Raw genomic sequence first — 55803 nt, forward strand, 5'->3', positions numbered from 1 at the left:
TGCCATCGGTCGGGAAGGCCTCGACGACGAGGCCGAGCCCCCGCCCGACCGTCTCGAACAGGGCGGCGAGATCGGCGGCCTCGTCCTGCGATTTCAGCTTGGCGCGCGGGCCATAGGGCAGGTCGACGATCACATGGGTCGAGCCGGCCGTCTTCTTCTTCGACAGGATCGAGGCGACGGACCAGCGATTGGAATCGATGCCGAGCGGCCGTGTGATCGCGTTCATCACGTCGTCGACGACGGAATGGTTCAGCCGGCCGTTCCAGGCGATGCAGGCGCGGGCTTTCTCGACGCAGGCGCGCAGTTCCGCCGGGGTGAGCTCGACATCGGCGAGCGCCTCCATCGCATCGGCCGTGCCGGCGGCCGAGGTGATGGCGCGCGACGAGGTCTTCGGCATCAGGAAGGCGCCATGGGCGGCGATGATCGGCACCACGATCAGCGTGATCCGGCTGCCGGGAATGCCGCCCATCGAATGCTTGTCGACGACGATCTTGTCGGACCAGCTGATCCGCTGGGCGAAACGGGTGCGGACGCGGGCGAGCGAGACGACCTCGTCATCGCTGAGCTTCTGCGTCGCCGCGACGAGGAAGGCCGCGACCTCGCCATCGGGATAGCGAGATTCGACGATGTCGCGGATCAGCGTGTGATACTGCGCCTCCGAGAGCGCCCCGCCCTGGATCTTGCGAGTCAGCGCGGCGCGGCTTTCCGGCGAGGGGGTGCGCCGGATCGAGACCTCGGTGCCCTCGGCCAGGCCGAGCTCGGCAAAGGCCTCGCTGGACAGGCCGATCTCGTCGGGGGCGAGCGCGGCGGGCAGGTCCGCGACCTGGATGTCGGAGCGGATGCTGGCGCCGGCGCCGGTGATCTCGATCCGACCCGGCCCGAGATAGTCGAAACCGTTGACGAGCTCGCCCTTGGCCGGGAGCCAGGCGCAATGGGCCCGCCCGGCGAAGACCGGCAGGCGGCGCAGACGCAAGGTGTTGGCGGCCGATTCGACTGCGGCGACGAAACGCTCGATCCCGGTTTCCGGGCTCTGATCATTGCAGACGGCGACCGTGCGGATGCCGTCCGGCCAGGGCTCGACCTTGCGGGCGAGCCTGTCGTCTATGGCGTTGCCCTGCTCGCGGCCGCGTCCGGCGATGCGGGCCGCCAGGATCTCGGCCGGTGCCGTGACCTCGACGATGACGAAACGCGGCAGCAGCGCCGCCAGTTCGGCGATGACGGCGCGCGAGCCATTGGCGATGACGTGGCGGCCGCTCTCGATCGCGCCCAGAAGGCTACGGGGCAGACCATAGCGCAGGCCATGGGCGCTCCAGCCGATGACGAAATCGCCTGCGGCTTCGCGTGCCGCGAATTCGGCATCCGTCGCCGCCTCATGCGCCTCGCCGGGCGAGCCGGCGGGGCGGGTGATGACGCGCCTGGCGAAGACATAGCGCCCGGTCGGCTCCAGGACCTGCCTGGCGCCGTCGATCAAGGTGTCCTTGCCGCCGCCGCTGGGGCCGACGACAAAGAAGAACGTTCCCGGGCGCATGGTCTGATCAGGCTTCGTCGAGGCCGATGTCGACGGCGGGCGCCGACTGGGTGATCTTGCTGGTCGAGATATAGTCGACGCCGGTCTGGGCGATCGGACCGATCGTGTCGATGCGGATGCCACCGGAGGCCTCGACCTTGGCGCGGCCGGCGATCAGCCCGACCGCCTTGGTCATGTCGGCGACCGACATGTTGTCGAGCATGATCACATCGGCGCCGGCCTTGACGGCCTCCTCGACCTGCTCAAGCCGGTCGCATTCGACCTCGAGCTTGGTCAGCACCGGCAGCGTCTTGCGGGCGCGCTCGACGGCGGCGGTGATGCTGCCGCACACGGCGATATGATTGTCCTTGATCATCACGCCGTTATCGAGGCCGAGGCGATGATTGAGGCCGCCGCCGCAGGTCACGGCATGCTTCTCCATCATGCGCAGGCCGGGCGTGGTCTTGCGGGTGTCGATCAGCCGCGCCTTGGTGCCGGCGATGGCGGCGACATAGCGCGCGGTCTCGTTGGCGATGCCCGAAAGGCGCTGGGCGATGTTGAGCGCGGTGCGCTCGGCGGTCAGCACGCTGCGCGCGGCGCCTTCGATCTCCATCAGGATGGCGCCCTTCTCGACCTTGTCGCCATCCTTGACCAGCAGCTTCACCTTGAGCTCGGGATCGTAGCGCTTGAAGACACGGGCGGCGACCTCGATGCCGGCGACGATCATCGGCTCGCGGGCGTTCATGTGGAACTTGCCGGTCTCGTCCGGCTCGATCATGACCTGCACGGTCAGGTCGCAGGCGCCGATATCTTCGGTCAGCCAGAGATCGATCAGGCGATCCGTCGCAAAGCTGTCGTACATCGAAACCCCTCCTCGGGCGTGATCGCCTTGACCTTTTCCCGCGGAATCGGTCGGCCGATCCGAAGGTAAATTTATTTGTATACGAATAATAACAGTCGATTTTTCGGGCTGTCAATCAGAGCTGGATAGCGGCAAGCGGGCCGCCTGTCTCGCCGGGTGCCGGGCTTTTGGCTCATCGCGCGAGCAAGCGAAGAAAACCCAGGCTGTGGCGGCTTTAGCAGGCCTGCGCGCTTCTGCCCGGCCCGGTGGCAGGGCCCCGTCCGGGCAGAGCGCCGACTTGACAGCCGGGCAACCATGCGCCACCATCATTTGTATACAAATGATATGGCCGGAAGTGACGGCGAGGGTTGACGATGAGCCTGGAGGAAACGGCCACGGCCGCCGACGACAAGATTCGCTGCGATGCCTGTCCGGTCATGTGCTACATCAAGCCGGGCGCGGTCGGTGCCTGCGACCGCTATGGCAATGTCGACGGCAATCTCGTCCGGGTCGATCCGCATGTGATGCTCGACCGCACCATCGATCAGGGCGGCGAGTTGGTTTCCTTCGCCGGCCCGCGTGAATGGGATGGCGACATCCTGCACCAGCCCGGCACCTTCGTCACGGCGATCGGCGCCGGCACGACCTATCCCGACTACAAGCCCGCGCCCTTCATCGTCTCTTCCGAGGTCGACGGCGTCGACATGGTCACCGTCGTGACCGAGGGCATCTTCAGCTATTGCGGCGTCAAGGTGAAGATCGACACCGACCGCTTCCTCGGCCCGGAGACCGCGATCGTGCGCGTCGAGGGCGAGGCGGTCGGCCATGTCACTTCGGGCGAATACGGCTCGCAGATGCTGTCGCTCGGCGGTGTCCACCACCTGACCGGCGGCTCGAAGAAGGAGGGCCGCGTCACCTGCGACGCGCTGCTCCAGCTCAGCAACGGCAAGGCGGTCGAGCTTACGATCGATGGCGGCGAGACCGTCATCGTCCAGGCCGGCAAGCCGCCGATCGTCAACGGCGTCGAGGAGAGCCGGATGCGCGTCGGCTGCGGCTCGGCGACGATCGGCATCTTCGCCAAGCAATGGCATGGCAAGGTCGACGAGGTCGTGGTCGTCGACGACCACATCACCGGCGTGCTCTCGGAGCACCAGGCCGGCAAGCTGCTCGGCATGCCGGCGACGGGCCTGAAGATGAAGGGGCGGCGCTCGACGCCCGGCCGCTATTTCCAGGTCGCGCAACCCGGCACCGGCTGGGGCGGTACCAATATCAGCGATCCCCTGACCATTCTCGGGCCGTTCGATCCGAAGGTCGCCTATCCCGGCCTGCGCCTGCTGATGGTCTCGACCACCGGCGAGCACGCCGCCTATTACGAGCTCGACGAGAAGCTCGTACCGGTCGAGATGCAGATGCCGGAGCGGCTGGTCGAGCCGGTCGAGCGCATCGCCGAGAATTGTGAGCCGGCGCTTTCGACCGTGCTGTTCATCGGCGGCGCCGGCGGTTCGCTGCGTGCCGGCGTCACCGAGAATCCCGTCAGGCTGACGCGCTCGGTCAAGGACGCGCTGACCTATGTCACCTGCGGCGGCGCACCGGTCTATATCTGGCCGGGCGGCGGCATCACCTTCATGGTCGACGTCACCCGCCTGCCCGAGAACGCCTTCGGCTATGTGCCGACGCCGGCCCTGGTCGCGCCGCTCGAATTCACCATGAAGCTCTCCGACTATCAGGAGCTCGGCGGGCATATGGACCATGTCCGGCCGCTTTCCGAGCTCAACGCCGACGGCCGGCTGAAGCTGCCGCAGCGGCTCGACAATCCCTGGCCGCTGGCGCCGGAGCGGATGCGCCGCTCGCACGGCTGAGCGATGTTCGAGCCCCCCTCCGCGCGCCTGCTGCCAGACGGCAAGCGCCTGCTGCTGCAGCAGGGGCCGATCGATCTCGTCGTCGAGGCCACCGGCCCGGCGGCGGCGGTCGAGGCGGCCTATCGGGCGGCGATGCGGCGCTTCGATGGGCTGCTCGCGGAACTCTGCGGCGAACTTGCCCTGCTACGCTCGCCGGTGCGGGCGAATAGCCCGGTTCCGGAAGGGCCGGTCGCCCGGCGCATGCATCAGGCGGTCGCCCCCTTCGCCGGCAGGATCTTCATCACGCCGATGGCCGCTGTTGCCGGCTCGGTGGCGCAGGAAATCCTCGCCGTCATGGTCGAGGCTGCGCCGCTGGCGCGTGCCTATGTCAATAATGGCGGCGACATCGCCCTGCATCTGGCCGATGGCGAGACCTTCCGGATCGGCCTTGTCGAGCGTCCGGACCGGCCAAATCTCTTCGCCACCGCCAGCATCACCGCCGGCGATCCGGTGCGCGGCATCGCGACCTCCGGCTATCCCGGCCGCAGCTTTTCACTGGGCATCGCCGAGGCGGTGACCGTGCTCGCCCCGAGCGCCGCCATGGCCGATGCCGCCGCGACCGTGATCGCCAATGCGATCGACCTGCCGGGCCATGCTGCGATCGAGCGCCTGCCGGCCGATGCCATCCAGAGCGACAGCGATCTCGGCGCGCTCCTCGTCACCCGCAAGGTCGGGCTGCTGACCGAGACCGAAATCGAAACGGCGCTCGCAGCCGGCCTCGCCGAGGCGCAGCGCCTGCACGGAGCCGGCCTGATCGTCGCCGCCGCCATGCATCTTCAGGGCGTGAGCCGGGCTCTCGCCACGCCTATGATCCTTCAAGAACAAGCCGAGAGGAGACTTGCCCGTGCCTGAGATCGTCGTGCGGAAATATGCCGTGACCGTGGAGGAGATCTTTCACGAGGGCGGCCCGGCCGCGTCCGTGCCGCTGAAGCGCGGCGCGGCGCTGGCGGTGATCGCCAACCCTTATGCCGGCCGCTATGTCGAGGACATCCAGGGCTTCATGGATGATCTCAAGCCCTTCGGCCTCGCCATGGCGCGTCGCCTGCTGGCGGCGATGGGCGGCGACGTCAAGGCGATCCAGGGCTATGGCAAGGGTGCCATCGTCGGCGCCGCCGGCGAGATCGAGCATGGCGCGCTCTGGCACGTGCCGGGCGGCTATGCGATGCGCGAACTGCTGGGGGACGCCAAGGCGATCGTGCCTTCGACCAAGAAGGTCGGCGGGCCGGGCACGCGGCTCGACATTCCGGTCACCCATGTCAACGCCTCCTATGTCCGCAGCCATTTCGACGCCTTCGAGATCGGCATCACCGACGCGCCGAGGGCCGACGAACTGCTGCTCGCGCTGGTGATGACGACGGGTTCACGCATCCATGCGCGCGTCGGCGGCCTGAAGGCGAGCGAGATCAAGGGCGAGGACGGGCTGAGATGAAGGCTTCCATCCGCAAGATCGTCACCATACTCGACGAGACCCATTCCGAGATGGGCCAGCCCGTCGCGCCGGCGATCTGCCGGGCCGCGGCGGTGGCGGTGATCGCCAACCCCTTCGCCGGCAAATACCAGCCCGATCTCTCCGAGCTGATCGAGATCGGCGAGGAGCTCGGAGACCTGCTCGGCCGCCACGCGCTTCAAGCGCTCGGCATCGAGGGCGAGGCCGTGCAGGGCTATGGCAAGGCCGCCGCCGTCGGCGAGGACGGCGAATACGAGCATGCGGCGGCGATCCTGCACCCGAAGCTCGGCGCGCCGCTGCGCAAGCTGCTCGGCAAGGCGCCGGCGCTGATCCCGTCCTCGAAGAAGCGCGGTTCGCTCGGCGTCGTCCTCGACATTCCGCTCGGCCACAAGGCCGGCGCCTATGTCCGCAGCCATTTCGACGGCATGGAGGTCCGCATTCCCGATGCGCCGCGCGCCGGCGAGATCGTCGTCGCGGTGGCGCTGACCAGCGGCGGTCGCCCGCTGCCGCGGGTCGGCGGCCTGACCCATGACGAGGTCAAGGGCGAGGACGGGCTGCGCTGAGAGCGGCCTGATCGTCGCGCCGCGTTCAAGACGTCTGTGAATGCCCGCCCTCGTGGTGGGCATTTCCGTTTCGAGCGCCGGGTTGTCGGACGGAAGGCGTGGGTGGCCGGGTTTATCCCGACCATGGCGGGCAGGTTCAGGGCGCAGCCTTGCGCGCCCTCGTGACCGCCTCTTCAATCCCCTCCCAGCCCGGCTTCCCCTGGGCGAAGCGACCGCGCAGATAGCCGGCGAGCTCGGCGATCTGGCGGTCGTCGAGCGCCGTCGCGAAGGAGGGCATCGAGCCGATGCCATGCTGGCCGCCCTCGAGCAGCATGTTGACGAGGTTGGTCGGCGTCGCGGCATGGAGCTTCGAGGACAGGCCGAGCGCAGGCCCGGCATTGACCAGCGGCGCCGTGCGACCGGGCTCGTGGCAGGCGGCACAGGCGCCCTGATAGAGGCGTGCGACCGGCGAGGTCGCGGGATTTGCCGCGGCGCTGGTGGCGAGCTCGATCCGGCTGGCGCGGGCCTGCGCCTCCGCCTCGGGCAGCGGCGCGTTCAGGGAGGCGAGATAGGTCGCCATCGCCCTGATATCGGCATCCGGCAGTTCCTTGAGCTCCGCGATCACCGGCGCCATCGGCCCGGCTGCCGCGCCGTGATGCTGCGAGGTTCCGGTGCGCAGATAAGCGTAGAGCTCGGCCTCGCTCCAGGGCAGCGGCCCGGCCGAGACCCTGGTCAGGGCCGGCGCCTCCCAGCCCTCGGCCTCGCCGCCGGAAAGATAGGCGCTGCCGCCGCGCTCGGCGCCGAGCGCGTTGCGCGGCGTATGGCAGGCGCCGCAATGGCCGAGCCCGTCGACGAGATAGCGGCCGCGATTCCACTCGGCCGAGCGGGCTGGTTCCGGCTTGAGCTCGCCCTGCGGCCGGAACAGCAGGTTCCAACCGGCTAACAGCGGGCGCAGATTGACGGGGAAGACCATCCGGCTCGGCTGGTTCTCCTGCCTGACCGCCGGCTGCGACATCAGGAAGGCGTAGAGCGCCTGGAGGTCGGCCTCGCTGGTTTTCGCGTAGCTCGCATAGGGGAAGGCCGGGTAGAGATGGCGGCCGTCGCGATGGATGCCGGCGCGCATCGCCCGCTCGAAGGCCGGATAGGACCAGTTGCCGATGCCGGTTTCCGGATCGGGTGTGATGTTGGTGGTCATCACCATGCCGAAAGGCGTCTCGAGCGCGAGACCGCCGGCATAGGGCACGCCGTCCTTCACCGTATGGCAGACGGCGCAGGCGCCGAGCGCCGCGAGCTGGCGGCCTCTCTCGATCGTCGCCGCCGACCAGGTCGCCGGATCGGGCCGGGCGATCGGAGCGATCGACGGCGCGAGTGCGAAGGAAGCGGCGGCAAAGGTCGCGGCACCGGCAAAGGCGGCGCCAAGCTTGCTCCACAGGCCGAAACGCCGGGGCCTTTCCGGCAGTTGCGCTGCGGCGGGCGCCGCCGCCGGCAAACGCCCGAGGCCGGCGAGCACGCGCTCGGGCGTCAGCGGCAATTCGCGAAAGCGCACGCCGGTCGCGTCAAAGACGGCGTTGACGATGGCGGCGGCGCTGGGGACGGAAGCCGACTCGCCGGCGCCTAGCGGCGCCTCGTGCTGCTTGTCGAGGAGCAGCACGTCGATCGCCGGCAGTTCCGGGAAGGTCAGGACGGGATAGGCGCCCCAGTCGCGGGCGGCGACGGCGGTGGTCTGCGAGAAGCTCACCTCCTCGCGCAGCACACGGCTGGTCGACTGCAGGACATTGCCGTGGACCTGATGGGTCACTCCGGCCGGATTGACGACCATGCCGGTGTCCTGGCCGACGGTGACGCGGCTGACCGTGACCTCGCCGGTCGTGCGGTTGACCGCGACATCGGCGACCCAGGCGGCCCAGGCGGCGCCGACGCCCGGCCAGCTGCCATGGACATAGCGCGCCTGGGCGAAGCCGCGGCCGCGCAGGATCTCGCCATCTTCCTCCATGCGCGGGCCGACATGCGGCTGCCAGCCCGCCCGCTCGGCTGTGGCGCGCGTCAGCTCGGCGGCGCGCTCGTCATTGATGTGGCGCAGGCGGAACTCGACGGGGTCGACGCCGGCCTCATGGGCGAGCTCGTCGATATAGCTCTCATGGGCGAAGACGTTCGGCATGGCCGAGACGCCGCGCAGCCAGGAGGCGCGGACGATCGGCGGCATGTCATAGGCCGTCAGCCGCATGTTCTCGTAGTCATAGGAGGGCACCGCGGTGCGGTCGCCCATGCGCAGCGTCGCCGGCTGGTTGGAAATGCGCCCGGTCAGCAGCAGGGCGAGCGTCGGCGCCGCGTTCGACGGGTACCAGGTGTGGAAGTCATAGGCCGGCAGCGAGCCGCCGGGGCCGAGGCCGCCCTTGATGTCGATCAGCTGGGCGGCGCCCTTCGGCTCCCAGAGATGCTCCTGCTCGCGGGTGAGCTGGACGCGCACCGGCGCGCCGACGGCGCGCGAGAGCAGCACCGCATCGGCGGCGACGTCATCGGCGCAGTTGCGGCCATAGCAGCCGGCGGCTTCGTGGCGGATGATGTCGATCTGCTCGCGCGGCAGGCCGGTGAGCACGGCGAGGTCGTTCTGCAGCGGAAACGGGTTCTGGCTGCCGCTCCAGACCGTGATGCCGTCGGCGCGTACATCGGCCACGGCGCAGGACGGGCCGATCGAGCCATGCATGTGGTAGGGCCAGACATAGGTGCGGTCGAGCCGCTTCTCGAGCGTGCCGAGCGCAGCCTCGACATCGCCCTCGTCGACCAGCAGGCGCGGCGTCGAGGGATGGGCGCGCAGGGCCTGGGCGACGTCGGAGAGGTCCGGCGGCGTGAACGAGCGCCACTCGGCCTTCAGGGCGAGCGCCGCTTCCGCCGCCTGTTCCTCGCGCTCGGCGACGATGCCGATGAAATCGCCCTCGATGACGAGGGCGCGTATGCCGGGAATACCGGCGAGCGAGTCGCGATCGACGGCGATCAGGCTGCGCCCGACGAAATCGCCGGCATCCATGCCGGAATAGGGCGGACGGACGACGCGGCCATGCAGCATGCCGGGCACGCGGACGTCATGGACATAGACGCAGCTGCCATCGACCTTGGCGGGGATGTCGACCCGCGCCACCGATCGGCCGATCAGCCTGTGATGGTCGATCGGCTTGAACTGCGCGCTCTCGGCCAGCGGCAGCAGCAGGCGCTCATTGGCGAGCAGTGTGTCGAGTCCGATCGCCGGGGTGTCGGCCGCGCCGCGATAGAGCCGGCCGTCGCGCAGGCTGATCTCGCCCTCACTGCAGGCAAGCGCCGCGGCGGCGAGCCCGATCAGCCTTGTGCGGATCTGGGTCGCGCCGATCCGCATCGCCACCGAGGTGACCTGGATCGTCTCGCTGGCGATGGTCGCGCCCTGGTCCGGGGTATCGGCGGTGTCGCCGAGCACCATCTCGACGGCGTCGAAGGGAAAATCGAGTTCCTCCGCCACCATCTGGGCGAGCGCGGTGCGGATGCCGGTGCCGAGATCGACATGGCCGGAAAAGGCGAGGATGCGCCCCTCGGCCGTGAGGCAGACATGCAGGTCGAGCGCGTCTTCGGAGCTGTCCTCGGCGGGCGCGCCCTTGCGCGGCGCGACGACGGCGATGATCCCGCCGCGTCGTAGCAGTGCCCGACGGGAGAGGGGAGGCGGCGGTGCGCTGTCGTTCATCGCGCTGTGGTTCATGGCGTGGCCGTCTCGCCGGTCCGGGCGCGCGCGGCGGCGAGCATCACGGCCCTGACGATCTCCACATGGGTGCCGCAGCGGCAAAGATTATAGCGCAGCGCTTCGCGCACCTGCGCCTCGCTCGGCGCCGGGTTGACGGCCAGGAAGGCCTTGGCGGTCATGATCATGCCGTTGATGCAGTAGCCGCATTGCGCGGCCTGGGCGTCGATGAAGGCCTGCTGGACCGGATCGGGGCCCGCGCTGCCAGCGAGTCCTTCGAGCGTGACGATCTCGCGCTCTTCCGCCAGCCGGACCGGCAGTGCGCAGGCGCGGGCGGCGATGCCGTCGATCAGCACGGTGCAGGCGCCGCATTCGCCGAGGCCGCAGCCGAATTTCGGGCCGTTAAGCGAAAGGTCGTTGCGCAGGAAGAAGAGCAGGGGGGTCTGCGGCTCGCCCTCGACGAGGTGATCGGCGCCATTGACGCGCAGGGCGAAGCGCCGCGTCGTTCTCATGGCTCGTCCGGGCGGGGCGAGGCGCCTTTGATCGCGATTGTCGTCACGTGACCCAAATCGTTCGCATACGAATGAGAATAAGGACAAGTTGCGGCGCGCGGCAAGCGGGATTTGACGCGGGGGAAGTGCGTCGCCGTCATGCTCGCCCTCATGGCGAGCATCCACGTCCTGAACACGCCCTCGCCGATGGAAGCGAAGACGTCGATGGTCGGCACAAGGCCGACCATGCGGTATGGGGCGTGGACCCCCGCTCAGTGCTGGACGGAGGGGATCTTCTCGGCCGGCGGGGTGTTGCGGCTGATGCCGCTGCGGACGATGCCGTCGATCACGATCATGCCGATGCCGGGCAGGTCGCCGAGCTGGATCGAGTCGAGGAAGTTCCTGCCGGCGGAATGCTGGGCTTTGTCCATGAAGACGAAATCGGCGCTGCGCCCGACCTCGATCAGCCCGCAATCGAGGCTGCGCATCCGCGCCGTGTTGCCGGTGGCGAAGCAGAAGGCCACTTCAGCCGGCACATCGCCGAGCGAGGACAGCATCGAGACCATGCGGACGATGCCGAGCGGCTGGACGCCGGAGCCGGCGGGGCCGTCGGTGCCGAGGATGACGCGCTGCAGTTCGCCCATTTCGCGGGCGACGCGCAGCGTGTAGAGCGCGGCGCGCTCATTGCCGTTATGGACGAGTTCGAGGCCGCGCTTGCAGCCTTCGCAGATGCAGCGGATCTCCTTGTCGGGCAAGGCGGTATGGCCGCCATTGATATGGCCGACGACATCGGTGTCGGCCTCGAGCACCACGTCGGCACCGATCAGGCCGGAGCCGGGAATCGATGGGCCGCCGGTGTGGATGGTCGACTGGATGCCGTATTTGCGGGCCCAGGCCACCATTTCCTTCGCCCGCGCGCCGTCCTTGACGCCGCCGAGGCCGACTTCGCCGAGCAGCTTCACGCCGGCATCGGCCAGGTCCTTGAAGTCCTGCTCGACCATGCCGGGCTCGATCACCGGCGCGCCGGCATGGATCTTGACGCCGCCGGGGCGAAAGGCGGTGAAGGCGCGCTGGGCATAGATCGCCATGGCCTTGAGCCCGACAATGTCCTTGGGCCGGCCGGGGGTGTGCACCTCGCCGGCCGAGATCATGGTGGTGACGCCGCCATGCATGGTCGAATCGATCCAGCCGAGCTGGTTCTGGCGCGGCGTCCAGTCGCCGGCAACGGGGTGGACATGGCTGTCGATCAGGCCGGGCGAGAGCACGGTGCCGTTGGCGTCGATGACGGTGTCGGCCTGGTCGGTGTCGAGATCCTTGAAGCGGCCGACCGCGGCGATCCTGCCGCCGATGGCGACGAGCGTGTCGGCCTCCAGGATCGGGCGCTCAATATCGCCGGAGAGCATCAAGCCGATATTCTTGATCACCAGCTTGTGGTTGGCGCCGACCGTCGCCGTCTGCAGTTCAGCCATCTCGTTCCGCCCCGTAAGCCTTCGCCGCCTCCTGTGAGGCCTGCGATATCCTCACCGTCCCGATCCCGATTGACAAGTGCGATCGAAGGCGGCATATCGTTTGTGTACGAACAAGTTTTGCATCTGCCTTCCCAGCCTGTCAAGCGGCAAGGATCACGCATGGCCTTTGCAGTCACCAGCGCCTGCATCCGTTGCAAATACATGGATTGCGTCGAGGTCTGTCCCGTCGACTGCTTCTATGAAGGCGAGAACATGCTCGTCATCCATCCCGACGAGTGCATCGATTGCGGCGTCTGCGAGCCGGAATGCCCGGCCGAGGCGATCGTCGCCGACAATGCCGAGGGGGCGGCCGAGTGGCTCGCGCTCAACGCCAGGCTGGCGCCGCTCTGGCCGAACATCACCGAGAAGCGCGATCCGCCGGCCGATGCGGATGATTGGAAGGGAATACCGGACAAACTCGACCTTCTTTCCGAACGCGCGGCGATGTGATAGCTGCCTGTCTGCGTTCGATGATCGGCTTTTTCCTGGGCTAACCGAGGAATGACGAGATGAGCAATTTCTACGAGGAGCGCGTGCTCAGCGTCCATCACTGGACCGATACGCTCTTCAGCTTCACGACGACCCGTGACACGACGTTCCGCTTCAAGAACGGCCAGTTCACGATGATCGGCATCAAGGTCGACGAGAAGCCGCTGCTGCGCGCCTATAGCGTCGTCAGCACCAATTACGACGAGAACCTCGAATTCTTCTCGATCAAGGTGCCGGACGGGCCGCTGACCTCGCGCCTGCAGAACCTCAAGGTCGGCGATCCCATCATCGTCGGCAAGAAGGCGACGGGCACGCTGGTGCTCGACAATCTCAAAGACGGCAAGCGCCTGTTCCTGCTCGGCACCGGCACCGGCCTTGCGCCCTTCCTGTCGCTGATCCGCGATCCCGAGACCTATGAGCGCTATGAGAAGGTGGTGCTGGTGCATGGCTGCCGGCAGGTGGCCGAGCTCGCCTATGGCGAACAGATCACCCAGCACCTGCCCAATGACGAGTTCCTCGGTGAGATGATCCGCGAGCAGCTGATCTACTATCCGACGGTGACGCGCGAGCCCTTCCGCAATCGTGGTCGCATCACCGATCTGCTGACCTCGGGCCAGCTCTTCGAGGATATCGGCCTGGGCCCGTTCGATCCCGCCAGCGACCGCTTCATGCTCTGCGGCAGCCCGCAAATGCTGGTCGACCTCAAGAAGATCTTCGAGGACCATGGCATGGAAGAAGGCAACCATGGCGAGGCCGGCGACTATGTGATCGAGCGCGCCTTCGTCGAGCGCTGAACCGCCCGATTGAGCGGCAGATAAAAAGCAAGCGGCCGGCCCCGTCATGGGCCGGCCGCTTTGCTTTGTCGGCACCACTTTTCCTCTGACAACTCATCCCGGGCGGCCAAGGGAAGAGCAGGGAGCTATCCTTTGCCGGGAAGGCTCAGGAGCCGGTTCGAGAATGGCAGCCCGTTTTCCTGAGGAGCTGCGGCGCAGCGTCTCGAAGCCTGCTCCCGATGGCTTCAGGTCCCCTGAAGCATCCTTCGCGATGCCATCCCTGGCGGAATGGCTCCGCAGGATCAGGCCCGTCTGAAATCGCAAGACGGGTTCTCGGAGCTGGATGCCGGAGCGGCACAGTTTTCCGCCGATCCGGTCTGACGAAGAGGGCCGAGGGCAGGGCCGCCGCCCGACCTAGCGATGTGTCAACTGGCGGTTGAACAGCATCATCAGGCTGTTGCAGCTCACCGCGAAGACGGTCAGCAGGAGCGCGATCGCCATGATCGTGTCGATCTGGCCGAGATTGATGGCGCTGGTCAGAAGGAAGCCGAGACCGCGCTGCGAGGCGAACATCTCGCCGATCAGCACGCCGAGCAGGGTCAGTGAAAAGCCGAGGCGCACGCCCGAGATGATCTCCGGCAGGATCGCCGGCAGGATCACGGTGAAGGCCGATTGCGAAGGCGAAAGGCGCATTACCTGCGAGGTGCGCCGGTAGACCGGCTTCATCTGGCGGATCGCGTTCATCGAGAACAGGGTGATCGGGATCAGCCCGTGCATCACGCCGAAGGCGATCTTGGCGGAGATGCCGAGGCCGAAGCAGAGCAGAACCAGCGGGTAGAGCACGACCTTGGGGATCGAATAGAGCGTGGTCAGGATCGGCTCGGCGACGTTGCCGGCGAGCTTGCGGACCCCGAGCACGATGCCGAGGCTGATGCCGCCGAGCAGCGAGAGGAGGAAAGCGGCGACGAAGGCCCGCATCGTTTCGCTGATGTTGAGCCAGAACTCGCCGGTGCCGAGCAGCGAGCCGAGCTTGACGACGGTCTGCAATGGCGAGGCGATGGCCGAGGCGCCGACGAGGAGATGGAAGCCCTGCCAGAGCAGGATGAAGGTCAAAAGGACGATGAGAGTGCCGGCGAGTCTGGGCATGGCGTCACCTCACCGCTGGCGGCGCGCCTGGAGGCGCCGGTCGATCATGTTGAGGATCGTGTTGACGATGGTGACGGTCACCAGCACGAGCAGGATCAGCGCGTACATGTGCCCGTTCTCGAACAGGTTGTAGGCATAGGCGATGGCGTAGCCGATCCCGGCGCCCGAGAGGATGAACTCCGAGGCGATCACTCCGATGAAGGAATAGGCGACCGAGAGCTTCACGCCGGTGAAGAGGTAGGGCAGCGTCGCCGGCAGCTCGACGAGGAGCGCGGTCTTGGCCCGCGACATCCGGTAGATCTGCGCCGTCTTGCGCAGCACGCGCGGAATCCGGTCGAGCCCGTTCAGCGTCGCGGTGATCATCGAGACCACGGCGAGCAGCACGGCGATCGCGATGATCGAGGCCGAGCCGACGCCGAAGAGCGTGATGAAGATCGGATAGAAGACGAAGGTCGGGACGGCATAATAGCTCGCCAGAAGCGGCTCGAGCGCATGGCGCAGCGCCGGCAGCGAGTAGATGATCAGGCCGGCGACGAAGCCGAGCACGATCGAGAGCGCCGTCGAGATGGCGATGTTGGTGAAGGTCGTCCGGATATCGGCCGAGAACTGGCCGGTGCGCAGAATCTCGGCGAGCTCGACCACCATCTGCGAGGGCGCCAGCATCACCATGCGGGGGATGACGCCGACCCGGCAGAGCAGCTCGACCAGGAGGATCATCGTCGCGACGACGATCAGGCGCAGCCATTTTTCCGACATGGCTCAGCTCTTCCCGGCCGACATGATCTTCAGCGCCTCGACGCGCAGCTTCTCCCAGAGCCGGGCGGTGATGTCGCCGAAATGCGGGGTCGAGACCACGCGGCTGTCGCGGTCGCGCTCCCAGCCGGTTTCGACGAAGTCGATGAAGGTGCCCGGCCTGGTCGACATCACGCCGACCCGGTCGGACAGCATCGCCGCCTCGTCGAGGGCGTGGGTGATCAGCAGCACCGTGGCCGAGGTTTCGCGCCAGAGCCGCAGCAATTCGTCGCCCATCAAGAGGCGGGTCTGCTGGTCGAGCGCGCCGAAGGGCTCGTCGAGCAGGATCAGCCTGGGCTGCATCACCAGCGTGCGGGCGATGCAGACCCGCTGGCGCATGCCGCCGGAGAGCTGGGCCGGAAAGGAGGCCGCGAAGTCCTTCAGTCCCATGAAGCCGATGGCATAGTCGACGCGGCGCTGGATCTCTGCCGGGTCGACGCCGGCGCGCCGGAGCCCGAAGGCGACGTTGTCGCGGACATTGAGCCAGGGAAAGGAGGCATCCTCCTGGAAGACGACGCCGACCCCGTCGGGCACGCCGTTGACCGGCTTGCCCTCGAAATGCGCCGTGCCGGCCTGCGGGGCGCTGAGCCCCGCAAGAATGTCGAGCAAGGTCGACTTGCCGCAGCCCGAGGGGCCGACGACCGAGAAGAATTCGCCCTTGGCGAGGTCCAGATCGATCGGCCCGAGCGCGTGCAGGGTCGACTTCGGCAGCTGGAAGATCCGCGTGACGCCGCGCAGCGTCGCATGGGCTTCAACGGGCGCCGGCTGCTGCTTGAGTGTCACGACCTTGGCGCCCGCTGCGGCCGGGTTCATTGCTTGGCCTGCAGATCGGCAGGCAGGAAGGATTTGTCGAGCACGGTCGACCAGTCGATGTCGTTCTTGACCTCGCCGATCAGCTTCAGGCCTTCGACGATACGGTTGAGCTCGGTGATGCTGAACTCGCCCTCGCTCCACATCTTCGGGCCGATCATGTTGTCGACGGCTTCCTTGGCGACCGCCGGCTCGAGCTTGTAGAGCTTCTCGATGATCTTGGCGGTCTCGGCCGGGTCCTTGTAGATCGCCTGCACGCCGGCGCGGCGGCCCGCGATGATCGCCTTGAGCTTGTCGGGATGCTCCTGCGCGAATTTGCGGGTGGTGATGCCGACCGAGGTGGTCATCGGCTTCAGGATGTCGCCGGCCTTGTAGACCGTGCGGTACTTGTCCTTGCGGATGATCGAGAGCGGCTCGATCAGCACCGAGCCGGCGATCGCGCCCTGCTCGAGCATGGTCAGAGCCGGGACATAGCCGCCGGCCGCGACACGCTGGACCTTGGCCTGGTCGATGCCCTTCTCTTTCAGGACCATCAGGAAGAGCATTTCCGAGACGGATTTCGGCGAGGTGATCGCGACCTTCTTGCCGACCAGGTCCTCGACGCTCTTCACCTCGGAGTTCGGCATGGTGACCATCGAGGCCTCGGCGACGCTGCGCGTCCCGGTGTTGACGATGACGAGGTCGAGCCCCTGAGCCTTGGCGGCGAGCGCCGCGGAGACCGCGACCTCGCCATAGGGCGTCGCGCTGGCGAGGATGTTTCGGACCGTGGTGCCGCCGCCGCCGGAGCCGATGATGCCGGTGATATCGATGCCGGCCTGCTTGAACAGCCCCTTCTCCATCGCGACCGCATAGGGCGCGCCATAGAGGCTCGCGCCCCATTGCGTCACGGAAATTTCCTCGGCGCGCACCGGCGCCTGCAGGCAAAGCATCGTGACCGCAGCAGCCGCGAACTGCCGGAAACCAAAGAAATCCGTCATGCCTCTCTCCCGATAAGGTCCATGCCTGCGATTGTTATCGTTCCAGCATGCTGCCAAAATTTCATTTGTATACAAATAACGATCTCAGCATGAGGAAATCTTGTCAAGCGGGTAAGGAGCGAGAATCCGCCGGTCTGGAAGCCGAATTTGGCGGGCGTGGCCGGATGCGGCGCGCACGGGATCTTCGCCATATCGCAGCCGATATGGTGCCAATTCAATGCTGAAAGCTCCTTTGGATCGGCGCGGGGCGCGGCGCCGGAATCGCCGTGTGGCAACGGCGTCAGCATCGGGGGCGACGCCGCGTCTGGCAAGCCCGAATGGGGGGGCACGGCGGAATTGATATTGTTCGTGTACGAACTATCTGGATATGGATGATGGCCGGCCGGCAGCGCTCAGCTGCGCTGGCACGCCCGCAGCGTGACCCGATCGAGCGCATAGCCGGCGCGCGCCAGGCTGCGATCGTCGAAGGTCGCGACCGAGACCGGTTCGAGGTCGAGCAGGACGGCAGGCAGTCCGAGTTCGGCCGCCAGTCTGCCGGCGAAGCGCATCAGGGCCCGCATCGGTACCGAGCCCGGGAGCCTGGCCGTGGCGAGTTCGCTGATCTGCAGCGTCGCCTCGTCGCGCAGCGAGCGCTGCACGGCGAAGGCGAAGATCGCATGGATGCAGCCGCGGGCATCTTCGAGGACGACGAGGCCGCGCCGGCCGTCCTTGGCGCTGAAGGAGCGCAGATAGCGCGTCCACTGCGCCTTGCTGATATCGGGATGGAACATGGCGACGAGCTGGTAGGCCCGGCCCGCTTCCGCCGCTCCGATCCGCCGTGCTTGCAGGATATCCTCGGTCACCTTGTCACGCCCCTCCCAGGCAGGTGGAGAGGACAGGTGCGGCATCCCGCCCGCATTGATCCGTATCAATTACAAATCTAGGGTTTGATGCATGACTATTCCCCGGTCCGGCGTGGCCGCATGCGGGGTCGTAGTGAGGTGAGACGCCGTGGATTGCACTGTTTTGGCCTGTGCCCAGCAACGCCCCCAGAAGGCGGGTTGCCAGAGTTGCGGCATTCGCCCGATGAGCATCTGCGCCTGCCTGGCCTACGACGAGCTCGCTCTGCTCGATGCGCTGGCACACCCCGTCACCTTCGGTGCCAAGGAAACGCTGTTCGTTCAGGGCCAGCCGGCCGAGGCGGTCTACAACATCACCGGCGGCACGGTGCGGCTCTACAAGCTCCTGCCCGACGGGCGCCGGCAGATCGTCGGCTTCGCCCTGCCCGGCGACTTCCTCGGCCTGGCGATGCGCGACGCCTTCGGCTTCTCGGCCGATGCGATCGAGACCGTCACCGCCTGCGCCTTCCCCCGCTCGGCCTATTCGGCGCTGGTCGACGCCAAGCCGCATCTGCTGCGCCGCCTGCACGACTATGCCACGCATGAGCTGACGCTGGCGCATGAGCAGATGCTGCTGCTCGGCCGCCGCAATGCCGAAGAGCGGCTGGTCTGCTTCCTGCTGACGATGCGCGAGCGCTGGACGAGGCTCGGGCGCTCCTCGGCGACGGTCGAGCTGCCGATGAGCCGGCAGGATATCGCCGATTTCCTTGGACTGACGATCGAGACGGTCAGCCGAACCTTCAGCAAGCTCGCCAAGAGCCGCAAGATCCTGATCGTGCCCGATGGCGTGCGTCTGCTCGACATCGAGGGCATGACGAATCTCGCCGCGGCCTGAAGACTCCATCGCCCAAGGGAGATCGCGCCGGTCGGGCCTCTCCGGCGGGATGAATGCGTTGCGGCGGCCATTGGCCTGCCGCGGCGTTTCGCTGCGGTGCAAAATGGCCGCGAGCCTGGCGCCGACTGGCGCCGTTCCTTCGAAAAACATCAGTATCCTCAGGCGCTGCACGGTCAGTTGATCTGTATCAAGGCCGAGCGGCGCGCGCGGGAGTAACCCCCTCGCTGGGCGGCGTCCGTGTTGCGCTGCAGCGAGAAGAAAGGGTGTCGCATGGCGGCGATAGGCTATCCGATCCGGCGGGCCACGGTAGGAGAGATAGGCGGGATGGTGATCGCGGCCGCGGCCGTGCTCCCGCTGATCCTGATCGCTGCCATGACCGAGGACCGTGGGTACGCTTTCCATGCAGCCCTCGGGGCGCTGGCGGCGCTGGTGTCTGTGTTCCTGATCGCGAACCGCTGCTTCCGGCCCGGTCAGGTGCCGGCGCCGCAGGAGATCGGCGGCCGGCCGAACTACAATATGGATCCGGTCAAGTTCGCGACCGTCGCGGCGATGGTCTGGGGCATCGCCGGCTTCACCGTCGGGCTGATCATCGCCCTGCAGCTCGCCTTCCCCGACCTCAATTTCGACCTGCCCTGGATCAATTTCGGCCGGCTCCGGCCGCTGCACACCTCGGCGGTGATCTTCGCCTTCGGCGGCAACGTGCTGATCGGCACCTCGTTTTACGTGGTCCAGCGCACCAGCCATGCCCGCCTCGCCGGCGATCTCTCGCCCTGGTTCGTGGTGCTCGGCTACAACCTCTTCATCGTCATCGCCGGCACCGGCTATCTGCTCGGCATTACGCAGAGCAAGGAATACGCCGAGCCGGAATGGTATGCCGATCTCTGGCTGACCGCGGTCTGGGTCGTCTATCTCCTGGTCTTCCTGGGGACGCTCGCCAAGCGCAAGGAGCCGCATATCTATGTGGCGAACTGGTTCTATCTCGGCTTCATCCTGACCATCGCCGTCCTGCATGTCGGCAACAACCTGGCCTGGCCGGTCTCGGTGCTGTCGCCGAAGTCCTATGTGCTCTGGTCGGGCGTTCAGGACGCGATGTTCCAGTGGTGGTACGGTCATAACGCCGTCGGCTTCTTCCTGACCGCTGGCTTCCTGGCGATCATGTACTATTTCGTGCCGAAGCGCGCGGAGCGGCCGGTCTACAGCTACCGGCTCTCGATCATCCACTTCTGGGCGCTGATCTTCCTCTATATCTGGGCCGGCCCGCACCATCTGCACTACACCGCTCTGCCGGACTGGGCGCAGACGCTCGGCATGACCTTCTCGATCATGCTGTGGATGCCCTCCTGGGGCGGCATGATCAACGGGCTGATGACGCTGTCGGGGGCCTGGGACAAGCTGCGCACCGATCCGGTCCTGCGGATGATGGTCGTCTCGCTCGCCTTCTACGGCATGTCGACCTTCGAGGGCCCGCTGATGTCGATCAAGGCGGTCAACTCGCTGTCGCACTACACCGACTGGACCATCGGCCACGTCCATTCCGGCGCGCTCGGCTGGGTCGCCTACATCTCCTTCGGCGCGATCTACTGCCTCGTGCCCTGGCTGTGGAACCGCAAGGGTCTGTATTCGCTCAAGCTGGTGAACTGGCACTTCTGGATCTCGACCCTCGGCATCGTGCTCTACATCTCGGCGATGTGGGTCTCGGGGATCATGCAGGGCCTGATGTGGCGGGCCTATACCCCGCTCGGCTTCCTCGAATACTCGTTCATCGAGACGGTCGCGGCGATGAAGCCCTATTACGTGATCCGTGCGATGGGCGGCGGCCTCTTCCTCGCCGGCGCGCTGATCATGGCCTTCAACCTCTGGATGACGGTGAGGAGCGACGCGGTCGGCGCGTCGCAGCGCGAGCCCGCGCCCGATCCGCAGCTCGTCCCCGCCCAGTAAGGAGCCTGTCCCATGTCGAGCCTCGACGCCCCCAAGCAGGCGCCGCGCCAGTCGCTGTGGTCGAAGCACAAGATCTTCGAGACCAATTCGATCATCCTGGTGATCGGGGTGCTGATCGTGATCTCGATCGGCGGACTGGTCGAGATCGCGCCGCTCTTCTATCTGCGCAACACGATCGAGAAGGTCGAGGGCATGCGGCCCTATACGCCGCTGGAGCTCGCCGGCCGCGCGATCTATGTGCGCGAGGGCTGCTATAACTGCCACAGCCAGATGATCCGGCCGCTGCGCGACGAGATCGAGCGCTACGGGCATTATTCGCTGGCTGCGGAGAGCATGTACGACAAGCCGTTCCAGTGGGGCTCGAAGCGGACCGGGCCCGACCTCGCCCGCGTCGGCGGCAAGTACTCCGACGAATGGCAGCTCGCCCATCTCAACCGGCCGCGCGATCTCGTGCCGCAGTCGATCATGCCGGGCTATCCCTTCCTGGCGAAGACCGAGCTGAACTACAGCGACATCGCCAACCATCTGCGCGCCAACCGTGCCGGCGGCGTGCCCTATACCGACGAGATGATCGAGGACGCGAAGCGCGATCTCGAGGCGCAGGCGACGCCCGACCATCCGCGCGCCGCGGAGCTGGAGAAGCGCTATCCGAAGGCGCAGATCCGCGATTTTGACGGCGATGCCCAGAAGATCAGCGAGGCCGATGCCCTGATCGCCTATCTGCAGGTGCTCGGCACGCTGGTCGACTTCAAGCTCTACGACGACAAAGCCAACATCCGGTGAGCACCGTCATGACGACATCGACCTATGCCTGGCTCGCCCATTTCGCCCAGTCGACCGGGGTCCTCTATTTCATGGGCCTGTTCCTGGCGATCTGCGCCTACGCCTTCTGGCCGAGCAACCGCGCCCGCTTCGAGGAAGCGGCCCGCACCCCCCTGCGGGAGGACTGAACCATGGCGGACCACAAGAGCACGCCGCAGATCGACGCCGCGACCGGCCAGTCGACCACCGGCCATGACTGGGACGGCATCCAGGAGCTGAACACGCCCTTGCCGCGCTGGTGGCTCGGCATCTTCTACGCCACGATCATCTGGTCGATCGGCTACTGGATCGTCTACCCGGCTTGGCCGCTGGTGACCGACGCGACCAAGGGCGTGATCGGCTATGCCTCGCGCATCGAGATCTCCCAGGACCTGGCCCTGATGAAGCAGGAGCGCGCGGTCCAGTCCAAGGGGCTGACGGAAGCCTCCTTCGAGCAGATCAAGGCCAATCCGGAGCTGTTCCGCATCGCCATGGCACAGGGCAAGGCCGCCTTCGGCGACAATTGCGCCGCCTGCCACGGCGTCGGCGGCGGCGGAGCCAAGGGCTATCCGAACCTCAATGACGACGACTGGCTCTGGGGCGGCTCCTTCGCCGAGATCCAGAAGACGCTGGAGCACGGCATCCGCTTCGCCGGCGATTCCGATACGCGCGTCAGCCAGATGCCGGCCTTCGGCCGCGAGAAGATGCTGGACGCCGCGCAGATCCGCGCCGTCGCAAACCATGTCCGGTCGATCGCCGGCCTGTCGACCGAGCCGAAGGCCGACCTTGCCGGCGGCGCCAAGCTCTTTGCGGACAACTGCGCCGCCTGCCATGGCGACCAGGGCAAGGGCAATCGCGAAATGGGGGCACCCGACCTGACCGACGCGATCTCGCTCTACGGCATGGACATGGCGTCGCTGACCGAGACGATCGCCAACAGCCGCAACGGTGTGATGCCGGCCTGGAACCAGCGCCTCGACCCGACGACGATCAAGGCGCTGACCGTCTACGTGCATTCGCTCGGCGGGGGTCAGTAAGATGTCAGCTGCCGACGCAGACGACCTGCCACTCTTCGCTCCGTCGAAGAAGGTCTATCCTCAGAGCGTCTCCGGCCCTTACCGGAGAGCGAAATGGGGCATCCTGGTTCTCTGCCTCGGCATCTACTACCTGCTGCCCTTCCTGCGCTGGGACCGCGGTCCGAATCTGCCGAACCAGGCGGTTCTGGCCGATATCGCCAATAACCGCTTCTATTTCTTCTTCATCGAGATCTGGCCGCAGGAGGTCTACTACTTCACGGGGCTGCTGATCCTGGCAGCCTTCATGCTGTTCCTGATGAATGCGGTCGCAGGCCGGATGTGGTGCGGCTATCTCTGCCCGCAGACGGTCTGGACCGATCTCTTCCTCGTGGTCGAGCGCTTCTTCGAAGGCGACCGCCGCGAGCGGATCAAGCGCGACGAAGCGCCCTGGTCCTTCGACAAGGCCTGGCGCAAGACCGCCAAGCACACGATCTGGCTGGTGATCGCCTGGTGGACCGGCGGCGCCTGGGTGCTCTACTTTGCCGATGCGCCGACCCTGGTGAAGGAGCTTGCGACCTTCACCGCGCCGCTCTCGGCCTATGTCTGGATCGCGATCCTGACCTTCACCACCTATACGCTGGCCGGGATCATGCGCGAGCAGGTCTGCACCTATATGTGCCCCTGGCCGCGCATCCAGGCGGCGCTGACCGATGACGACGCGCTCAACGTCACCTATCGCTATGATCGCGGCGAGCCGCGCGTCTCGATCAAGCAGGCCCAGCGCCTGCGCAGTACCGGCGCGCCGGCCGGCGATTGCATCGACTGCAACCAGTGCGTCGCGGTCTGCCCGACCGGGATCGACATCCGTGACGGGGCGCAGATGGACTGCATCCAGTGCGGGCTGTGCATCGACGCCTGCAACATGGTGATGGCCAAGGTCGGCTATCCCGCCGGGCTGATCGCCTACGACACCGACGACAACGTCAAGCGTCGGCAGGCCGGGCAGAAGCCGGTTTACCGGCCGATCCGCGCCCGCACCCTGACCTATGCCGCGCTCATCCTGGTGGTCGGCAGCGCGATGATCTACCAGCTCGCGACACGCCAGATGGCCGATATCTCGGTTCTGCACGAACGCTCGCCGCTGTTCGTCAAGCTCAGCGACGGCTCGATCCGCAACAGCTACACCGTCCGCCTGCTCAACAAGCGGCCGGAGGCGCGGCCCTTCGCGCTGACGGTGTCGGGGCCGGCGGGGGCGCGCATCGAGGTGGTCGAGGCGCAGGCGACGGCGGATCCGCGGCCGATCGTGACGGTCGAGGCCGACAGCTCGCGCGAGGTCCGCGCTTTGGTCACCGTGCCGGCCGATGTCCATCTCGACAAGTCGCAACCGATCACCATCACCGCCTCGGATCTCTTCGCCGGCGAAGTCGTGCGGGCCGAGGATCACTTCATGGCGCCTTAGCGCCGAACTTCCTCGGGCGGGCGCGCAGTCGGCGCCGGCCCGAGGCCCGATCTGATCGGGATCAAAGCGTTGAGGCAGGGTCCATGCGAAATCTTCGCTCCGAGGCTTTCCCGTTCCTGCCCTAGCGAGAGCTCCATGTCCTGCTGCGGAGGCTTTGCCATGCCGATCGACCTGCCAGCCCTGCCGCCGGCGCCTCGCGCGCCGTTCAGGCTCAGCGGCCGCTTCGTGCTCTTCGCGATGATCGGCTTCTTCGCAGTGGTCGCCGGGGTGAACGCGGTGATGATGACGATCGCGATCCGGACCATGCCGGGCGTCGACGTGAAAAGCGCCTACGAGACCAGCCAGCGCTTCAATCAGGAGATCGCCCGGATGCGGGCGCAGGGCGAGCGTGGCTGGCATGTCGATGCCGACCTGCGGCGGGAAGGCGGTGCCGAGGTGGTGGCCGTGAGCTTCGCGGACAAGTCCGGGCAGCCGGTCGTCGGGCTGTCCGTCGATGTCAGGCTGGAGCATCCGGCGCGGCGCGGCAGCGACCGGCAGGTCGTGCTCGCCGAGATCGCGCCCGGGCGCTATCAGGCGCAGCTGTCGGACCTGCCCGCCGGAGCCTGGACACTGGTGCTGAGCGCCCAGCGCGACGGCGCCGCCGTCTTCGACACCCGCAGCCGCGTGATGCTGAAGGACTGAGCCATGGCTGAGGGCCAGGACCTCTCGATCTTCGTCCGGCACGGCACTGGCGGCGTCGCCGGCATGGAACTCGCCGTCGACGGCATACGCTGCGCCGGCTGCATGCATGCGATCGAGCGCGGCCTGGCCGGGCAGTCGGGCATTCTGAGCGCGCGCGTCAATCTCGCCCTCAAGCGCGTCACCGTCGAATGGCGCGAGGGGGCATTGCGGCCGGAGGCGGTGATCTCCGGCCTCGCCGCGCTCGGTTTCAAGGCCTATCCCTTCCTGCCGAGCACCGAGCGCGAGGCCTCGCAGCAGGAGGACAAGCGGCTGCTGCGCTATCTCGGCGTCGCCGGCTTCGCCTCGATGAACATCATGCTGCTGTCGGTCTCGGTCTGGTCGGGTACCGGCAACGACATCAATCCGGTCACCCGGGATTTCTTCCACTGGCTCTCGGCGCTGATCGCGCTGCCGACGGCGGCCTATGCCGGCCGGCCCTTCTTCGAGAGCGCGCTGCGGGCGCTGCGGGCCGGCGCCGTCAACATGGACGTGCCGATCATGCTCGGCATCGTTCTGGCGCTCGGCATGTCGGTCATCGTCACGCTGAACCATGGCGAGCACGCCTATTTCGACGGCGTGGTGATGCTGATCTTCTTCCTCCTGATCGGGCGCTATCTCGACCAGCTGATGCGGCGGCGCACACGCGACCTCGCCGGCAATCTCGCGGCGCTCAAAGCCGAGACGGCGACGAGGCTGGCGGCCGACGGCAGCAGCGTCATCGTGCCGATCGCCGCGATCGCGCCGGGCGATCTCGTGCTGGTGCGGCCGGGCGAGCGGGTCAGCGTTGACGGGCTGGTCGAGGCGGGAGCCTCCGATCTCGACCAGAGCCTCGTGACCGGCGAGACCGCACCGGTCTCGGTCGCCGCCGGCGGGCGTGTGCATGCCGGCACGCTCAATCTCTCGGGCCTGCTGACGATCCGGGTCGAGGCGGCCGGTGCGGGGACCCTGCTCTCGGAGATCGACCGGCTGATGGCACAGGCGGTCGAGAGCCGCTCGCGCTATGTCCGGCTCTCCGACCGGGCGGCGAGGCTCTATGCCCCCGTCGTGCATGCGACTGCGCTCGCGACCTTCCTCGGCTGGATGCTGTTCGGCCTCGCCTGGCACCAGGCGCTGATCATCGCGATCACCGTCTTGATTATCACCTGCCCCTGCGCGCTCGGTCTCGCGATCCCGGCGGTGCAGGTCGTCGCCGCGGCGGCGCTGTTCCGGCGAAAGGTCATGCTCAAGCAGGGCGATGCGCTGGAGCGCCTCGCCGAGGTCGACACGGTGGTGTTCGACAAGACGGGAACCCTGACCCTGCCGGAACCCGGGCTCAGCAATCGCGAGACGATCGACCCTGAAATCCTCGCGGCGGCCGGCGCGCTGGCGGCTGCGAGCCGGCATCCGCTGGCACGCCCGATCGCGGCCGCAGCCGGCGAACCGCGCCCGCTCGGGACGGTGCGCGAACATCACGGGCTGGGGCTGAGCGCCGTGGTCGACGATGTCGAGATGCGTCTCGGCAGCATAGCTTTCTGTGGCGCCGAAGCCGAAGCAGCGGCCGTGTCCGCAGCCTATCCCGCGGCCTCGCTGATCGCCTGGCGCCATGGCTCGCGCTGCGCCGTCTTCGCCGTCGACCAGCATTTGCGCCCCGACGCGGCGGCGAGCATCCGCGAATTGCGGGCGCTCGGCCTCGACGTCGTCATCCTCTCCGGCGATCGGGTCGATGCGGTCGCGCCACTCGCCGGCCAGCTCGGCATCGCGGCCTTCAAGGCCGGGCAGCGGCCGGACGAGAAGATCGCCGAGCTTGAGCGGCTGGCGGCCGCCGGCCGCCGGACGCTGATGGTCGGCGACGGGCTGAACGATGCGCCGGCCCTGGCACGCGCCCACGCCTCGATGTCGCCGATCAGCGCGACCCAGCTGGCGCAGGCCTCTGCCGACATCGTCTTCCTCGGCGAGGAGCTGGCACCGGTCGCAGCGAGCCTGCGCATCGCGCGCAAGGCGCGCCGGCTGATGGTGCAGAATCTCTGGTTCGCGGTGCTATACAATGCCATCGCCGTGCCGATCGCGATCGCCGGCTTCGCGACCCCGCTGGTGGCGGCGGTGGCGATGTCGGGCTCGTCCCTGGTCGTCACGCTCAACGCCTTGCGGGCCGGCCGCCAGCCGGCTGCCGCCAGTCACGGGAGCAACGCATGAACATCCTGATCGTGCTGATGCCGCTCGCGCTCGCTTTGGGGCTGACCGGGCTCGCGGCCTTCTTCTGGAGCATGCGCACCGGCCAGTACAGCGACATGGAAGGGCCGGGCTGGCGCATCCTCGACGATGACGACCTCGCCACGGAGCCGGTCGCGGCCGAGGCGGCGGCCGATCAGCGGGGCGCGGCTCCGCGGCAACGCTCGTAGGTTCTCTCGGAACCTCTCCGTCATCCCGGCCATAGCGAAGCGGAGCGCCGGGATCCATCGCAAAGCTCCGCAGCCCTATGATGAAGCCTGGAGCGGCGCCGCTCGCGCGGCTTGTCTGGAATGACGAGGCCGCTGCGCCGACGTTCGGCGGCCTTTCCCCATCTTTTCAATGAAAGCTCGGCTGACCGGCGCGCTCTCAGGCGGCGCCAGCGCTCCTCAGTCGAGCAATTCGCGAAGCCGCGTGGCCAGCTCTCGCGCCGTATAGGGCTTCTTCAGCCAGCCAGCCTCGGCGAGATCGCGCCCGGGGAGGCCGGGCTCGGCATAGCCGGAGGTGAACAGCACCTTGATCTCGGGCCGCAGCAGGCGCGCTTCCTTGGCGAGCTCGTCGCCGAGCATGCCGCCGGGCATGACGATGTCGGTGAAGAGCAGGCCGATCCCCGGATGCTCCCCGAGCAGCGTGAGCGCCTGCGCGCCGGTCGCGGCCTCGATCACGCGATAGCCCTCGGTTTCGAGCCGCGCGACGGCGACGCGCCGCACCCTGGCATCGTCCTCGACCACCAGGATCAACTCGCGGCTCTGCGGCTGGCTGGCCGGGGGCGGCGCTTCCTCCGGCGGTGGCGCCGGATCGGGTTGAGCCGGCACGGCGGCCGGCAGGAAGAGCTGCAGCGTCGTGCCCTTGCCGAGCACGCTCCGGAGCTGGAGATCGCCGCCGGACTGGCGGGCGAAGCCATAGACCATGCTGAGCCCGAGCCCGCTGCCGGCGCCGACGCTCTTGGTGGTGAAGAAGGGCTCGAAGGCGCGCTGCTGCACCTCGGCGCTCATGCCGAAGCCGGTATCGGAGACGCTGAGCAGGACATAATCGCCGATCCGCAGTTGCGGATGGTTCTGGGCATAGTCGGCATCGAGCCGCGTGCGCGTGATCTCGACGGTGAGACGGCCGCCGCGCGGCATCGCATCGCGGGCGTTGAGCGCGAGATTGAGGAGGGCGTTCTGCAACTGGGCGGTGTCGACCAAAGCGGTGTGGCCGGCGCCGGTCACAACCGTGCGCAATTCGATCGCCTCGCCAAGCGTGCGTCGCAGCAGGTCGGCGAAGTTCGAGACCAGCCTGCCGATATCGGTGAGCTTGGGCGTGAGGGTCTGGCGCCGTCCGAAGGCGAGTAGCTGCCCGGTCAGCTTGGCACCGTCCTCGGCGGCGTCCTGGGCCTCGCGCAGCAGCACGCCCAGCTCCTTGTCCTGCAGGCGCCGCTCGATCATTTCGAGATTGCCGCTGATCACTGTCAGCAGATTGTTGAAATCATGGGCGATGCCGCCGGTGAGCTGGCCGACCGCTTCCATCTTCTGGGCCTGGCGCAATTCCTCCTCCATCCGATGCCGGCTGGTCAGATCGCGGATGAAGCCGGTGAAGATGCGCTTGCCATTGGCAGCGGCCTCGCCGATGGCGAGCTCCATCGGAAAAGTGGTGCCGTCCTTGCGCTGGCCGGTGACGACGCGGCCGAAGCCGATAATGCGGCGCTCGCCGGTCGCGACATAGCGCGCGATGTAACCGTCATGCTGGTCGCGGTCGGGATTGGGCATGAGCATCCGGACATTGCGGCCGCAGACCTCATCGGCGGCGTAGCCGAACAGCTTCTCCGCCGCCTTGCTGAAGGAGATCATCTCGCCGACATCGTCGATCACGACCATCGCCTCGGGCACGGTCTCGAGGATCGAACGTAGATGCGATTCGCGCGCGGCGAGATCGTCCTGTGCGTATTTGAGGTCGCTGATGTCGATGTTCTGGGCGACGACCACCGGCTCGGCTTCCCCGTCCGGCAAGAGCACGACACAGCGGCTGGCGACGAAGACGGGCCGGCCGCTGCGATGGTTCTGCCTCAGCTCGCCATGCCAGCTGCCCTGTTCGCGCAGCTCATGGGAAATCGCCGCCGCCGCGCCCTCGGCGACGGTGCCGAGCAGTTCGCCGACATGGCGGCCGATGGCTTCCTCTGCGTCCCAGCCATAGAGCTGCGCGCAACCGGCGGTCCAGCGCAGGATCCGGCCGTCGAGCGCGTGGACGATCAGGTTGGCGCCGTCGAGGATCCGGACGAGCTCGTCGATGCTCTCCCAGCTCGTTCCGGTGGGGGGAATTGCTCTGGTCATCCGGCCTCGCGAGGAATCAATGGGGCCAGGCGGCCTGCCGGGCCGCGTCAGTGTCGCACGGCCGAATATCGGCCTGGCTGTCGGCGCCGGCAAGCCGGGCGAGCGTCGCCGGGCGGCGGATGGCCAGGGCATGGCGCCCCTCCGGCGCGATCACGCCGCGCTGGGTCAGATTGGTGAAGGTCCGCGAGACCGTCTCTATGGTGAGGCCGAGATGGTCGGCAATGTCGGTACGGCTCATCGGCAGAGGGATCGTGGTTGCCGGATTGCCGCCCTCGGCAGCGCGCTGCATCTGCCGCAGCAGGAAGCCGCAGACCCGTTCTTCGGCACCCCGGCGGGCGAGCAGCATCGTCTGCTCCTGCGCGGCGGCGACCTCCTCGCAGAGCGCGGCGATGAAGTCGCGCGTCAGGGCGGGCGACGCCTCGGTGAGGGCGCGGAAGCGGCAGCGTTCGATCCGGCGCAGCCTGACCTCGTTCACCGCCTCCGCAGTGGCCTGGCAATGCGCGTCGGGTGCGAGGCCGATGATGTCGCCCTCCTGCGCGAAGCCGACGATGATCCGGCGCCCGTCCGGCAGGATGCGGTACAGCCGCAGCACGCCCTTCAGCACCTCGAAGACATGCCGCGACCGGTCGCCCTGCCAGAACAGCGTCGCGCCGGGCTCGACGCTCTCGAGCGGCTGGCCCGAGAACAGGCCGTGCAGGCTCGGCACGTCCGGCGCGCCGGCAAGGATCGGGGCGCGCCCCGGCAGCTGGGAAATCGCACTTGCAATGATCATTGCCACCGTCTTCGCCTCCGATCCGATGGTGGCAATTGAACCTGCTCGCGTGACGCCGGAACGATGCGCGTGTTACCGTGCGTAGAGAATTGCAACGGATTGTAACAGCCTTGGCCCGCCCGCCTGCCGCCCGATCTTGCCATGGCTGAGCCGCAGAGCCGCGCCGAGCACATCCTCGTCGTCGACGACGACGCCCGAATCCGGCAGATGCTGATCCGCTATTTCGAGGGTGAGGGTTATCGCGTCAGCGCCGTCGGCGACGGCCGTGGCATGCGCGAGACCCTGCAGCGCGGCGGGGTCGACATCGTCCTGCTCGATCTCGTCCTGCCCGGTGGCGAGGACGGGCTGATGCTGGCGCGCGAGATCCGGGCCGGCTCCGACCTGCCGATCATCATGCTGACCGGCCGCGACGATGTCGTTGACCGGATCGTCGGGCTCGAGATCGGCGCCGACGACTACATTCCCAAACCGTTCCATCTGCGCGAGGTGCTGGCCCGGCTGCGGACGGTGCTGCGCCGGCGGCCGCGCGCCGAGGCGCCTGCGCCGAAGACCGATGGCGAGCTGATCCGCTTCGACGGCTGGCAGCTCGATCTGGCCCGGCGGCAGCTGCTCGACCCCGCCGGCGCCGAGATCATGCTGACCACCGGCGAGTTCGACATTCTCGCGGTCCTCGCCGGCCATCCCGGACGGGTGTTCTCGCGCGACATGCTGATGGAGCGCACCCGCGGGCGGATGCTTGAAGCCTTCGACCGGTCGATCGATGCGCAGATCGCCAGGCTGCGCAAGAAGGTCGAGCCCGATCCGAAGGCGCCGGCCCTGATCAAGTCGGTGCGCGGCGTCGGCTATGTCTTCACCGGCAAGCCGGAGGGCTGAGGTCTTCCGGCTGCCGCTGCGGCCGGTATCACTCAGCCTGTCGCGGCGGCCATCGCGCTGAGACCGAGCGCCCGTGCCAGGCCGGTCATGTCCGGCAGGACCGGGATCGCCGGCGGGAACGGGTTGGCGATGCCTTCGGCGACGATGCCGACGAAGGGCATGCCCATGCCCCGGGCGGCGTCGAATTCGGTGGTCGAATCGCCGATCGCGACCATGCGGCGGGGATCATGGCCATATTCGGCGGCGAGTGTGGCGAAGGCGGCGGGCTTCAAGGTCGGCGCGCCGATCACGCGCTGGAAGAAATGGCGCAGGCCGCGGCGCTCGACGATCGCCTCGAGCTCCTCCTGGGGCGTGCCGGAGACCAGATGCAGCGGCAGGCGCTGAGCGATGTCGTTCAGGAAGTCGAGAGCTCCGGGGATCAGCCGGCAGGCGACGACTTTCTCATAGACGATGGTGCGGTAGCGTTCGGCCAGTGCCTCGATCCCGGCCGGGTCGGTCTGGCGACCGAACAGCGCCGCCTCGAAATAGCGGAACTTCTCGCGTCGGCTGACGCCGCCATGGGCGTGGTGATAGCGGTCGATGGCGGCAAGCTGCTCCGGCGTCGCGTCGGCATAGACGTCCTGGAAAGCCTGCGATTTGATCGCGACGGAGTCGACGATGACCCCGTCGAAATCGAAAACGATGCTCACTGGCACGAGCTGCATGTCGTCTTCCGCTCCCTTGCGCGCTCCGCCGGCTGCAATCCGCTCCTGCTTCGGGAACGTGCCTTCCGGGACGCCTTTGTGTCGATCGATCGGGATGCTGTCGGGGCCGCCGGCAGCCCGGTCCCGGATGGTGTCCAGTTCGCCCTTGGCGCCGTTCGGGTCAAGCGCTGCCGGACGCGTATCCGCGTTGCGCGGGGCGGGCCGTAGGAAAATCCGGGCGCCTGTGACAATGCTCGCCGAACGATCCATGGGAGCGTCCGCAGTGTCGGAGACGGAAATCGGCAGGCGGGACGTCGCGGCCGGGCGCGAGAAGAGCCAGCGCCTCGGTCTCGCCGGTTTCTGGCGCGAACGGCTGGATCTCGCGCTGGTCGCGCTGGCTCTGGCGGGGCTGGCCGGCGGCGGGGCGCTCTGGTGGCATGGCGCCGAGGCGGGCGGGGTCTGGACGCTCGCCACGCTCCCGGTTCTCGCCGCCCTGCTCGTACAGATCGTCGGCTCGCTGCGCCGGGGCGATGTCGGGCTCGACATCGTCGCGGCCCTGTCGATGAGCGCCGCATTGCTCTTCGGCGAGCCGCTCGCCGGCAATGTCGTCGCGCTGATGTATGCTGGCGGGCAATTGCTCGAAGCCTATGCGCAGGGGCGGGCGCGGCGGGAGATGTCGGCCCTGCTCGGCCGCGTCGCCTTCACCGCGATGCGCTATCGCGATGGCGGGTTGGAGGAGGTGGCGACCGCCGAGCTGCGCCAGGGCGATCGCCTGCTGATCCGCACCGGCGACGTGCTGCCGGTTGACGGGCATGTCGCCGCGGGCGCCGCAGTGCTCGATCTTTCGGCGCTGACCGGCGAATCGCTGCCGCAGACCCTCGAGCACGGGATGGAGGCACTGAGCGGCGCGACCCTGGTCGGCGCGCCCTTCGACCTGATCGCCAGCCGGCCGGCGGCGGAAAGCACCTATGCCGGCATCGTCCGGCTGGTCGAGCAGGCGCAGGCGAGCAAGGCGCCGATGGCGCGCCTCGCCGATCGCTACGCCATCGGCTTCCTCGTACTGACGCTGGCCATCGCCGGCGCCGCCTGGCTCCTCAGCGGCGATCCGATCCGGGCCCTCGCGGTGCTGGTGGTGGCGACGCCTTGTCCGCTGATCCTCGCCGTGCCCGTCGCGATCATCTCCGGCATCTCGAAGAGCGCCCGCAAGGGCGCCCTGGTCAAGGATGGCGGCGTGCTGGAAGCGCTGGCCCGCATCCGGATCGCCGTGCTCGACAAGACCGGGACGGTGACGCAGGGCCGGCCGACGATCATCGGTATCCGCGCCGTCAACGGCTTTTCGTCGGACGAGGTGCTGGGGCTGGCGGCGAGCCTCGACCAGGCCTCGGCGCATGTCGTCGCGACCTCGCTGATCAAGGCGGCGAGCGAAGCCGGGCTGGCGCTGCTGCCGCCGACCGAGATCGCGGAGACGCCCGGCAAGGGGATCGAAGGCAAGGTCGGCGAGCGCCGCGTCGCGATCGGCGGCGGCGGCTATGTCGGGCGACGCAGCACGGGCGGCGATGCCGATGCGCTCGCCGCCGATGCGCCGCCGGGCACGCTGATGGTCGCGGTTGCGGCCGATGGCTTGCTGGCCGGCGTCATCCTGCTGCAGGACCAGCTGCGCGACGATGCGCGGGAGACGCTCGAAACCCTGCGCCGGGCCGGGGTCGAGCGGATCGTGCTCGCCTCCGGTGATGTCGGCGAGATCGCGCGCGCGGTCGGGGCCAGCCTCGGGGTCGACGCCGTGCTCGGCGATCTGACGCCCGAGGGCAAGGTCGCGGTGATCCGGGATGAAGAGCGGGCCGGGCCGGTGATGATGGTCGGCGACGGCGTCAACGACGCCCCGGCTCTGGCGGCAGCGAGCATTGGCGTCGCCATGGGTGCGCGCGGCGCGGCGGCCTCCTCGGAGGCGGCGGGCGTCGTGCTGCTGGTCGATGCGCTGGAGCCGCTGGCGAAGGCGCTCGCCTCGGCCCGGCGGACACGGATGATCGCCCTGCAGAGCGTCTTCGTCGGGCTCGGGCTCTCCGTGCTCGGCATGCTGGTCGCGGCTTTCGGCTATCTGCCGCCGGTCCAGGGCGCGCTGTTCCAGGAGGCGATCGACATCGTCGTGATCCTCAACGCCCTGCGCGCGCTGCGCTAGAGACGGGCGGATGCGCTTCCGGACAGAATGGCTAGCGCCTGCGGAGACAGCGGCGCCTCGAAGCGCCGCAGCACCTCGATCACGGCCCGCAGCATGTCGGGCCCGGCGAAGCTCACGGTGAAATCGCGCCAGCCCCGCTTTGGGACGAAGGTCAGCTTCCGACCGAGGCGGCGGTCGAGCGCGATCACGGCGAGCTCGTCATAGCGCAGGCGGTGCCAGCGCAGGACCCTGACGGTCACGCCCTCGGCGTCGAGGGTCAGGGCCGGAAACAGCGCATTATGGCTGAGGGCGAGCAGCGGTACCCCGCGCAGCCCGCTGAAGCTCGCCAGCGGCGTGAACTTCAGGGCCTCCATCTGCTCCCCGCCAGTCATCGGCCGGAGGCGCCTCAGGCCCTGATCGCGTCGAAACTCTCGGCGCTCGCGAGCTTCCAGGCCGAGGCATAGAACTCGCCGTCGACGCCCTTCTCGAGCAAGCAGCCCGGCTCGAGGAAGCGGTGGAGCTGCGAGAACAACTTGATCTCGGTCGTGCTGGTGCGCCGCACCAGATGATGCGGTCCCAGTTCCGAAGGGTGGCTGACGCCGGCGGCAGCGAGCATCTCGGCCAGCGCTTTCAGGGTGTTGCGGTGGAAGTTGTGCACGCGCTGGGCTTTGTCGGGCACGACGAGGGCGCGCTGGCGCAGCGCGTCCTGCGTCGCGACGCCGGTCGGGCAGCGATTGGTGTGGCAGCTCTGCGACTGGATGCATCCGATGGCGAACATGAAGCCGCGGGCCGAATTGACCCAGTCGGCGCCGATGGCGAGGACGCTCGCCATATCGAAGGCGCTGACCACCTTGCCGCTGGCGCCGAGCCGGATGCGGCTGCGCAGATTGGTGCCGACCAGCGTGTTGTGGACGAAGAGCAGGCCCTCGCGCAGCGGCACGCCGAGATGATCGGTGAACTCGACGGGCGCTGCGCCGGTGCCGCCCTCGGCGCCGTCGACGACGATGAAGTCGGGCAGGATGCCGGTGGCGAGCATCGCCTTGACGATGCCCATGAATTCCCAGGGATGGCCGAGGCAGAGCTTGAAGCCGACCGGCTTGCCGCCGGACAATTCGCGCAGCCTGGCGATGAACTGCATCATCTCGATCGGCGTCGAGAAGGCGCTGTGGCGCGCCGGCGAGACGCAGGTCACGCCCTCCGGAACGCCGCGGGTGAGAGCGATCTCGCGGCTGACCTTGTGGGCCGGCAGGATGCCGCCATGGCCGGGCTTGGCGCCCTGGCTGAGCTTGATCTCGACCATCTTGACCTGCGGATCGCGCGCCTGTGCGGCGAAGCGCTCGGGGTCGAAATGACCGTCCGCGGTGCGGCAGCCGAAATAGCCGCTGCCGAGCTCCCAGATCAGGTCGCCGCCATTCTCGCGGTGATAGGGGCTGATGCTGCCTTCGCCGGTGTCATGGGCGAAACCGCCGAGTTTGGCGCCGCGGTTCAGCGCCCGGATCGCATTGGCGCTGAGCGAGCCGAAGCTCATCGCCGAGATGTTTAGCACCGAGCCGGAATAGGGCTGGGTGCATTGCGGCCCGCCGATCTCGATGCGGAAGCCCGCGGGATCGCCGACTGCCGCCGGTCGCATCGAATGGCCGATGAACTCGTAGCCACCGGCATAGACGTCGACCATGGTGCCGAAGGGGCGGTCGCCATCCTCGTTCTTGGCACGGGCATAGATCAGCGAGCGCTGGCTGCGCGAGAAGGGCAGCCGATCGTCGTCGCTTTCGAGCAGATATTGTCGGATCTCCGGGCGGATGCCTTCGACGAGATAGCGGATATGGCCGAGGATCGGATAATTGCGCAGCACCGCATGCTGCGTCTGCACGAGATCATAGAGGCCGATCAGCGCGAGGATGCCGGCAAGGAGGGCCAAGGGCCAGAGCCAGGACCAGAGCGGCAGCAGCAGGAGCGAGCCGAGCGCGACGGCGATGCAGCCCGCGAGGGCGGCGTAGCGATTGAACAGCGAAATAGGCAAGGCGGCCGGACCTCGTGAAGAATGCGTCCCCGTTGCAGGGCGCGGCCGAGCCTCGGACAAAAAGGCGGGCAGGACAATGCCCCGGCGCGCCACGCCAGTGTGGCGGTGATGTCGGCGCGGCCGCCTCAGGCCGGGTGGACCAGTCGAAAGCCCATATGGCTGGTGCTCGAATCCGGGGCCGAGCCGATGCGGGCGGCGATCCGGTAGCGATGGCAATAGGAGCGGTGACAGAGGAAGGAGCCTCCTTTCAGCACCTGCCGGCGCTCGCTTGCCGCCTCGCGGTTGAGCTGCTGGGCGGCCCGCTTCAGCGAGCGGACGCGGAAGGGCTCGGCACACCATTCCCAGACATTGCCGCACATATTGTAGAGCCCGTAGCCATTGGGCGTGAAGGAGCGGGCCGGGGCCGTGCCGCGATGTCCGTCGGCGCCGCTATCGGCCTGCGGAAAGCTGCCCTGCCAGATATTGCAGGGGAAGGGTCCCTGATCGCCGGGCTCATCGTCGCCCCAGGGATAGAGTGCACCCTGCAGGCCGCCGCGGGCGGCGTGTTCCCATTGCGCCTCGCTCGGCAGGCGTCCGCCCGCCCAGCCGGCGAAGGCCAGCGCGTCGCGATGCGAGACATGCACGACCGGATGGTCCATGCGCTGCTCGATCGTCGATCCCGGCCCCGCCGGTTGCCGCCAGTTCGCGCCGTCGACACGGCACCACCAGGGCGCGCCCTCCGGGCGCTGCAGATCGCCGGCAGGCCCGACGACATCGCGTTCGAAGACGAAGGACCAGCCATATCCCTCGGCCTCGCTGACATAGCCGGTCGCGGCGACGAAGGCGGCGAAGCGGGCATTGGTCACGGCCGCCTCGTCCATCCGGTAGGCCGGCAGCTCGGTGAAGCGCCGCGGTCCCTCGCCGTCGACGGAAAAAAGCGGCCGATCGGTGCCGATTTCGGCGCGCCCGGCCGGGATCGCCACCGTGACGGTCTCGTCGCGGCCCGCTCCGGAGGGCAGCGGCGCCATGCCGGCTGCTCTCGCGGCAGGCGGTCGTGCGCCCGAAAGGCCGCAGCAGCCCGGTTTGGGCTCGGTCGTCGTCAACGCGGATCTCCGTTGTCGGTCGATGGTCCCAGCCTCGGCAGCAATCCGCGTCGGCACCTGTCAAGGCCGGCGGCCGGAACCACGTAGCGCTCCGCCGGGCTCAGGGCAGCTTGTGGTTCTCGAAGAAGCCGTCGAGCGGGATCTGTGTCTCCTTCTCGAAATCGTCCATCGCCTCGAGGAGGCGCTGGCGATAGCTCAGCAGAGCGAGGAGAATCTGGGCGGCATCGCGCGACAGGCCGTAGCGCGACCAGCTCTCGGCCGTGCGCTGTTCGAGGCCGATGCGGGTGCCGAAGGCCTCGATGCTGTCGAAGCCGAGGCCGCGCACCACGTCGAGCAGCTCTTCCGCACTCATCCGCGGCTTGACCAGATGCGAATGCACCCGCTCGAGCACGAGGCGCACATCCGAGGGCCGGAATTGCAGCGAGTGGCGCGCGAGCTGCTGCAGATTGCCGCCTGGTCTCGACGCTCCCGTGCCGATCGTCCGGCGCGGTCCGCCGCCCTCGCGCCGCTCAGTCATGCTTCTGCCCCATGCTCGCCAACAGCGCGTCGGCGGCGCTTTCGTCGGTGATCAGGACGCGTGCCGCGCTGGCTCGCAGCGCTGCCCGGATGGCCGGGGCCTTGTTGGCGCCGCCGCCGGCGATCGCGACCAGTCCGATTCCGGTCAGATCGGACGGGCTTACCGCCATGATACGCCGGTTCACCGGGTGGTCCACCGGTCTGCCCTCGGCGTCGATGAAATGGCAGAGCAGGTCGCCGACCGCTCCGGCGGCGCGCAGCGATTCGAGATCCGATTCCGGTACGAGCCCCTCGCGGAACAGCGTCGAATCCCGCCCGAGGCTGCCGATGCTGAGCAGGGCGACATCGGCGGCGCGGGCCCGGTCGCGCAAAGCGCGCAGGGTCGGCTCGCGCCAGAGCGCATCGCGAATCTCGGCGCTCGAGACGAAGACCGGAGCGGTCAGCTGGAAGCAGTCGGCACCGAACATGTCGGCGACGCGGCGCGCCACGGCGGAGGGGTTGATGCTGCGTGAATGGGTCAGCCCCCCCAGCAGCGAGACCACCGACATCGCCTCGATCTGGCGCGGCTGCATGCCGCGCAGCGCCTGGTGCAGGGTTTCGCCCCAACCGACGGCGAGTGACATGCTGTCCTTCAGCATGTCCGACAGCCAGAGCCCGGCGGCATAGCCGACCAGGGCGGGGACGTTGGCGGCATCGCGGGCCGCAGGCACGACGATCGCCTCGTCCAGGCCGAAAACCGTGACCAGGCCGCGCTCCAATGCGGCCTGCCTGGCCGAGCGCGCATCGATGCGGATGCGGACGATGCCTTCATTGCGTGCCGCCGCGAGGATGCGAACGACCTTGACCCGGCTCAGCCCGAGCGCTTCGGCGATCTGCTCCTGGGTCAGGCCCTCGACATAATAGAGCCAGGCCGCGCGAACCTTGGCGTCCGCGACCAGCTCCGTTGTCGCCCGGGCTTCCTCTTCCAGCGCCATGAAGTTCCCGTCGTTTCCTTGTCGTCGCGCCGCACCATCGCTTCCCGGCGGCGGTTCGGCAATCCCGGCGCGATCCTGATCGCTTGACAGTACCGACGCAATGACCTTTTGTCTGGTTGAATGAACATATGTTCCAGGGATCCATCCTTCCCGGGAGGAGATGAGCGGACGATGGCGGCAGCATTTTCGCCTCCGATGGGCGCGTCGCCGACGGCCGGGCTGACCTTGGCCGAGGCGCTGGAGCAGCGCGAGCGGGCCGGCAGGCCGGTCCGCGTCGGGCTGATCGGCGCCGGCCAGATGGGCACCGATATCGTCGTGCAGATCGCGCAGATGCCCGGCATCGCGATCGCGGCGGTCGCCGACATCGCGCCGGAACGCGTGGCACAGGCGGCGGCGCTCGCCGGCTCCGCTGCCGACATCGTCTCGGATGCGGCCGGGATCGAGGCGGCCCAGCGCAAGGGCCGGATCGCCGCGACCACCTCGCTCGACCTCATCTGCAATTCGCCGGCCGTCGACGTGATCATCGACGCCACCGGCAACCCCGAAGCCGGCTCTCGGGTGGCGCTGGCCGCGATCGCGGCGCGCAAGCACATCGTGATGATGAATGTCGAGGCCGACATCACCATCGGCTCCTATCTCGCCGCCGAGGCAGCGAAGGCCGGGGTGGTCTACACGCTCGGTGCTGGCGACGAGCCTGCGGCGGCGATGGAGCTGATCAATTTCGTTCGCGCCATGGGCTATCCGGTCGTCGCCGCCGGCAAGGGCAAGAACAACCCGTTCCGGATCGACGCCGTCCCGGCCGACTATGTCGAGGAAGCGACCCGGCGGAACATGAATCCGCGCATGCTGGTCGAGTTCGTCGACGGCTCGAAGACCATGGTCGAGATGGTCGCGATCGCCAATGCCTGCGGCTTCGTGCCCGACATTCCGGGCATGCACGGCCCGGAGGCGCCGCGCGCCGAGCTGCAGAACTATTTCTGTCCGAAGGAGGAGGGCGGCCTGCTCTCGCGCAAGGGCGTCGTCGATTTCACTGTCGCCAAGGGCGTCGCGCCCGGCGTCTTCTGCGTCGCCGAGATGCGCCATCCCAGGGTGCGCGAGCGGATGAGCGACCTGCATCTCGGGCAGGGACCGTATTATTCCTTCTTCCGGCCCTATCACCTGACCAGCCTGGAAGTGCCGCTCTCGGCGGCAGCTGCCGCGCTGTTCGGGCTGTCCCATATGCGTCCGCTGCCGGTGCCGAGCGCCGAGGTCGGCTGCGTCGCCAAGCGCGACCTTGCGGTCGGCGAGACGCTCGATGCGATCGGCGAATATGCCTATCGCGGCTTTGCCCTGTCGCGGGCCGATGCGCAGGCGCGCAATGCGCTGCCGATCGGGCTCGCCCAGGGTGCGGCGGTGACACGGGCGGTGCGCAAGGGCGAGCTGATCACGCTGGCCGATGCCACGCCCGATCAACGCCTGAAGATCGTCGAGGTGCGACGGGCGCAGGACGCGATGGTCGCCGCGCTCGGCGGGGGAATGCAGGCATGAACGACATGAAGACAGGTTCTGCGCAGACGGCGCGGCCGAATCAGCGGCCGGAGCTCGCGGCGCTCGACGATGCGACGTTGCGCACCGCGCTGACCAAGATGCACCTGATCCGCAAATTCGAGGAGGCGGCCGAGGCGAGCTATATGCGCGGGCTGATTCACGGCACGATGCATCTCTCGATCGGCCAGGAGGCGAGCGCGGTCGGTACGACCCTGCCGCTGCAGGCTCAGGACTATATCCTCTCGACCCATCGCGGCCATGGCCACTGCATCGCGCGCGGCGCCGAGCCCAGGCTGATGTTCGCCGAGTTCTTCGGCAAGGAGACCGGCTACTGCAAGGGCCGCGGCGGCTCGATGCACATCGCCGATGTCGAGGGCGGCAATCTCGGCGCCAACGGCATCGTCGGCGGCGGCCTGCCGATCGCGGTCGGCGTCGGCATGAGCATCAAGGCGCAGAAGAACGGCCGGGTCTGCATGGTCTTCTTCGGCGACGGCGCCTCGAACGAGGGCGCCTTCCACGAGGCGCTCAACATGGCCTCGATCTGGAAGCTGCCGGTCGTCTTCGTCTGCGAGAACAACAAATACGGGATGTCGATGGACATCGCCCGCGCCATGGCGGTGGCCAATGTCGCCGACCGCGCCAGCGCCTATGCGATGCCGGGCCATTGCCTCGACGGCAACGACCTCGCCGGCGTCGCCGCGGTGGCGCGCGAAGCTGTCGAGCAGGCGCGCAGTGGCGGCGGTCCCTCGCTGATCGAATGCAAGACCTATCGCTGGCGCGGCCATTCCAAGAGCGACCGCAATCTCTACCGCAGCAAGGAAGAGATCGAGGAATGGCGCGCCCAGGACCCGATCCGGCGGCTCGAGGACGAGCTCAAGGCGCATGACCGTTTCGACGCTGCCGCGCTGATGAAGCTCGAAGAGGATGCCCAGCGCGAGATCGACGCTGCGGTCGAGTTCGCCCGCACCTGCCCGGACCCCGATCCGAAAGACCTGACCCGTGACGTCTATGCCATCTGAGCTGATCGAAGCGCCCGCGGAGCTGCGCGAGCTTTCCTATGCCGAGGCCGTGCGCGAGGCGCTGGCCCAGGCGATGGAGGCCGACAGCCGAGTCTTCCTGTTCGGCGAGGATGTCGGCGTCTATGGCGGTGCCTTCGGCGTCTCCGGCGATCTCGTCCACCGCTTCGGCGCCGAGCGCGTCATCGACACGCCGATCAGCGAGCTCGGCATCGCCGGGGCGGCGGTCGGCGCTGCGATCACCGGCATGCGGCCGGTGGTCGAGATCCAGTTCTCGGATTTCGTCACGCTCGCCATGGAGCAGCTGGTCAACCAGGCGGCGAAGATCCGCTTCATGTTCGGCGGCAAGGCTAGCGTGCCGATGGTGGTGCGCCTGCCCGGCGGCTCGGGCACCGGCGCCGCCGCCCAGCACAGTCAGAGCCTGGAGGCCTGGTTCGCCCATGTGCCGGGGCTGAAGGTGCTGCAGCCGAGCACGCCGCACGATGCCAAGGGCATGCTGCTGGCGGCGATCGACGATCCCAACCCGGTGATGATCTTCGAGCACAAGCTGCTCTACAAGACCAAGGGCCATGTCCCGGCCGAGCCCTATCGCGTGCCGATCGGCCAGGCGGCGATCCGCCGCGAAGGCACCGACATCACCATCGTCGGCTCCTCGATCATGGCGCTGAAGGCGCAGGCGGCGGCGGCCCGGCTGGCGGACGAAGGCATCTCGGCCGAGGTGATCGATTTGCGCTCGATCCGCCCGATCGACTTCACCACCATCGCCGAGAGCGTGCGCAAGACCCACCGGCTGATGGTGGTCTATGAGGGCGTCAAGACCATGGGCATCGGCGCGGAGATTTCCGCCATGATCGCCGAGAGCGAGGTCTTCGACTTCCTCGATGCGCCGATCGTCCGCCTCGGCGGGGTCGATGCGCCGATCCCCTATAATCCGGTGCTGGAGAAGGCGGCTGTGCCGCAGGAGGACGATATCTTCACCGCCGCGCTCAACCTCCTGCGCCGCGGAGAGGCCTGATGCCGGTCGAGGTCATCCTCCCCAAGGTCGACATGGATATGGAGACCGGCACGATCGAGGCCTGGCACGTCAAGGAGGGCGACCAGGTCCGCCAGGGCGAGACGATCTTCGAGATCGGCACCAACAAGGCGGTGATGGAAGTCGAGGCGCCGGCGAGCGGCGCCATCCGCCGCATCCGGGCCGAGACCGGCATCGCCATCGCGGTCGGCACGCCGGTCGCCTGGATCTATCTCGACGGCGAGGCGGAGGATGCGGCATCGGCGGCCAAGCCTGCCGCAGCGCTCCCTCAGCAGGCCGCCGCGCCGGTTACGGTGGTTGCAAACCACGCCAGCAATGGCGTCGCCGCCGGCGCTGTTCCGGCGGGCTTGCGCGCCACGCCTCTCGCGCGCCGCCTCGCGCGTCAGAACGGCATCGACCTCAAGACCATCGTCGGCACCGGGCCGCGCGGGCGGATCGGCGAGGCCGATGTCCGCAGCCATATTGCTGCAGCGGGAGTTCCCGCACCGATCGCGGTCGACAGCGCCGCCGCGACCTGCCGCAGCGCCGAAGTCCCGGCCGACACGCTGAAGCCCTTCTCCGCCATTCGCCGCATCGTCGCGACGCGACTCTCGGAGAGCATGCGCACGGCGCCGCATTTCTATCTCACCAGCGAGATCGAGATGGGCGCCGCTCAGGCGCTGCTGCGCCGGCTCGCCGCCCGGCACGAGCGTCTCGGCGCGCCGAAGCCGAGCCTGACCGTGCTGATCGCCCGGACCGCCGCCGGGGTGCTCGGTCATCACCCGCTGCTCAACGCCTCGGCGGAAGGCGAAGCGACGCGTTTCCATCAGCGCATCGATATCGGCATCGCCATGGAGCGCGAGGGCGATCTCGTCGTGCCGGTGCTGCGCGATGCCGGCACGATGGACATGCCGGCCATGGCGCGGGAGTTCGCGCGGCTGCGCGAGGGCGTCGCCAAGCGCAGCCTGACGCCGGCCGAGCTCGGCGGCGGAACCTTCACCATTTCCAACCTCGGCATGTACGGCGTCGACAGCTTCACGGCGATCATCAACCCGCCGCAGGGCGCGATCCTGGCCGTCGGCCGCACGGTCGAGAAGCCGGTCGGACGGGACGGGCAGATCGTGCTGCGGCCGATGGCGAACTTCACCCTGTCATCGGACCATCGCATCATCGACGGAGTGACGGCGGCGCGCTTCATGGCCGATCTGCGCGAGGCGCTGGAGAACCCGGAAGTGCTCTTGTGAGGGATGCAGGCCACCATGCCGGCGATGCGGCATGGTGGCAGGAAAGACGAACTGATAGCCAGCAGTGACGAAGATCGTCCGGCGCTCTAAGGCGGCAAGGACGACGAAGACAACGGAGGAGACAGAAAATGATCCAGACCAGACGCAGCCTCGTCATCGCCGCGCTCGGCGGCTTCCTGGCCGTAAGCCCCGCCTTCGCCCAGGAGCCGGCGGGCAAGCTCGTGCTCTACACCTCGCAGCCGGAGAAGGACGCGGCGCAGACGACGGCCGCCTTCAAGAAGGCCTATCCCAAGGTCGAGGTCGAAATCTTCCGCTCCGGCACCACGGAAGTCATGGGCAAGCTTGCGGCCGAGATCTCGGCCGGCCAGCCGCGCGCCGACGTGCTGCTGATCGCCGATGCGGCGAGCATGGAGATCCTGAAGAAGGATGGCCGCCTGCTCGCCTATTCCGGCGCCAAGGTCGACGGGCTGCAGCCCGGCTCGTTCGACGCCGACAAGAGCTATTTCGGCTCAAAGCTGATCACCACCGGCATCGCCGTCAACACCGGCGCCAAGACCCGCCCGACCTCGTGGAACGATCTCGGCAATCCCGAGCTGAAGGGCCAGATCTCGATGCCGAGCCCGCTCTATTCGGGCGCCGCCGCGATCATGCTCTCGACCATGACGGCGCGTCCCGATCTCGGCTGGAAGCTGTTCGAGCAGCTCAAGGCCAACGAGGCCGTCGCGGTGCGCGGCAATGGCGCCGTGCTGCGCGCCGTCGCCAGCGGCGAGAAGACCTATGGCGTGCTGGTCGACTTCATGGCCTTCAACGCCAAGGCCCAGGGCTCGCCGGTCGAGTTCATCTTCCCGAAGGAAGGCGCCCCGGCGGTCACCGAGCCGGTCGCGATCCTGAAGACGACCAAGAACGAGGCGGCTTCGAAGGCCTTCGTCGATTTCATCCTCTCGGATGAGGGCCAGAAGCTCGCGCTCACCATGGGCTATATCCCGGCCAAGCCGAGCGTCGGCTCGCCGTCCTGGCTGCCGGCCGGCACCAAGATCAACGTCATGGCCTCGGATATCGCGGCCGTGGTCAAGGCGACCGAGGCCGACAAGGCCCGCTTCGCCACCATGTTCGGCAACTGAGACCGGCCCCATGTCCCTAGTGGATGCTGCCACGACGCGTACGCGCGTCGTGGAGACCGGTCTCCTCTGGGGACTCGTCCTGCTCGTCGCGGCGCTGTCGCTGCTGCCGATCGGCCGGCTGGTCTTTGAGGGGCTGGCGCCGGGCGGCGCGCTCTCGACCTCCTCGCTCGGCAAGGTCCTCGCCAGCCAGACCACCTGGACGGCGACGGCAAACAGCCTGGTCACCGCCATCGCCGGCACCGTGCTCGCGGTTCTGCTCGGCGGCACGGTGGCGCTGCTGACGACGCTGACCGATATCCGCGCCCGCAATGCCTTCACCTTCTGCTTCGTGCTGCCGCTGATGATCGCGCCGCAGGTCACGGCACTGGCCTGGCTGCAGCTCTTCGGCCCGTCGAGCACGCTGCTCAAGCTGATCGGCATGGCGCCGCCGCTCGGCAGCAGGAACCCGCTCTATTCGCGCGAGGGCATCATCCTGCTGCTCGGGCTGCAATACGCGCCGCTGGTCTTCCTGACCCTGCGCGCCGGCCTGCGCGCCTTGCCCAAGGAATTGATCGAGGCCGGCCTTGCCGCCGGGGCGAGCCCGCTCACCGTGCTGCGCACCGTCGTCCTGCCCCTGATGACGCCGCCGCTGATCGCCGGCATCGCGCTCTGCTTCGTCTCGAGCCTCGGCAATTTCGGCATTCCGGCCTTTCTCGGCATTCCCGGCAATTTCCTGGTGCTGCCGACGCTGATCTACCAGCGTCTCGCTGGGCTCGGACCGGGCGTGCTCTCGGAGGTCGCGATCCTCTCGCTCTTGATCGGCCTCATCGCCATGGTCGGCATCCTGCTGCAGGATTTCATGCTGCGCCGGCGGGATTTCCGAATCACCACCACGTCGAGCGCGGCGCGGCCCTTCGAGCTCGGGCGCTGGCGCACTCCGGTCGAGATCCTGCTCTGGACCATCGCGATCCTGATCCTGGCGCTGCCCTTTTTCGGCCTGATCACGACCTCGCTGATCCCGGCCTTCGGCGTGCCGCTCAATGCAAAAACCGCGACGCTCGCCAACTATGCCTATGTGCTGTTCGAGCATGCCGCCTCGAAGCGCGCCTTCGTCAACAGCTTCCTGATGTCGGGCGCCGCCGCGATCCTGATCGTGGTGATCTGCGTGCCGCTCGCCTATTTCATCGTCTGGAAGAAGTCGCGGCTGCTGCGCCTGCTCAACGTCGCTGCCGAGCTGCCCTATGCGATGCCGGGCGTGGTACTCGCCATCGCCGCGATCCTGCTCTTCCTGAAGCCGCTGCCGCTGCTCGGCTTCTCGCTCTACAACACGATCTGGATCATCGTCTTCGCCTATCTCGCGCGCTTCCTGGTGCTCGGTCTGCGCCCGATCATCAGCGGCTATCTGCAGCTCGATCGGACGCTGGAGGAAGCCGCCCAGATCGCCGGTGCCGGGCTCGTGCGCCGGCTCGTCACCATCATCTTCCCGCTGGTCGCGCCGGCGGCGGTGGCGGGCGCGCTGCTGATCTTCCTGACCGCCTTCAACGAGCTCACCGTCTCGGCCTTGCTCTGGTCGTCGGGCACGGAGACGCTCGGCGTGGTGGTGTTCTCCTTCGAGCAGGGCGGCGACTCGACCTATGCCTCGGCACTGGCGGCGGTGACGGTCCTCGTCACCATCGGGCTGATGCTCTCCACCCTGCTCTTCGCCAAGAAACTGCCACAGGGAGTGCTGCCGTGGCGCGACTGAAGATCGACCGGGCCCGCAAATATTTCGGGTCCTATACGGCGCTCGACGACGTCTCCATCGATGTCGAGGATGGCGAGTTCATCGCCGTGCTCGGCCCGTCAGGTTGCGGCAAGACCACGCTGCTGCGCCAGATTGCCGGCTTCGACAAGCTCGATGGCGGCGAAATCACCATTGGCGACCGGCTGCTCTCCTCGCCCGAGCGGCATGTGCCGCCGGAGCATCGCAAGCTCGGCATCGTCTTCCAGTCCTATGCGCTCTGGCCGCATATGAGCGTCGCCGAGAACGTCGCCTATGGCCTGACCGTCGCCGGCGTACGCGATCCCGAGCGTGCAAGGCGCGTCGCCGCGGCGCTCGATCTCGTCGGCCTCACCGGCTTCGCCGAGCGGCGCCCGGGTCTGCTTTCGGGGGGGCAGCGCCAGCGCGTTGCCCTGGCGCGCTGTCTCGTCACCGAGCCCTCGCTGGTGCTGCTCGACGAGCCGCTCGCCAATCTCGACGTGCATCTGCGCGCCTCGATGGAGGAGGAGTTCTCGCGCTTCCATGAGCGCACCGGCACGACCATGGTCTACATCACCCATGACCAGGCCGAGGCGATGGCGCTGGCCGACCGGATCGCGGTGATGGACCGGGGCCGGCTGCTCCAGCTCGCCAGCCCCTCGCTGCTCTATCGCGAGCCGGCGAACACCACGGTGGCAGGCTTCATCGGCGAGGGCATGGTGCTGCCGGCGCGGCTGCTTTCGAAGCCGGAAGCCGGGCATTGCAAGGTCGATGTGCTCGGCGTCGAAGCGGTGATGCGCTGCCGGTCCGACCAGCCGGCGATCGCGCAGGCCAAGATCTGCCTGCGGGCCCGCGATTTTGCGATCGCTCCGGGTGCGGGCGGCCTCGCCGCGCGCGTCGAGCGCCTGTCCTATCAGGGCGGCTATTTCCGCATGGAGGTGCGCCCGCTGGCGAGCGAGGAGACCGTGCTGCATCTCGACGCGCCCGAGCCGGCGCCGGCCGCCCCCGGCGAGACGATCCGCCTCGATATCAGGGATGGCTGGGTCATTCCGGAGCCGGAACTCGCGGCATGAAGCTCAGAATTCACGGCGGTGTCGGCGAGAAGGGCCGCACCTGCATCGGCGTCGCGCATGGCACGACCCGGCTTCTGCTCGATGTCGGGGTCGATACCAGCGCGCCGCGCGGGCCGGGCTACTATCCGGCGATCTCGCCGGAGGAGCTGGCCGCCACCGAGGCGATCATCGTCACCCATGCGCATGAGGACCATATCGGGGCGCTCGGCTGGTGTCTGGCCAACGGGTTTTCCGGCCGGATCCTGATGACGGCCGAGGCTGCCGCCGAAACCGATGCGACGCTGCAGGCCTATGCCACGGCCGAGGAACGAGTGCTCGCCCAGGCGGTGAGATTCGAGATCATCGAGGCGGGCAAGCCCTTCCGGCTCGGGTCTATCGCGATCGAGACCGGGCGCAGCGGCCATGTCGTCGGCGGGGTCTGGTGCCATCTGAGCGCCGATGGCCGCCGGCTCGGCTATTGCGGCGATGTGGTGCCGGCGAGCCCGGTCTTCGCGATGGACGCGATGCCGCCTTGCGACCTTCTCCTGCTCGACGCCTCCTATGGCGAGGACCGGGTGCCGGCCTGGGAACGCGGCCTCGCCGTGACGCGCTGGCTAGAGGCGCAGCCGGGCGGCGCCGTGCTGCCGACGCCTTTGTCCGGGCGCTCCGTCGAGCTGATCGCGCTGATCGACACGCCGATCGCGATCCATCCTTCGATGCAGGCGCCGCTGGCGCAGCAGGTCGCCGCGACGCAATGGCTGGTTCCGGGCATTGCCGACGAATTATCGCGCAAGCTCGCGGGTGCGCTGCTCTGGCGCGAAGGCGACAAGCTGCCGAAGGCGGCGCTGCTCTGCCATGACGGAATGGGGCTGGCCGGCCCCTCGGCGGCCGCCCTCGCGCAGGCCCGGACGGAGGGCCACCCGGTCCTGCTCACCGGGCATGTGCCGAAAGGCAGCCCTGGCGATGCCCTGCTGGCGGCAGGCAAGGCGCAATGGCTGCGCTTCCCGACCCATCCGACCCTGCCCGAGAATGCCGCGCTTGCCGCCGCCAATGGCGCTCCGGTGGTGCTGGCCCATTCCTGCGACGCCGCCACGGCGCGTGCACTGGCCCGCAGCATTCCCGGCCTCAACCCTGTGCCCAAGCCGGGCGACATCATCGAGATCTGAGGCTGAACCATGCGTATCCTGATCGCCAATGACGATGGCATCGACGCGCCGGGCATCGCCCTGCTGCGCCGCGCCGCCGCGCGCCTCTGGTCCGATATCTGGGTCGTGGCGCCGGAGCGCAAATGGACGGCGGCGAGCCACCATCTCTCCTTCGACCGCGATCTCGTGCTGACGCGGCGCGAGAACCAGGTCTACGCGCTCTCGGGCACGCCGGCCGATTGCGTCGTCGGCGCCATGACCGTGCTGTTCCGCGATGGCGGCCGGCCGGACCTCCTGCTCTCGGGCGTCAATCACGGCCGCAATACCGGCGAGGACGCGGCCTATTCCGGCACGCTCTCGATCGCGCGCGAGGCCTGTTTCTGGGGCGTGCCGGCGATCGGCCTGTCGCGGGTCAAGGAGGGCGGCTATGGCGAGGAGGACGTCGCGGCGCTCGCGGCCCTGCTCGCCAGCCTCTGGGCGCGGCGTGGGCAATGGGCGCGCGAGGGCGCCTGGCTCAGCGTCAACCTCCCCAAGACCTTGCCGGCCGAGATCGGGCTGGCCCGGATCGGCCGCGACAAGATCGCCGGTGCCGCCGACATCGTCGATGACGATCCCGAGCGCACGGTCTGGCGGATCAGGCGCGGCCGGCCGCAGAGCAGCCAGCCCGGCGACGAGAATTCACTGATCGACGCCGGCAAGATCGCGATCGTCCGGCATTGCTGGACGGATGGCGCGCCGCTCGACGAAAGCCTGGCGCAGGAGCTCAACGCGGAGCTCGGGCAGGGCTAGCTCCCGTCAACCGTGCGCGGAACCACGACGTCATCCCGGACAAGCGGCGAAGCCGCGCAGCCCCGGGGTCTATCGTAAGGCTCCGGAACTCTACGATGGATCCCGGGACAAGCCCGGGATGACGTCGGTTTCCCTAAAGGTCGGCGTCCGGCTCTCAGCCATGGCCGTAATCGTCGGCGTCGGCCGCCGTCTCGTCGCCATCGCCGGTCTCGCGTTCGAGCAGGGCGGCCCAGCTTGCCGCCGGTGCATGTCCGCTTTGGAGCATCTGGCGCAGCAGCACCCTCGCGACGTGCCGGGCGAAACGGTCAGCCGGGATCGCGGCGGCATCGGCGGAGGCGCCCGACGCCATGGCCGCGGCGAGCCGTGACTTCAGGGCGAGCAGGCGGGCGTCGCCGTATTCGCCGAGCATGGCCTGGAAGGCGTCATGGGCCTGTTGGTCCCAGGGCCGGCGATGGCCGAGGCCGTCCTTGAGCGGATGGGCCGGCACGAGATGGGCGCAAGGCACCAAGCCGTCTGGCACCGGCTCGGTCGCGGCATGGGTGCGGCCGGAGCGCAGCAGCTTCGGCAGGACATGGGTGTGCGGGCCTTCCGGGCTCTTGCCGTCGGCCGGCGGGATCGGCTGGTAGACCTCGCAGCGGCCGAAGCGGGCCATGAAGACGCGATGCGGCCCGGCGGCGACGATCGCCCCCATGGCGGGATTGCCGGACTCGAACAGCGAGCGCCCGGCCACCGAGCGCAGCATGGCGATCAGGCCGGGATCGGTTGTGCGGATGCAGATATCGGCCTGCAAGGTGCCGAGCCCCATGTCGAAGAGGACGCCGTCCCGGTCCTGCGGCCGGAGCGCTTCGCTATCGGGACCTAACTCGGTCAGGGCCCTACGGCGGTTCATGGCGCAGGCATCGGCCGGCAGGCAGAGCGAGATGCGGTGGCTCCAGCTCTGGCCGATCGCGGTCTCCGAGGCGAAAAGCCGGACGGCAGAGAGATCGCCGAAGCCGACGCCGCCACGTGCGGTCGTCGCGGCGAGCCGGCCGGGCTCGTCGGTCAGGACGAAAGCTTCGCCGGGATCGCGCTGGAACTCGGCGATGGCGCCGAAGGTGCCGAGATTCCATTGCGAACTCTGCGTCCGCAACTGCTCGCGGATGAAGCCGGTGATGTCGCGCTTGGTCATGAGGCGGTCTCGTCTTTGCGGGGAATCGGTCGCCAGGGCAGGGCATAGGGCTGGCCGTCATGCGCGCCGCGCGCGACCTCGATGCCGAAGGCCCGGGCGAGATTGGCGTCGTCGAGAACGGAATCGGGGGCGCCGTCGGCCAAGACGCGGCCCTGGTCGAGCAGGACGAGGCGGTCGCAGAAGCGGCCGGCGAGGCTGAGATCATGCAGGACGACGACCACGCCGGCGCCGGCATGTGCGGTGCGCCGCAGCAGCGCCATCGCCTCGAGCTGATGGAGCGGGTCGAGCCCGGCGAGCGGCTCGTCCGCCAGCAGCATCTTGGCCTCGACCGCCAGCGCCCGCGCCAGCAGGACGCGCATGCGCTCTCCGCCGGAGAGGCTGTCGAGCGTGCGCTCGGTGAAGCCAGTGACATCGGCGGCCGCCATGGCGCGCGCGATCGCGGCGTGATCGGCTGCGTTCTGATCGGCGAAGGGGCGGCGATGCGGCAGCCGGCCGAGCGCAACGACGGCGCCGGCCCGCATCTGCCAGTGCACCGTGCCACCCTGCGCCAGGAAGGCGATGCGCCGGGCCAGCGTCTTGCGCCCGAGCGCCCTCGCGGTGAGGCCGTCATAGCGCAAGCTTCCGGTGTCGGCCGACAGCAGGTCGGCGAGCACACGCAGCAAGGTCGTCTTGCCGGCGCCGTTCGGGCCGATCAGGCCGACCATCTCGCCAGCCCGCAAAGAAAGGTCGATGCCGCGCAGCACCAGTTTGCCTCCGAGGCTGACCGCGATGTCCCTGGCTTCGATCTGCATCACGCCGCCCTCCGCATCCGCTGGATCAGGCTGAACAGGAAGGGTGCGCCGATCAGGGCAGTGACCACGCCGAGCTTGAGCTCGGGCCGGATCGGCATCAGCCGCAGGGCAATGTCGGCGGCGAGCGTCAGGATCGCGCCGCCGAGCCCGGAGACCAGCAGCAGCCGGCCGGGGCGATGCCCGACCAGCGGGCGCAGCAGATGCGGCACGACGAGCCCGACGAAGCCGATCGCGCCGGTGACGGCGACCGAGGCGCCGACCGCCAGCGCGGCACCGCCGATCAACCGGGCGCGCAGCCAGCCGAGATCGAAGCCGAGGCTGCGGGCGGTGTCCTCGCCGAGGGTGAGCCCGTCGAGGGCGGTGGCGCTGGAGAGCAGCAGTGCCCAGCCGAGCAGCATCAGGGGCAGCACCAGCCAGATATGGGCCATGCTGCGGTCGGCGAGCGAGCCCATCAGCCAGAAGACGATCTCGAGCGCCGCATAGGGATTCGGCGCGAGGTTGAGCGCGAGCGAGGTCATCGCACCGGCGAAGCTGTTGATCGCGACGCCGGCGAGGATCAGCGCCATGGTGCCGGCGCCGCGCCCGTTCAGGGCGTAGAGCAGGAGCGTCGCCAGCACCGCGCCGGCAATGCCGCCGAGCGGCAAGGCGAGCAGGAAAGCGCCGGCGAAGCCGGAATAGAACACCACGACCGCGCCGAAGGCGGCGGCGCTGGAAATGCCGAGCAGGCCGGGTTCGGCGAGCGGGTTGCGGAGCAGCCCCTGCATCGCGGCGCCCGCCAAGCCGAGGCTGAAGCCGACGAGCGCCCCGAGCAAGGCGCGCGGCAGGCGCAGCTCGACGAGGACCAGCGCCGGCAAGCTGGCACGGCCAGCCAGCCAGTCGCTGAAAGCTGCGCCAAGGTCGAGATCCGCGTAGCCGACAGCGACCGAGAGCGCCGTCATGGCTAGGAGCAGGGCGGTCAGCAGCGCGACCAGCAAGCGATAGCGGCTGCGACTTTCCGTGGCGATGGCGGTGGCGGCGGGGTTCACGGGCCGCTCCTGCGGTTGCGCGGCGCGGCGGCCGCGTCGATCAGCATTTCGATGGCATCGATCACCGCAGGTCCGGCGCAGGTCCAGAGCCTGGAGGGCAAGGCTACGAGCCGCAGCCGGTCGCCGAGCCTGCCGATCAGCGGGTGGTTCAGGACCTCATGGGCGAGCGAGGGCGGGCCGCCCTCGCTGGTGTTGAGGATCAGGATGTCGGCCTCGCCGAGTGCCACGGTCTCCAGCGCGATCTGGCCGTAATTGTCGATGCCGAGCTCGGCGGCGAGATTGATGAAGCCCGCCCTGGTCAGGATCTCGTCGACCAGCGAGCCGCGCCCGACGGTGAAGCCGTTGGGCCGCAGGACCAGCGCCTTGGGCCGCTCCTCGCCGATGCGCTGTGCCAACGTGGCTAGCCTTGCGTCGATCTCGCCGATCAGGGCTTCGCCGCGGGCGGGCTCGCCGAGCAGCGCCGCCATCTCGGCGATCTGGGCCTTGACCCCGGCGAGGTCGCGCGGCACGCCGAATTCCCTGACCGGCGCGCCGACGCGCTTCAGCAGCGCGACGGTGTTGCGGGTGGTGAAGCTCCCGGCGATGACGAGATCGGGCCGGAAGGCCAGCAATTCCTCGACGAGGCCGTGATTGGCCGGGTACCGGCGGGCCGCCTCTGCCATATTGGCGTTGCGCGGGTCCTGCGAGAGCCAGGTCACCGAGGCGATCGCCGCGGGATCGGCAAGGCGCAGCACGAGCTCGTCCGTGCACATGTTGAGCGAGACGATGCGCTCCGGCCTGGCGCCCGCTGCCGGCGTAGCCGCGAGCGCGAGGCTCGCGACCACGAGCGCTGTGCCGAGGGCGCATTTTGAGCGGCGCTCCGCCATCATCCGCCGAACGCGACCTTGACGCCACCGAAGGCGCCGAAGCCGGGCACGAGGAAGCCGACGGGATTCTCCCAGCGCTTGTCGAACAGGTTGTCGACGCGTCCGAAGACCGTGACCTTGTCGGTGGCCTTGTACTCGGCGGCGAGGTTGACCAGCGTCGCGCCCTTGGCCTTCAGGCGAGGCACCGAAAAGTCCCGGTTCCCGTCGACCCAGGGACCGACATAGATCAGCGTCGCCGAGAGGCTGAGCTTATCCATCGGGGTCCAGGTGACTGTGCCGCTTGCCTTGTGACGCGGCCGACGCAGCAGTTCCTGTCGCGCGACCTCATCCTTGGCGAGCGTGAAGGTGTAGTCGGCCCTGACACGCAACTGCTCGGAGATCTGCAGCGCGGCGAAGGACTCGACGCCCTTCGTCTCGGCCTTTCCGATATTGGCGTAGGAGTTGCGCGCCGCGTTGGTCGCGATCAGGTTCTGAATGTCGTTCTGGAACCAGGTCGCACCGAACTGAACGCGCCGGTCCAGAAGCGGCTGCTCGAAGCCGACGTCCCAGCCACGGCTTTCCTCCGGCTTGAGATTCGGGTTGCCGAAGAAGTTGAAGCCCGGCCGGTAGTCGATGAAGAGTTCGGCGAGCGTCGGCGCCTTGAAACCGGTGCCATAGCTCGCCTTCAGCTTGGTCTCGGTCCCTGGAACGATGTAGGCTGGCGCGATCCGGTAGGTGGTGTGGCCACCATAGCTGTCATCGTGGTCGTGACGGATGTTGGCGGCCAGGAAGAAGCGGTCGGCGACATTGCCCTGATATTCGAGATAGGCCGCCTTGCTGCCGTTCGAGGCCGTGAGGCTGGGGGTGTCCAGCCGCTCGCGCTCATAGGAGAGGCCGCCGATCAGCATGTGCCCCTTGGCGAGTTCGAGATCGCCCCGCCAATCGAGCTTGGTCCGCTCACCCAGATTCTCCGTCGGCAGGCCGAGGGCCCCGAATGCGTCGGGGGAGCGGTAGGAGCGATCCTGGTTCGAGTAGGACACGCCGAAGCGGTTCACAAAGCGACCTCCCAGCGGATCCCAGACCACCTCGCCGCGGGTGAAGGCCTGGGCGTAGTTCGAAAGCGATCGGTAGGATGTCGGCCGACTGGGGAAGCCGCTGTCATAGGTCGAGCGGAACTGCCCGTCGGTATAGCGGCCGACCCAGTTGACGCTGAGCGTGTCGGTCAAGGCGAAGCCGAGGCGGCTGGAGTAGCTATAGGCGTCATAGGCATTGGGCTTCACGCGCACGCCCGGCGGGATCAGGTTCGGCGGCACGGAATCGGTCGAGTCCGAGCGCATATGGGAGACGTTGAAGGCGTAGTTGAAACGGTCGTCGCCGCCGCTGAAGCCTGCGGCCTGGTTGAAGGTGCCGTGCGAGCCGGCCTCGACGCGCGCGGTCGCCTTTGGCGGCCCTTCGCCGCGCCTGGTGACGATCGAGATCACGCCGCCGATCGCGTTGGCGCCGTAGAGGCCGCTCTGCGGCCCGCGCAGTACCTCGATACGCTCGACGTCGTCGGTCAGCATCGAGCCGAAATCGAAGGACCGGTTCGGCGTCGACGGGTCGTTGGCCTCGATGCCGTCGATCAGCACCTTGACGTGGTTCGAATTGGTGCCGCGCATGAACACCGAGGTCTGACCGCCAGGGCCGCCGATCTGGACGATGTTGAGGCCCGGCACGGCGGCGAGCGCCTGCGGCAGCGTCCGGCGCTGCTCGCGCTGGATCTGGTCGGCGGTGATGACGGTGACGGAGCTTGCGACCTCGCGTGCCGGGGTCGGCGTGCCGGTGGCGCTGACCACGACCTCGTCGAGCCGGATCGTTTCAGGTCCCGACTGGGCCCTGGCGGCAAGGGGGTTCAACGAGGTGCCGGCGAGCAGCAGGAAGGCGAACGGCAGGGGGCCGCGCAGGGCGGTCTGGGGGAAGGGGAGCACGGAAGAAACCTCGGGCGGTCAACGTTGTGGCACGTCACCGCGAACGCGATCTCCCGCCCGCACCCGAAAAGGGTAGCGCGCAAGTGAACCAGCGATCGAAACACCCCGTCCGAACGTGTTCGCGTGTGACCACGACTGACGGCAGGTCTCCTGGCTCGCGGGTCAGCGCCTTCTCACCGCCTTCCCAGGGCCGAGGCCCCAGTGGCGTATGGCGAAAGGCTCGCCGCTTACAGTTGCGGGGGCAGCCGCAGCATGGGGTGGCGAGCCACCCGCACTGCGTTCCCTTTTGATCCCGTGAGGGAACCGTCGCGTTTACGAGTAGGGCGGGAATGAGGCGGCGTCAACGCGCGATGAGAGTGGGGAGGGGTCGCGTGGCGCGACGAAGGGGTTGCAAGTTATCATTATATATTATATGAAAATGTATATTGAATTTCGAGCCACAGGAGCCGCTATGAAAATCGTCGAGATATCCGAGAGGCTTGCGGTCGCTGGGCAGCCCTCCCTCGTCGACTTCAAGTCCCTCGCCGCGCGGGGTTTCAAGGCCATCGTCAACGACCGTCCCGATGGCGAGGAGCCGGGCCAGCCAGATTCGGCCGCCGAAAGGCAGGCGGCCACCGAGGCGTGCCTGGCCTACAGCTTCGTACCGGTGACCGGGACGACCATCACCCGGGCCGATGTCGAGGCCTTCCAGGCGGCGCTCGCCGCGGCGCCGGGGCCGGTGCTGGCGCATTGCAAGGGCGGCACGCGCTCCTTGACCCTGCATGTGCTGGGCGAGGTCCTGGGCGGACGGATGAGGGCCGAGGAGGTGCAGGGTTTCGGAGCGCGCTTCGGCTTCGATCTTGCCGGCGCAAAAGCCTGGCTCGACCGCGAGAGCGCCCGCAGTCCGCAGGTCAAGGGCTTTTACGAGCTGCGCAGCGGCAGCGTGCAATATGTCGTCGCAGACCCGGCGACGGCGCGCTGTGCGATCATCGATCCCGTGCTCGATTTCGACGAGAAATCGGGCGCGACCGCGACCGTCAGTGCCGATGCCATCCTCGCCTATGTCGCGCAGCAGGGCCTCACCGTCGAGTGGATTCTCGACACCCATCCGCATGCCGATCATTTCTCGGCGGCCGCCTATCTCAAGGCGAAGACCGGCGCGCCGACGGCGATCGGCGCCGAGGTCGTCGCGGTTCAGCGTCTGTGGAAGGATTTCTACAACTGGCCGGATTTTCCGGCCGACGCCTC

General features: G+C 68.1%; 51 protein-coding genes and 1 riboswitch (2 of these 52 running past the window's edge). Of the genes, 27 read left to right on the forward strand and 24 right to left on the reverse strand.

The window, feature by feature from the left end:
* Nucleotides 1-1528, reverse strand: the 5' portion of a protein-coding gene (gene phnN / locus AC3RCC_RS03320) for a phosphonate metabolism protein/1,5-bisphosphokinase (PRPP-forming) PhnN (RefSeq protein WP_492257581.1). 515 nt of this gene lie to the left of the window's left edge; only the first 1528 of its 2043 coding nucleotides appear in the window; its start codon is at nt 1526-1528; its stop codon lies off the left edge, out of view.
* A gap of 7 nt (nt 1529-1535) precedes the next feature.
* Nucleotides 1536-2369, reverse strand: coding sequence for a carboxylating nicotinate-nucleotide diphosphorylase (gene nadC, locus AC3RCC_RS03325; protein WP_291645984.1), 834 nt, complete (start codon nt 2367-2369; stop codon nt 1536-1538).
* Between the two features lie 353 nt (nt 2370-2722).
* On the opposite strand from nadC, the gene AC3RCC_RS03330 reads away from it, so the two are divergent.
* The 4 genes from AC3RCC_RS03330 to AC3RCC_RS03345 are packed head-to-tail and all read left to right on the forward strand — an operon-like array spanning nt 2723 to nt 6256.
* Nucleotides 2723-4207, forward strand: coding sequence for a 6-hydroxynicotinate reductase (locus AC3RCC_RS03330; RefSeq protein ID WP_291633789.1), 1485 nt, complete (start codon nt 2723-2725; stop codon nt 4205-4207).
* Between the two features lie 3 nt (nt 4208-4210).
* Nucleotides 4211-5098, forward strand: a complete 888-nt coding sequence (locus AC3RCC_RS03335; RefSeq protein WP_492257582.1) for a UPF0280 family protein — start codon at nt 4211-4213, stop codon at nt 5096-5098.
* A complete protein-coding gene (locus tag AC3RCC_RS03340; protein WP_291645987.1) occupies nt 5091-5675 on the forward strand; it encodes an amino acid synthesis family protein in 585 nt (194 codons plus the stop codon). The genes AC3RCC_RS03335 and AC3RCC_RS03340 overlap by 8 nt, the downstream gene beginning before the upstream one ends.
* Complete coding sequence (locus AC3RCC_RS03345; RefSeq protein WP_492257583.1) at nt 5672-6256, forward strand: amino acid synthesis family protein; 585 nt, start codon at nt 5672-5674, stop codon at nt 6254-6256. Before AC3RCC_RS03340 ends, AC3RCC_RS03345 begins: the two co-directional genes overlap by 4 nt.
* 136 nt (nt 6257-6392) lie before the next feature.
* Here AC3RCC_RS03345 and AC3RCC_RS03350 read toward each other — a convergent pair whose 3' ends face one another.
* The 3 genes from AC3RCC_RS03350 to AC3RCC_RS03360 all read right to left on the reverse strand — a co-directional run bounded on the left by AC3RCC_RS03350 (nt 6393) and on the right by AC3RCC_RS03360 (nt 11895).
* Complete coding sequence (locus tag AC3RCC_RS03350) at nt 6393-9956, reverse strand: molybdopterin cofactor-binding domain-containing protein (protein ID WP_492257584.1); 3564 nt, start codon at nt 9954-9956, stop codon at nt 6393-6395.
* Nucleotides 9953-10447 (reverse strand): (2Fe-2S)-binding protein, encoded by a 495-nt coding sequence (locus tag AC3RCC_RS03355; protein WP_492257585.1) that lies wholly within the window; start codon nt 10445-10447, stop codon nt 9953-9955. The genes AC3RCC_RS03350 and AC3RCC_RS03355 overlap by 4 nt, the downstream gene beginning before the upstream one ends.
* A 251-nt stretch (nt 10448-10698) precedes the next feature.
* Nucleotides 10699-11895 carry an amidohydrolase family protein gene (locus tag AC3RCC_RS03360; RefSeq protein ID WP_492257586.1) on the reverse strand — a complete coding sequence of 399 codons (1197 nt, stop codon included), beginning with the start codon at nt 11893-11895 and terminating at the stop codon, nt 10699-10701.
* Between the two features lie 159 nt (nt 11896-12054).
* Between AC3RCC_RS03360 and fdxA the strand changes: the two genes are divergently transcribed.
* Nucleotides 12055-12384, forward strand: coding sequence for a ferredoxin FdxA (fdxA, locus tag AC3RCC_RS03365; protein WP_291633803.1), 330 nt, complete (start codon nt 12055-12057; stop codon nt 12382-12384).
* A 59-nt stretch (nt 12385-12443) separates the two neighbouring features.
* Nucleotides 12444-13217 carry a ferredoxin--NADP reductase gene (locus AC3RCC_RS03370; protein ID WP_291633806.1) on the forward strand — a complete coding sequence of 258 codons (774 nt, stop codon included), beginning with the start codon at nt 12444-12446 and terminating at the stop codon, nt 13215-13217.
* A 393-nt stretch (nt 13218-13610) separates the two neighbouring features.
* Here the strand turns inward: AC3RCC_RS03370 and AC3RCC_RS03375 are convergent, their stop codons facing one another.
* The 6 genes from AC3RCC_RS03375 to AC3RCC_RS03400 all read right to left on the reverse strand — a co-directional run bounded on the left by AC3RCC_RS03375 (nt 13611) and on the right by AC3RCC_RS03400 (nt 17763).
* The gene (locus AC3RCC_RS03375; protein WP_291633808.1) at nt 13611-14342 is read right to left on the reverse strand and encodes an ABC transporter permease; all 732 of its coding nucleotides are present in this window, start codon (nt 14340-14342) and stop codon (nt 13611-13613) included.
* Nucleotides 14343-14351: 9 nt separating this feature from the next.
* The gene (locus AC3RCC_RS03380; RefSeq protein ID WP_291633810.1) at nt 14352-15098 is read right to left on the reverse strand and encodes an ABC transporter permease; all 747 of its coding nucleotides are present in this window, start codon (nt 15096-15098) and stop codon (nt 14352-14354) included.
* Between the two features lie 3 nt (nt 15099-15101).
* Nucleotides 15102-15947 (reverse strand): ABC transporter ATP-binding protein, encoded by an 846-nt coding sequence (locus AC3RCC_RS03385; protein ID WP_291633812.1) that lies wholly within the window; start codon nt 15945-15947, stop codon nt 15102-15104.
* Nucleotides 15944-16921, reverse strand: a complete 978-nt coding sequence (locus AC3RCC_RS03390; RefSeq protein WP_291633814.1) for an ABC transporter substrate-binding protein — start codon at nt 16919-16921, stop codon at nt 15944-15946. The genes AC3RCC_RS03385 and AC3RCC_RS03390 overlap by 4 nt, the downstream gene beginning before the upstream one ends.
* Complete coding sequence (locus AC3RCC_RS03395; protein WP_492257587.1) at nt 16918-17208, reverse strand: hypothetical protein; 291 nt, start codon at nt 17206-17208, stop codon at nt 16918-16920. The genes AC3RCC_RS03390 and AC3RCC_RS03395 overlap by 4 nt, the downstream gene beginning before the upstream one ends.
* Nucleotides 17209-17313: 105 nt before the next feature.
* Complete coding sequence (locus AC3RCC_RS03400; protein ID WP_291633818.1) at nt 17314-17763, reverse strand: hypothetical protein; 450 nt, start codon at nt 17761-17763, stop codon at nt 17314-17316.
* Between the two features lie 223 nt (nt 17764-17986).
* Between AC3RCC_RS03400 and AC3RCC_RS03405 the strand changes: the two genes are divergently transcribed.
* From AC3RCC_RS03405 to ccoS, 9 genes are all read left to right on the forward strand, one after another.
* The gene (locus AC3RCC_RS03405; RefSeq protein ID WP_291633820.1) at nt 17987-18634 is read left to right on the forward strand and encodes a helix-turn-helix domain-containing protein; all 648 of its coding nucleotides are present in this window, start codon (nt 17987-17989) and stop codon (nt 18632-18634) included.
* Between the two features lie 270 nt (nt 18635-18904).
* On the forward strand, nt 18905-20572 hold the full coding sequence (gene ccoN, locus AC3RCC_RS03410) for a cytochrome-c oxidase, cbb3-type subunit I (protein WP_465247459.1): 1668 nt from the start codon (nt 18905-18907) through the stop codon (nt 20570-20572).
* 12 nt (nt 20573-20584) lie between these two features.
* On the forward strand, nt 20585-21355 hold the full coding sequence (ccoO, locus tag AC3RCC_RS03415; RefSeq protein ID WP_291633824.1) for a cytochrome-c oxidase, cbb3-type subunit II: 771 nt from the start codon (nt 20585-20587) through the stop codon (nt 21353-21355).
* Nucleotides 21356-21363: 8 nt separating this feature from the next.
* Nucleotides 21364-21522, forward strand: a complete 159-nt coding sequence (locus AC3RCC_RS03420; protein ID WP_291633826.1) for a cbb3-type cytochrome oxidase subunit 3 — start codon at nt 21364-21366, stop codon at nt 21520-21522.
* Nucleotides 21523-21525: 3 nt separating this feature from the next.
* Nucleotides 21526-22410, forward strand: a complete 885-nt coding sequence (gene ccoP, locus AC3RCC_RS03425) for a cytochrome-c oxidase, cbb3-type subunit III (protein ID WP_492257588.1) — start codon at nt 21526-21528, stop codon at nt 22408-22410.
* A gap of 1 nt (nt 22411) precedes the next feature.
* Complete coding sequence (gene ccoG / locus AC3RCC_RS03430; protein WP_492257589.1) at nt 22412-23848, forward strand: cytochrome c oxidase accessory protein CcoG; 1437 nt, start codon at nt 22412-22414, stop codon at nt 23846-23848.
* A 159-nt stretch (nt 23849-24007) separates the two neighbouring features.
* Complete coding sequence (locus tag AC3RCC_RS03435; RefSeq protein WP_291633832.1) at nt 24008-24529, forward strand: FixH family protein; 522 nt, start codon at nt 24008-24010, stop codon at nt 24527-24529.
* Between the two features lie 3 nt (nt 24530-24532).
* Nucleotides 24533-26740 (forward strand): heavy metal translocating P-type ATPase, encoded by a 2208-nt coding sequence (locus AC3RCC_RS03440; RefSeq protein ID WP_492257590.1) that lies wholly within the window; start codon nt 24533-24535, stop codon nt 26738-26740.
* A complete protein-coding gene (gene ccoS, locus AC3RCC_RS03445; protein WP_291633835.1) occupies nt 26737-26946 on the forward strand; it encodes a cbb3-type cytochrome oxidase assembly protein CcoS in 210 nt (69 codons plus the stop codon). Before AC3RCC_RS03440 ends, ccoS begins: the two co-directional genes overlap by 4 nt.
* A 216-nt stretch (nt 26947-27162) precedes the next feature.
* On the opposite strand, the gene AC3RCC_RS03450 is transcribed toward ccoS, so the two are convergent.
* On the reverse strand, nt 27163-29082 hold the full coding sequence (locus AC3RCC_RS03450) for a hybrid sensor histidine kinase/response regulator (protein WP_492257591.1): 1920 nt from the start codon (nt 29080-29082) through the stop codon (nt 27163-27165).
* A 16-nt stretch (nt 29083-29098) separates the two neighbouring features.
* Nucleotides 29099-29854 carry a Crp/Fnr family transcriptional regulator gene (locus tag AC3RCC_RS03455; protein ID WP_492258739.1) on the reverse strand — a complete coding sequence of 252 codons (756 nt, stop codon included), beginning with the start codon at nt 29852-29854 and terminating at the stop codon, nt 29099-29101.
* Nucleotides 29855-29995: 141 nt separating this feature from the next.
* On the opposite strand from AC3RCC_RS03455, the gene AC3RCC_RS03460 reads away from it, so the two are divergent.
* Complete coding sequence (locus AC3RCC_RS03460; protein WP_452118402.1) at nt 29996-30727, forward strand: response regulator; 732 nt, start codon at nt 29996-29998, stop codon at nt 30725-30727.
* A 32-nt stretch (nt 30728-30759) separates the two neighbouring features.
* Here the strand turns inward: AC3RCC_RS03460 and AC3RCC_RS03465 are convergent, their stop codons facing one another.
* Entirely contained in the window at nt 30760-31431 is a 672-nt protein-coding gene (locus AC3RCC_RS03465; RefSeq protein ID WP_291633854.1) for an HAD family hydrolase, read from the reverse strand.
* A gap of 247 nt (nt 31432-31678) precedes the next feature.
* Between AC3RCC_RS03465 and AC3RCC_RS03470 the strand changes: the two genes are divergently transcribed.
* Entirely contained in the window at nt 31679-33586 is a 1908-nt protein-coding gene (locus AC3RCC_RS03470; protein ID WP_492257592.1) for a heavy metal translocating P-type ATPase, read from the forward strand.
* Here AC3RCC_RS03470 and AC3RCC_RS03475 read toward each other — a convergent pair.
* From AC3RCC_RS03475 to AC3RCC_RS03495, 5 genes are all read right to left on the reverse strand, one after another.
* Nucleotides 33583-33957 carry a hypothetical protein gene (locus AC3RCC_RS03475; RefSeq protein ID WP_492257593.1) on the reverse strand — a complete coding sequence of 125 codons (375 nt, stop codon included), beginning with the start codon at nt 33955-33957 and terminating at the stop codon, nt 33583-33585. The two genes, AC3RCC_RS03470 and AC3RCC_RS03475, sit on opposite strands and share 4 nt — an antisense overlap.
* Nucleotides 33958-33971: 14 nt before the next feature.
* Complete coding sequence (locus AC3RCC_RS03480; RefSeq protein WP_492257594.1) at nt 33972-35585, reverse strand: FMN-binding glutamate synthase family protein; 1614 nt, start codon at nt 35583-35585, stop codon at nt 33972-33974.
* A gap of 125 nt (nt 35586-35710) precedes the next feature.
* Complete coding sequence (locus tag AC3RCC_RS03485; RefSeq protein WP_291633860.1) at nt 35711-36592, reverse strand: formylglycine-generating enzyme family protein; 882 nt, start codon at nt 36590-36592, stop codon at nt 35711-35713.
* Nucleotides 36593-36767: 175 nt separating this feature from the next.
* Nucleotides 36768-37184, reverse strand: coding sequence for a hypothetical protein (locus tag AC3RCC_RS03490; protein ID WP_291633862.1), 417 nt, complete (start codon nt 37182-37184; stop codon nt 36768-36770).
* Nucleotides 37177-38157, reverse strand: coding sequence for a sugar-binding transcriptional regulator (locus AC3RCC_RS03495; RefSeq protein WP_291633864.1), 981 nt, complete (start codon nt 38155-38157; stop codon nt 37177-37179). The genes AC3RCC_RS03490 and AC3RCC_RS03495 overlap by 8 nt, the downstream gene beginning before the upstream one ends.
* A gap of 171 nt (nt 38158-38328) precedes the next feature.
* Here AC3RCC_RS03495 and AC3RCC_RS03500 point away from each other — a divergent pair, with 171 nt between their 5' ends.
* The 9 genes from AC3RCC_RS03500 to AC3RCC_RS03540 all read left to right on the forward strand — a co-directional run bounded on the left by AC3RCC_RS03500 (nt 38329) and on the right by AC3RCC_RS03540 (nt 48780).
* Nucleotides 38329-39684 carry an NAD(P)H-dependent oxidoreductase gene (locus AC3RCC_RS03500; RefSeq protein WP_492257595.1) on the forward strand — a complete coding sequence of 452 codons (1356 nt, stop codon included), beginning with the start codon at nt 38329-38331 and terminating at the stop codon, nt 39682-39684.
* A 5-nt stretch (nt 39685-39689) separates the two neighbouring features.
* Complete coding sequence (locus AC3RCC_RS03505) at nt 39690-40703, forward strand: thiamine pyrophosphate-dependent dehydrogenase E1 component subunit alpha (protein ID WP_492257596.1); 1014 nt, start codon at nt 39690-39692, stop codon at nt 40701-40703.
* Nucleotides 40693-41715 (forward strand): alpha-ketoacid dehydrogenase subunit beta, encoded by a 1023-nt coding sequence (locus tag AC3RCC_RS03510; RefSeq protein WP_291633985.1) that lies wholly within the window; start codon nt 40693-40695, stop codon nt 41713-41715. The genes AC3RCC_RS03505 and AC3RCC_RS03510 overlap by 11 nt, the downstream gene beginning before the upstream one ends.
* Complete coding sequence (locus tag AC3RCC_RS03515) at nt 41715-42956, forward strand: dihydrolipoamide acetyltransferase family protein (protein ID WP_492257597.1); 1242 nt, start codon at nt 41715-41717, stop codon at nt 42954-42956. The genes AC3RCC_RS03510 and AC3RCC_RS03515 overlap by 1 nt, the downstream gene beginning before the upstream one ends.
* Nucleotides 42957-43084: 128 nt before the next feature.
* Entirely contained in the window at nt 43085-44077 is a 993-nt protein-coding gene (locus AC3RCC_RS03520) for an ABC transporter substrate-binding protein (protein WP_492257598.1), read from the forward strand.
* 10 nt (nt 44078-44087) lie between these two features.
* A complete protein-coding gene (locus AC3RCC_RS03525) occupies nt 44088-45800 on the forward strand; it encodes an ABC transporter permease (RefSeq protein WP_492257599.1) in 1713 nt (570 codons plus the stop codon).
* A complete protein-coding gene (locus AC3RCC_RS03530; RefSeq protein ID WP_492257600.1) occupies nt 45788-46867 on the forward strand; it encodes an ABC transporter ATP-binding protein in 1080 nt (359 codons plus the stop codon). The genes AC3RCC_RS03525 and AC3RCC_RS03530 overlap by 13 nt, the downstream gene beginning before the upstream one ends.
* Nucleotides 46864-48012, forward strand: a complete 1149-nt coding sequence (locus AC3RCC_RS03535; protein ID WP_492257601.1) for an MBL fold metallo-hydrolase — start codon at nt 46864-46866, stop codon at nt 48010-48012. Before AC3RCC_RS03530 ends, AC3RCC_RS03535 begins: the two co-directional genes overlap by 4 nt.
* A gap of 9 nt (nt 48013-48021) precedes the next feature.
* On the forward strand, nt 48022-48780 hold the full coding sequence (locus AC3RCC_RS03540) for a 5'/3'-nucleotidase SurE (protein WP_492257602.1): 759 nt from the start codon (nt 48022-48024) through the stop codon (nt 48778-48780).
* Between the two features lie 154 nt (nt 48781-48934).
* On the opposite strand, the gene AC3RCC_RS03545 is transcribed toward AC3RCC_RS03540, so the two are convergent.
* The 5 genes from AC3RCC_RS03545 to AC3RCC_RS03565 form a co-directional block, all read right to left on the reverse strand.
* Entirely contained in the window at nt 48935-49948 is a 1014-nt protein-coding gene (locus AC3RCC_RS03545; RefSeq protein ID WP_492257603.1) for a DUF6925 family protein, read from the reverse strand.
* A complete protein-coding gene (locus AC3RCC_RS03550; RefSeq protein ID WP_492258740.1) occupies nt 49945-50739 on the reverse strand; it encodes an ABC transporter ATP-binding protein in 795 nt (264 codons plus the stop codon). Before AC3RCC_RS03550 ends, AC3RCC_RS03545 begins: the two co-directional genes overlap by 4 nt.
* Nucleotides 50739-51677: a FecCD family ABC transporter permease gene (locus tag AC3RCC_RS03555; RefSeq protein ID WP_492258741.1), complete on the reverse strand. Its 939-nt coding sequence runs from the start codon at nt 51675-51677 to the stop codon at nt 50739-50741. Before AC3RCC_RS03555 ends, AC3RCC_RS03550 begins: the two co-directional genes overlap by 1 nt.
* Before the next feature lie 83 nt (nt 51678-51760).
* Nucleotides 51761-52588 (reverse strand): ABC transporter substrate-binding protein, encoded by an 828-nt coding sequence (locus tag AC3RCC_RS03560; protein ID WP_492257604.1) that lies wholly within the window; start codon nt 52586-52588, stop codon nt 51761-51763.
* A gap of 41 nt (nt 52589-52629) precedes the next feature.
* Nucleotides 52630-54576, reverse strand: coding sequence for a TonB-dependent receptor plug domain-containing protein (locus AC3RCC_RS03565; protein WP_492257605.1), 1947 nt, complete (start codon nt 54574-54576; stop codon nt 52630-52632).
* Between the two features lie 123 nt (nt 54577-54699).
* Nucleotides 54700-54899, reverse strand: a riboswitch (cobalamin riboswitch).
* Nucleotides 54900-55027: 128 nt separating this feature from the next.
* Between AC3RCC_RS03565 and blh the strand changes: the two genes are divergently transcribed.
* Nucleotides 55028-55803 carry the 5' portion of a bifunctional sulfur transferase/dioxygenase Blh gene (gene blh / locus AC3RCC_RS03570; RefSeq protein WP_492257606.1) on the forward strand. 523 nt of this gene lie beyond the right edge of the window, so only the first 776 of its 1299 coding nucleotides appear in the window; it begins with the start codon at nt 55028-55030; its stop codon lies off the right edge, out of view.

This window comes from Allobosea sp. GW823-FHT01F03 (assembly GCF_058798075.1).

Excerpts from the sequence above, each read along its gene's own strand:
- nadC (WP_291645984.1), bottom strand. The coding sequence starts at position 2,369 with ATGTACGACAGCTTTGCGACGGATCGCCTGATCGATCTCTGGCTGACC.
- AC3RCC_RS03330 (WP_291633789.1), top strand. The coding sequence starts at position 2,723 with ATGAGCCTGGAGGAAACGGCCACGGCCGCCGACGACAAGATTCGCTGC.
- AC3RCC_RS03335 (WP_492257582.1), top strand. The coding sequence starts at position 4,211 with ATGTTCGAGCCCCCCTCCGCGCGCCTGCTGCCAGACGGCAAGCGCCTG.
- AC3RCC_RS03345 (WP_492257583.1), top strand. The coding sequence starts at position 5,672 with ATGAAGGCTTCCATCCGCAAGATCGTCACCATACTCGACGAGACCCAT.
- AC3RCC_RS03350 (WP_492257584.1), bottom strand. The coding sequence starts at position 9,956 with ATGAACCACAGCGCGATGAACGACAGCGCACCGCCGCCTCCCCTCTCC.
- AC3RCC_RS03355 (WP_492257585.1), bottom strand. The coding sequence starts at position 10,447 with ATGAGAACGACGCGGCGCTTCGCCCTGCGCGTCAATGGCGCCGATCAC.
- AC3RCC_RS03360 (WP_492257586.1), bottom strand. The coding sequence starts at position 11,895 with ATGGCTGAACTGCAGACGGCGACGGTCGGCGCCAACCACAAGCTGGTG.
- fdxA (WP_291633803.1), top strand. The coding sequence starts at position 12,055 with ATGGCCTTTGCAGTCACCAGCGCCTGCATCCGTTGCAAATACATGGAT.
- AC3RCC_RS03370 (WP_291633806.1), top strand. The coding sequence starts at position 12,444 with ATGAGCAATTTCTACGAGGAGCGCGTGCTCAGCGTCCATCACTGGACC.
- AC3RCC_RS03375 (WP_291633808.1), bottom strand. The coding sequence starts at position 14,342 with ATGCCCAGACTCGCCGGCACTCTCATCGTCCTTTTGACCTTCATCCTG.
- AC3RCC_RS03380 (WP_291633810.1), bottom strand. The coding sequence starts at position 15,098 with ATGTCGGAAAAATGGCTGCGCCTGATCGTCGTCGCGACGATGATCCTC.
- AC3RCC_RS03385 (WP_291633812.1), bottom strand. The coding sequence starts at position 15,947 with ATGAACCCGGCCGCAGCGGGCGCCAAGGTCGTGACACTCAAGCAGCAG.
- AC3RCC_RS03390 (WP_291633814.1), bottom strand. The coding sequence starts at position 16,921 with ATGACGGATTTCTTTGGTTTCCGGCAGTTCGCGGCTGCTGCGGTCACG.
- AC3RCC_RS03395 (WP_492257587.1), bottom strand. The coding sequence starts at position 17,208 with ATGCTGACGCCGTTGCCACACGGCGATTCCGGCGCCGCGCCCCGCGCC.
- AC3RCC_RS03405 (WP_291633820.1), top strand. The coding sequence starts at position 17,987 with ATGAGCATCTGCGCCTGCCTGGCCTACGACGAGCTCGCTCTGCTCGAT.
- ccoN (WP_465247459.1), top strand. The coding sequence starts at position 18,905 with ATGGCGGCGATAGGCTATCCGATCCGGCGGGCCACGGTAGGAGAGATA.
- ccoO (WP_291633824.1), top strand. The coding sequence starts at position 20,585 with ATGTCGAGCCTCGACGCCCCCAAGCAGGCGCCGCGCCAGTCGCTGTGG.
- AC3RCC_RS03420 (WP_291633826.1), top strand. The coding sequence starts at position 21,364 with ATGACGACATCGACCTATGCCTGGCTCGCCCATTTCGCCCAGTCGACC.
- ccoP (WP_492257588.1), top strand. The coding sequence starts at position 21,526 with ATGGCGGACCACAAGAGCACGCCGCAGATCGACGCCGCGACCGGCCAG.
- ccoG (WP_492257589.1), top strand. The coding sequence starts at position 22,412 with ATGTCAGCTGCCGACGCAGACGACCTGCCACTCTTCGCTCCGTCGAAG.
- AC3RCC_RS03435 (WP_291633832.1), top strand. The coding sequence starts at position 24,008 with ATGCCGATCGACCTGCCAGCCCTGCCGCCGGCGCCTCGCGCGCCGTTC.
- AC3RCC_RS03440 (WP_492257590.1), top strand. The coding sequence starts at position 24,533 with ATGGCTGAGGGCCAGGACCTCTCGATCTTCGTCCGGCACGGCACTGGC.
- ccoS (WP_291633835.1), top strand. The coding sequence starts at position 26,737 with ATGAACATCCTGATCGTGCTGATGCCGCTCGCGCTCGCTTTGGGGCTG.
- AC3RCC_RS03450 (WP_492257591.1), bottom strand. The coding sequence starts at position 29,082 with ATGACCAGAGCAATTCCCCCCACCGGAACGAGCTGGGAGAGCATCGAC.
- AC3RCC_RS03455 (WP_492258739.1), bottom strand. The coding sequence starts at position 29,854 with ATGATCATTGCAAGTGCGATTTCCCAGCTGCCGGGGCGCGCCCCGATC.
- AC3RCC_RS03460 (WP_452118402.1), top strand. The coding sequence starts at position 29,996 with ATGGCTGAGCCGCAGAGCCGCGCCGAGCACATCCTCGTCGTCGACGAC.
- AC3RCC_RS03465 (WP_291633854.1), bottom strand. The coding sequence starts at position 31,431 with ATGCAGCTCGTGCCAGTGAGCATCGTTTTCGATTTCGACGGGGTCATC.
- AC3RCC_RS03470 (WP_492257592.1), top strand. The coding sequence starts at position 31,679 with ATGGGAGCGTCCGCAGTGTCGGAGACGGAAATCGGCAGGCGGGACGTC.
- AC3RCC_RS03475 (WP_492257593.1), bottom strand. The coding sequence starts at position 33,957 with ATGACTGGCGGGGAGCAGATGGAGGCCCTGAAGTTCACGCCGCTGGCG.
- AC3RCC_RS03485 (WP_291633860.1), bottom strand. The coding sequence starts at position 36,592 with ATGGCGCCGCTGCCCTCCGGAGCGGGCCGCGACGAGACCGTCACGGTG.
- AC3RCC_RS03490 (WP_291633862.1), bottom strand. The coding sequence starts at position 37,184 with ATGACTGAGCGGCGCGAGGGCGGCGGACCGCGCCGGACGATCGGCACG.
- AC3RCC_RS03495 (WP_291633864.1), bottom strand. The coding sequence starts at position 38,157 with ATGGCGCTGGAAGAGGAAGCCCGGGCGACAACGGAGCTGGTCGCGGAC.
- AC3RCC_RS03500 (WP_492257595.1), top strand. The coding sequence starts at position 38,329 with ATGGCGGCAGCATTTTCGCCTCCGATGGGCGCGTCGCCGACGGCCGGG.
- AC3RCC_RS03505 (WP_492257596.1), top strand. The coding sequence starts at position 39,690 with ATGAAGACAGGTTCTGCGCAGACGGCGCGGCCGAATCAGCGGCCGGAG.
- AC3RCC_RS03510 (WP_291633985.1), top strand. The coding sequence starts at position 40,693 with ATGCCATCTGAGCTGATCGAAGCGCCCGCGGAGCTGCGCGAGCTTTCC.
- AC3RCC_RS03515 (WP_492257597.1), top strand. The coding sequence starts at position 41,715 with ATGCCGGTCGAGGTCATCCTCCCCAAGGTCGACATGGATATGGAGACC.
- AC3RCC_RS03520 (WP_492257598.1), top strand. The coding sequence starts at position 43,085 with ATGATCCAGACCAGACGCAGCCTCGTCATCGCCGCGCTCGGCGGCTTC.
- AC3RCC_RS03525 (WP_492257599.1), top strand. The coding sequence starts at position 44,088 with ATGTCCCTAGTGGATGCTGCCACGACGCGTACGCGCGTCGTGGAGACC.
- AC3RCC_RS03535 (WP_492257601.1), top strand. The coding sequence starts at position 46,864 with ATGAAGCTCAGAATTCACGGCGGTGTCGGCGAGAAGGGCCGCACCTGC.
- AC3RCC_RS03540 (WP_492257602.1), top strand. The coding sequence starts at position 48,022 with ATGCGTATCCTGATCGCCAATGACGATGGCATCGACGCGCCGGGCATC.
- AC3RCC_RS03545 (WP_492257603.1), bottom strand. The coding sequence starts at position 49,948 with ATGACCAAGCGCGACATCACCGGCTTCATCCGCGAGCAGTTGCGGACG.
- AC3RCC_RS03550 (WP_492258740.1), bottom strand. The coding sequence starts at position 50,739 with ATGCAGATCGAAGCCAGGGACATCGCGGTCAGCCTCGGAGGCAAACTG.
- AC3RCC_RS03555 (WP_492258741.1), bottom strand. The coding sequence starts at position 51,677 with ATGACGGCGCTCTCGGTCGCTGTCGGCTACGCGGATCTCGACCTTGGC.